Source organism: Pandoraea sp. ISTKB, from assembly GCF_001721285.1.
Lineage (GTDB): Bacteria > Pseudomonadota > Gammaproteobacteria > Burkholderiales > Burkholderiaceae > Pandoraea > Pandoraea capi.
Genome location: NZ_MAOS01000024.1, coordinates 56,412 through 114,082 on the forward strand (window position 1 = coordinate 56,412; position 57,671 = coordinate 114,082).

The 57,671-nt window shown below is 65.2% G+C and carries 51 protein-coding genes (2 of these 51 cut by a window edge); 34 read left to right on the forward strand and 17 right to left on the reverse strand.

From position 1 onward, the window contains the following. The 3 genes in view from A9762_RS06865 to A9762_RS06875 are tightly spaced (at most 49 nt apart) and all read right to left on the reverse strand, a layout consistent with a single transcriptional unit that may run on beyond the window. Positions 1 to 229, reverse strand: partial view of an ABC transporter permease gene (locus A9762_RS06865; RefSeq protein WP_083253697.1) — the beginning only. Its footprint begins 710 nt before the window's first position; the window shows 229 of its 939 coding nt (coding positions 1-229); the start codon lies at positions 227 to 229; its stop codon lies off the left edge, out of view. Beyond that, positions 226 to 1,344 carry an ABC transporter ATP-binding protein gene (locus tag A9762_RS06870; protein ID WP_069341290.1) on the reverse strand — a complete coding sequence of 373 codons (1,119 nt, stop codon included), beginning with the start codon at positions 1,342 to 1,344 and terminating at the stop codon, positions 226 to 228. Before A9762_RS06870 ends, A9762_RS06865 begins: the two co-directional genes overlap by 4 nt. 49 nt (positions 1,345 to 1,393) lie before the next feature. Further along, on the reverse strand, positions 1,394 to 2,458 hold the full coding sequence (locus tag A9762_RS06875) for an ABC transporter substrate-binding protein (protein WP_069341291.1): 1,065 nt from the start codon (positions 2,456 to 2,458) through the stop codon (positions 1,394 to 1,396). A gap of 172 nt (positions 2,459 to 2,630) precedes the next feature. Between A9762_RS06875 and A9762_RS06880 the strand changes: the two genes are divergently transcribed. The 3 genes from A9762_RS06880 (at position 2,631) to A9762_RS06890 (ending at position 5,081) form a co-directional block, all read left to right on the forward strand. Then, complete coding sequence (locus A9762_RS06880) at positions 2,631 to 3,521, forward strand: LysR substrate-binding domain-containing protein (protein ID WP_240493466.1); 891 nt, start codon at positions 2,631 to 2,633, stop codon at positions 3,519 to 3,521. Positions 3,522 to 3,749: 228 nt separating this feature from the next. Next, positions 3,750 to 4,490 (forward strand): response regulator transcription factor, encoded by a 741-nt coding sequence (locus tag A9762_RS06885; RefSeq protein WP_069341293.1) that lies wholly within the window; start codon positions 3,750 to 3,752, stop codon positions 4,488 to 4,490. Between the two features lie 165 nt (positions 4,491 to 4,655). Continuing rightward, positions 4,656 to 5,081, forward strand: a complete 426-nt coding sequence (locus A9762_RS06890; RefSeq protein ID WP_069341294.1) for a cupin domain-containing protein — start codon at positions 4,656 to 4,658, stop codon at positions 5,079 to 5,081. A 154-nt stretch (positions 5,082 to 5,235) separates the two neighbouring features. On the opposite strand, the gene A9762_RS06895 is transcribed toward A9762_RS06890, so the two are convergent. The 4 genes from A9762_RS06895 to A9762_RS06910 form a co-directional block, all read right to left on the reverse strand. Further along, on the reverse strand, positions 5,236 to 6,435 hold the full coding sequence (locus A9762_RS06895) for a cytochrome P450 (RefSeq protein WP_069341295.1): 1,200 nt from the start codon (positions 6,433 to 6,435) through the stop codon (positions 5,236 to 5,238). Then, positions 6,422 to 7,558 carry a hypothetical protein gene (locus tag A9762_RS06900; protein WP_069341296.1) on the reverse strand — a complete coding sequence of 379 codons (1,137 nt, stop codon included), beginning with the start codon at positions 7,556 to 7,558 and terminating at the stop codon, positions 6,422 to 6,424. The genes A9762_RS06895 and A9762_RS06900 overlap by 14 nt, the downstream gene beginning before the upstream one ends. A gap of 7 nt (positions 7,559 to 7,565) precedes the next feature. Further along, entirely contained in the window at positions 7,566 to 8,123 is a 558-nt protein-coding gene (locus A9762_RS06905; RefSeq protein WP_240493467.1) for an RNA polymerase sigma factor, read from the reverse strand. A 223-nt stretch (positions 8,124 to 8,346) separates the two neighbouring features. Beyond that, on the reverse strand, positions 8,347 to 16,299 hold the full coding sequence (locus tag A9762_RS06910) for a discoidin domain-containing protein (RefSeq protein WP_170836199.1): 7,953 nt from the start codon (positions 16,297 to 16,299) through the stop codon (positions 8,347 to 8,349). A gap of 565 nt (positions 16,300 to 16,864) precedes the next feature. On the opposite strand from A9762_RS06910, the gene gspG reads away from it, so the two are divergent. The 12 genes from gspG to A9762_RS06970 all read left to right on the forward strand — a co-directional run bounded on the left by gspG (position 16,865) and on the right by A9762_RS06970 (position 27,552). Next, complete coding sequence (gspG, locus tag A9762_RS06915) at positions 16,865 to 17,323, forward strand: type II secretion system major pseudopilin GspG (RefSeq protein ID WP_069341298.1); 459 nt, start codon at positions 16,865 to 16,867, stop codon at positions 17,321 to 17,323. A gap of 30 nt (positions 17,324 to 17,353) precedes the next feature. Next, a complete protein-coding gene (locus A9762_RS06920) occupies positions 17,354 to 18,568 on the forward strand; it encodes a type II secretion system F family protein (protein WP_069341299.1) in 1,215 nt (404 codons plus the stop codon). After that, positions 18,565 to 20,268, forward strand: a complete 1,704-nt coding sequence (locus A9762_RS06925; RefSeq protein WP_069341300.1) for a GspE/PulE family protein — start codon at positions 18,565 to 18,567, stop codon at positions 20,266 to 20,268. The genes A9762_RS06920 and A9762_RS06925 overlap by 4 nt, the downstream gene beginning before the upstream one ends. After that, entirely contained in the window at positions 20,261 to 21,121 is an 861-nt protein-coding gene (locus A9762_RS06930) for a hypothetical protein (RefSeq protein WP_069341301.1), read from the forward strand. The genes A9762_RS06925 and A9762_RS06930 overlap by 8 nt, the downstream gene beginning before the upstream one ends. Continuing rightward, on the forward strand, positions 21,118 to 21,681 hold the full coding sequence (locus A9762_RS06935) for a PilN domain-containing protein (protein ID WP_083253700.1): 564 nt from the start codon (positions 21,118 to 21,120) through the stop codon (positions 21,679 to 21,681). The genes A9762_RS06930 and A9762_RS06935 overlap by 4 nt, the downstream gene beginning before the upstream one ends. Next, entirely contained in the window at positions 21,657 to 22,253 is a 597-nt protein-coding gene (locus A9762_RS06940) for a hypothetical protein (RefSeq protein WP_069341302.1), read from the forward strand. Before A9762_RS06935 ends, A9762_RS06940 begins: the two co-directional genes overlap by 25 nt. Continuing rightward, positions 22,250 to 22,924 carry a hypothetical protein gene (locus A9762_RS06945; RefSeq protein WP_069341303.1) on the forward strand — a complete coding sequence of 225 codons (675 nt, stop codon included), beginning with the start codon at positions 22,250 to 22,252 and terminating at the stop codon, positions 22,922 to 22,924. Before A9762_RS06940 ends, A9762_RS06945 begins: the two co-directional genes overlap by 4 nt. A gap of 65 nt (positions 22,925 to 22,989) precedes the next feature. Then, positions 22,990 to 25,101 carry a secretin N-terminal domain-containing protein gene (locus tag A9762_RS06950; protein WP_240493468.1) on the forward strand — a complete coding sequence of 704 codons (2,112 nt, stop codon included), beginning with the start codon at positions 22,990 to 22,992 and terminating at the stop codon, positions 25,099 to 25,101. Positions 25,102 to 25,118: 17 nt separating this feature from the next. Then, positions 25,119 to 25,646, forward strand: coding sequence for a type II secretion system protein (locus A9762_RS06955; protein WP_083253708.1), 528 nt, complete (start codon positions 25,119 to 25,121; stop codon positions 25,644 to 25,646). A 36-nt stretch (positions 25,647 to 25,682) separates the two neighbouring features. After that, a complete protein-coding gene (locus A9762_RS29380) occupies positions 25,683 to 26,231 on the forward strand; it encodes a prepilin-type N-terminal cleavage/methylation domain-containing protein (RefSeq protein WP_083253709.1) in 549 nt (182 codons plus the stop codon). Further along, a complete protein-coding gene (locus A9762_RS06965) occupies positions 26,218 to 27,030 on the forward strand; it encodes a type II secretion system protein (RefSeq protein WP_069341306.1) in 813 nt (270 codons plus the stop codon). Before A9762_RS29380 ends, A9762_RS06965 begins: the two co-directional genes overlap by 14 nt. Positions 27,031 to 27,150: 120 nt before the next feature. Further along, the gene (locus A9762_RS06970) at positions 27,151 to 27,552 is read left to right on the forward strand and encodes a lytic transglycosylase domain-containing protein (RefSeq protein ID WP_069341346.1); all 402 of its coding nucleotides are present in this window, start codon (positions 27,151 to 27,153) and stop codon (positions 27,550 to 27,552) included. Between the two features lie 67 nt (positions 27,553 to 27,619). On the opposite strand, the gene A9762_RS06975 is transcribed toward A9762_RS06970, so the two are convergent. Together A9762_RS06975 and A9762_RS06980 are read right to left on the reverse strand one after the other, a co-directional pair. Continuing rightward, positions 27,620 to 28,156, reverse strand: a complete 537-nt coding sequence (locus A9762_RS06975; RefSeq protein ID WP_069341307.1) for a cytochrome b — start codon at positions 28,154 to 28,156, stop codon at positions 27,620 to 27,622. Further along, a complete protein-coding gene (locus A9762_RS06980) occupies positions 28,153 to 29,244 on the reverse strand; it encodes a catalase family peroxidase (protein ID WP_069341308.1) in 1,092 nt (363 codons plus the stop codon). The genes A9762_RS06975 and A9762_RS06980 overlap by 4 nt, the downstream gene beginning before the upstream one ends. A gap of 205 nt (positions 29,245 to 29,449) precedes the next feature. Between A9762_RS06980 and A9762_RS06985 the strand changes: the two genes are divergently transcribed. From A9762_RS06985 to A9762_RS07015, 7 genes are all read left to right on the forward strand, one after another. Further along, positions 29,450 to 29,986 carry an RNA polymerase sigma factor gene (locus A9762_RS06985; protein WP_069341309.1) on the forward strand — a complete coding sequence of 179 codons (537 nt, stop codon included), beginning with the start codon at positions 29,450 to 29,452 and terminating at the stop codon, positions 29,984 to 29,986. Continuing rightward, positions 29,983 to 30,912 (forward strand): anti-sigma factor, encoded by a 930-nt coding sequence (locus A9762_RS06990; protein ID WP_069341310.1) that lies wholly within the window; start codon positions 29,983 to 29,985, stop codon positions 30,910 to 30,912. Before A9762_RS06985 ends, A9762_RS06990 begins: the two co-directional genes overlap by 4 nt. 130 nt (positions 30,913 to 31,042) lie before the next feature. Continuing rightward, positions 31,043 to 32,074 carry an acetamidase/formamidase family protein gene (locus A9762_RS06995; RefSeq protein WP_069341311.1) on the forward strand — a complete coding sequence of 344 codons (1,032 nt, stop codon included), beginning with the start codon at positions 31,043 to 31,045 and terminating at the stop codon, positions 32,072 to 32,074. A 28-nt stretch (positions 32,075 to 32,102) separates the two neighbouring features. Beyond that, positions 32,103 to 32,366 (forward strand): XapX domain-containing protein, encoded by a 264-nt coding sequence (locus tag A9762_RS07000; RefSeq protein ID WP_069341312.1) that lies wholly within the window; start codon positions 32,103 to 32,105, stop codon positions 32,364 to 32,366. Positions 32,367 to 32,376: 10 nt separating this feature from the next. Beyond that, positions 32,377 to 32,568 (forward strand): XapX domain-containing protein, encoded by a 192-nt coding sequence (locus A9762_RS07005; RefSeq protein WP_039397456.1) that lies wholly within the window; start codon positions 32,377 to 32,379, stop codon positions 32,566 to 32,568. A gap of 90 nt (positions 32,569 to 32,658) precedes the next feature. Further along, entirely contained in the window at positions 32,659 to 35,046 is a 2,388-nt protein-coding gene (locus A9762_RS07010; RefSeq protein ID WP_069341313.1) for an acetamidase/formamidase family protein, read from the forward strand. 137 nt (positions 35,047 to 35,183) lie between these two features. Then, positions 35,184 to 36,017 carry a GyrI-like domain-containing protein gene (locus tag A9762_RS07015; RefSeq protein WP_069341314.1) on the forward strand — a complete coding sequence of 278 codons (834 nt, stop codon included), beginning with the start codon at positions 35,184 to 35,186 and terminating at the stop codon, positions 36,015 to 36,017. On the opposite strand, the gene mnmH is transcribed toward A9762_RS07015, so the two are convergent. Genes mnmH through A9762_RS07035 form a run of 4 tightly spaced genes read right to left on the reverse strand, consistent with a single transcriptional unit; the run spans position 35,953 to position 39,913 of the window. Further along, entirely contained in the window at positions 35,953 to 37,056 is a 1,104-nt protein-coding gene (mnmH, locus tag A9762_RS07020) for a tRNA 2-selenouridine(34) synthase MnmH (RefSeq protein ID WP_069341315.1), read from the reverse strand. The genes A9762_RS07015 and mnmH overlap by 65 nt on opposite strands. Next, the gene (locus A9762_RS07025; RefSeq protein ID WP_139133122.1) at positions 37,053 to 37,733 is read right to left on the reverse strand and encodes a lipopolysaccharide assembly protein LapB; all 681 of its coding nucleotides are present in this window, start codon (positions 37,731 to 37,733) and stop codon (positions 37,053 to 37,055) included. Before A9762_RS07025 ends, mnmH begins: the two co-directional genes overlap by 4 nt. 24 nt (positions 37,734 to 37,757) lie before the next feature. Beyond that, positions 37,758 to 39,260 carry a glycosyltransferase family 2 protein gene (locus A9762_RS07030; RefSeq protein ID WP_083253710.1) on the reverse strand — a complete coding sequence of 501 codons (1,503 nt, stop codon included), beginning with the start codon at positions 39,258 to 39,260 and terminating at the stop codon, positions 37,758 to 37,760. 20 nt (positions 39,261 to 39,280) lie between these two features. Further along, complete coding sequence (locus tag A9762_RS07035; RefSeq protein ID WP_069341317.1) at positions 39,281 to 39,913, reverse strand: cytochrome b; 633 nt, start codon at positions 39,911 to 39,913, stop codon at positions 39,281 to 39,283. Between the two features lie 288 nt (positions 39,914 to 40,201). Here A9762_RS07035 and A9762_RS07040 point away from each other — a divergent pair, with 288 nt between their 5' ends. After that, complete coding sequence (locus A9762_RS07040) at positions 40,202 to 41,026, forward strand: oxaloacetate decarboxylase (protein WP_069341318.1); 825 nt, start codon at positions 40,202 to 40,204, stop codon at positions 41,024 to 41,026. A 141-nt stretch (positions 41,027 to 41,167) separates the two neighbouring features. Further along, complete coding sequence (locus tag A9762_RS07045; protein ID WP_069341319.1) at positions 41,168 to 41,977, forward strand: class II aldolase/adducin family protein; 810 nt, start codon at positions 41,168 to 41,170, stop codon at positions 41,975 to 41,977. Here A9762_RS07045 and A9762_RS07050 read toward each other — a convergent pair whose 3' ends face one another. Together A9762_RS07050 and A9762_RS07055 are read right to left on the reverse strand one after the other, a co-directional pair. Next, positions 41,978 to 42,907: a LysR substrate-binding domain-containing protein gene (locus A9762_RS07050; RefSeq protein ID WP_069341320.1), complete on the reverse strand. Its 930-nt coding sequence runs from the start codon at positions 42,905 to 42,907 to the stop codon at positions 41,978 to 41,980. It lies immediately after the preceding gene. A 151-nt stretch (positions 42,908 to 43,058) separates the two neighbouring features. Further along, positions 43,059 to 44,447: an MFS transporter gene (locus tag A9762_RS07055; protein WP_069341321.1), complete on the reverse strand. Its 1,389-nt coding sequence runs from the start codon at positions 44,445 to 44,447 to the stop codon at positions 43,059 to 43,061. Positions 44,448 to 45,004: 557 nt separating this feature from the next. Here A9762_RS07055 and A9762_RS07060 point away from each other — a divergent pair. From A9762_RS07060 to A9762_RS07080, 6 genes are all read left to right on the forward strand, one after another. Then, on the forward strand, positions 45,005 to 46,813 hold the full coding sequence (locus tag A9762_RS07060) for a CPBP family intramembrane glutamic endopeptidase (protein WP_069341322.1): 1,809 nt from the start codon (positions 45,005 to 45,007) through the stop codon (positions 46,811 to 46,813). 113 nt (positions 46,814 to 46,926) lie between these two features. Then, positions 46,927 to 47,598 (forward strand): DUF1345 domain-containing protein, encoded by a 672-nt coding sequence (locus tag A9762_RS07065; protein WP_069341323.1) that lies wholly within the window; start codon positions 46,927 to 46,929, stop codon positions 47,596 to 47,598. Between the two features lie 273 nt (positions 47,599 to 47,871). Continuing rightward, positions 47,872 to 49,305 (forward strand): cytochrome ubiquinol oxidase subunit I, encoded by a 1,434-nt coding sequence (locus A9762_RS07070; protein WP_083253704.1) that lies wholly within the window; start codon positions 47,872 to 47,874, stop codon positions 49,303 to 49,305. 102 nt (positions 49,306 to 49,407) lie between these two features. Beyond that, positions 49,408 to 50,406 (forward strand): cytochrome d ubiquinol oxidase subunit II, encoded by a 999-nt coding sequence (gene cydB, locus A9762_RS07075; protein ID WP_069341324.1) that lies wholly within the window; start codon positions 49,408 to 49,410, stop codon positions 50,404 to 50,406. Further along, on the forward strand, positions 50,390 to 50,593 hold the full coding sequence (locus A9762_RS28460) for a hypothetical protein (RefSeq protein WP_139133123.1): 204 nt from the start codon (positions 50,390 to 50,392) through the stop codon (positions 50,591 to 50,593). The genes cydB and A9762_RS28460 overlap by 17 nt, the downstream gene beginning before the upstream one ends. A gap of 10 nt (positions 50,594 to 50,603) precedes the next feature. After that, on the forward strand, positions 50,604 to 51,176 hold the full coding sequence (locus A9762_RS07080) for a YbhB/YbcL family Raf kinase inhibitor-like protein (protein ID WP_139133124.1): 573 nt from the start codon (positions 50,604 to 50,606) through the stop codon (positions 51,174 to 51,176). Between the two features lie 195 nt (positions 51,177 to 51,371). Here the strand turns inward: A9762_RS07080 and folE are convergent, their stop codons facing one another. Continuing rightward, positions 51,372 to 51,938 carry a GTP cyclohydrolase I FolE gene (folE, locus tag A9762_RS07085; protein WP_044458260.1) on the reverse strand — a complete coding sequence of 189 codons (567 nt, stop codon included), beginning with the start codon at positions 51,936 to 51,938 and terminating at the stop codon, positions 51,372 to 51,374. A 262-nt stretch (positions 51,939 to 52,200) separates the two neighbouring features. Between folE and A9762_RS07090 the strand changes: the two genes are divergently transcribed. The 4 genes from A9762_RS07090 (at position 52,201) to A9762_RS07105 (ending at position 56,939) form a co-directional block, all read left to right on the forward strand. After that, positions 52,201 to 53,175: an HlyD family secretion protein gene (locus tag A9762_RS07090; protein ID WP_139133125.1), complete on the forward strand. Its 975-nt coding sequence runs from the start codon at positions 52,201 to 52,203 to the stop codon at positions 53,173 to 53,175. Then, positions 53,172 to 54,206, forward strand: a complete 1,035-nt coding sequence (locus A9762_RS07095; RefSeq protein ID WP_083253705.1) for an ABC transporter ATP-binding protein — start codon at positions 53,172 to 53,174, stop codon at positions 54,204 to 54,206. The genes A9762_RS07090 and A9762_RS07095 overlap by 4 nt, the downstream gene beginning before the upstream one ends. Next, a complete protein-coding gene (locus tag A9762_RS07100; RefSeq protein WP_069341326.1) occupies positions 54,203 to 55,345 on the forward strand; it encodes an ABC transporter permease in 1,143 nt (380 codons plus the stop codon). The genes A9762_RS07095 and A9762_RS07100 overlap by 4 nt, the downstream gene beginning before the upstream one ends. Positions 55,346 to 55,409: 64 nt before the next feature. Further along, the gene (locus A9762_RS07105; protein ID WP_139133126.1) at positions 55,410 to 56,939 is read left to right on the forward strand and encodes an efflux transporter outer membrane subunit; all 1,530 of its coding nucleotides are present in this window, start codon (positions 55,410 to 55,412) and stop codon (positions 56,937 to 56,939) included. Here A9762_RS07105 and A9762_RS07110 read toward each other — a convergent pair. Next, positions 56,911 to 57,671 carry the 3' portion of a LysR family transcriptional regulator gene (locus A9762_RS07110; RefSeq protein ID WP_069341328.1) on the reverse strand. The gene runs 211 nt beyond the window's last position, so only the last 761 of its 972 coding nucleotides appear in the window; its start codon lies off the right edge, out of view; the stop codon is at positions 56,911 to 56,913. The genes A9762_RS07105 and A9762_RS07110 overlap by 29 nt on opposite strands.

Sequence of the window (57,671 nt, forward strand, 5' to 3'; positions counted from 1 at the left end):
ACGACACCGTCGGCAAAATGCCGCCCGAATTCGGATCGAAGCCATGCAGGCTCAGCACGAAGGTCAGGACGAGCGGAACGGCGAGCAAGACGAGGAAATACAGCGTGGCCGGCATGACCAGCGTCCAGGCGGCACGGCGCTGGCTGGCGATCTCCGGGGAGACCGCCGTCGACGGCTTCACCGCTTGCACGGCGCTCGCGCCGGGTGGCGTGGACGTCGCGGCGTTCATGCGCTCTCCTGTACCAGACGCAGGGCGTCGTCGGCCCAGTCGAGCCCGACGGCATCGCCGTCGTTGGCGGCGACCACGCCGTCGTTCGACACGAGTACGCGCAAATCGCCCAGCGCGGTCGACACGGTGAGCAACCAGTGATTGCCGTGGAAGCTGCGCTGTGCGACCCGCCCCGGCACGCGCCCGGCAGCGGCCGACGTCAGCCGGATTCGCTCAGGACGCAGACAGAACGTGACGGCAGCATTGGACGCATTGGCTGCCTCCGCCGACGCGAGCCCCGCCTGCGCAGGCGACAGCACCAGCCGCAGCCCCTGCACTTCGAGCAACGCCACACCGCCGCGCACGTCGAGCTGACCGGTGATGAGATTGGTCTGCCCGATGAAGCTCGCCGCAAACGTGGCGCGCGGGTCTTCGTACACGTCGTGCGGCGTATCGATGCGCACCACACGCCCGGCGTTGAGCAACACCACCCGGTCGCTGATGGCGAGCGCTTCGGCCTGATCGTGCGTGACCATGATGGTGGTCGTGCCGACCTTGCGCTGAATCGCGCGCAACTCGTCCTGCATCTGTTCGCGCAGCTTCGCGTCGAGGTTCGAGAGCGGTTCGTCGAGCAACAGGACCGGCGGCGCGATGACCATCGCGCGCGCCAGTGCCACACGCTGACGCTGCCCGCCCGAGAGTTCGCGCGGATAGCGTTGTGCGTGCTGGCCGAGGTGCACCAGCTCCAGCGCGTCCTTCACCCGGCGTTGCTTCTCGCCGGGATCGACGCGCCGCATGTCCAGACCGAACGCCACGTTCTGCGCCACGGTCATGTGCGGAAACAGCGCGTAGCTCTGGAAGACGATCCCGAGCCCGCGCTTTTCCGGCGGCACCGGCGTCAGATCGCGGCCTTCGAGCAGAATCCGGCCGGACGTCGGTGTCACGAAGCCGGCAATCATCTGCAACGTGGTCGTCTTGCCGCAGCCGGACGGCCCCAGCAGGGAGATGAACTCGCCCTGCGCGATCGAGAGATCGACGCCCTCGACGGCGACGGTGTCGCCGAAGCGTTTGCCGAGTTGTTCGACGCGCAGATAGGGAGTCGTCGCGGGTGTGCTCGTGGGGGTGCGGGTGCTCATGACGCTTGTGTTCTCCAACGGACGCTCAAATGAAGGCTCAACCAACGACTCAACGCTCGATCTGGCGATTCCAGCGCTGCGTCCAGTCGGCGCGCTTGGCGTTCACCACGTCCCAGTCGACACGCACGAGCTTGTCGATCTGCGCCGGCGACGGCACACGTGCGGCCACGGCCATCGACAGTTGCGTCTTCTTGTTCGACGGTGCGACGCCCTGGCTTTCCGCCAGCACGGCCTGCGTCTGCGGCGAGAGGATCATCTGGATGAACTTCTGGGCGAGCGCGTCGTTGGCCGACTTGTCGACTGCACACATGCCCATGCCGAGCGCGACTGCGCCTTCCTTCGGATAGACGAATTCGACCGGAATGCCCTGCTGACGCAGCGCCTGCACGCGGCCATTGCCCCACACGGCGATCGCGACTTCATCGGCCTGGAACAGCTCGGCGATCTTGCCCGGCGACGGATCGAACGACAGCACGTTCGGCGCGATCTTCTCCATCTCCTTGAAGCCCGGATCGATGTTCGCGTCGCTGCCGCCGTTGAGCTTCGACTCGACGAGCAAGGCATGCAGACCGTAGGTGTTCTTGATGCTCGGCATCACGAGCTTGCCCTTGTACTTCGGGTCCGACAGTTCCTTCCACGACGTCGGTGCCGGCCAGCCCTTGGCCTGGAACAGACGCGTGTTGTAGGCGATACCCGTGGCGATCAGCCCGGCCGCCACGGCGTTACCGTTCTTGAACTTCGCGATGTCGTACAGATCCTGATAGACCGGCGCGTCGGCAAGCTTGCCGCAGAAGCCCATCTGAATGGCCTGATACATCGGACCGTCATCGAGGAAGACCACGTCCATACCGGCCTTGCCCTTTTGCGCCTGAAGCTTCGCGAGCGTCGTCGTCGAATCACCCGGCACGATCACTACCTTGGTGCCCGGATTGGCCCGTTCGAAGCCAGGAATGACGTCTTTCTTGAGCATCTGCTCGAACGACCCGCCATAGGCGCCGACGTACAGCGTGGTGTCGGCGTGCGCAGCGGTAGCGCCAAAAACGAGACCGGCAGCAGCGCAAACGACAGCGGTGCGACCTAGCTTGCGAAACGTTTGGGGAACGACAGTCTTCATCGGGAAGCTCCTTGCGTGATGCAGTGTTATGTGATGTTATGGCCCGGCATTACGAAAAAAAATCAAACTATTGCGTGGTTTTCGTAGGGTCATTTTCGACACACGCAGGGTCAAATCACATTTTTTTGCTCCGCCATACGCAAATGTTATGGCGCAGGGAGACGAGGCTTCGATGAAGATCCGGCAGTTGGAGGCATTTCGTGCGCTGATCCTGCGCCAGACGGTCACCCGCGCGGCGGACATGCTTCACATTTCGCAGCCGGCGGTCACGCGCCTGATCAACGATCTGGAAGCCGACGTAGGGTTTTCCTTATTCGACAGAAGCAACGGTCGGCTCAATCCGACGCCCGAGGCGATGGTCCTGTTCGAAGAGGTGGAGCGCTCGTTTGCGGGCATCGACCGCATTGCGCAGACGGCAGAGCAGATCAAGTCGTTACGGCGCGGCTCGCTGCACATCGCCGGAGCGCCCGCGCTCGCACTGGAGTTCCTGCCGACGACGCTGACCGGCTTCATGCGGGAGCATCCGGGCATCAGCACGACGCTGCTGATTCATGCGTCGAGCATCGTGGTCGATATGGTGGTGGGCCGACGCTGCGACGTCGGTTTCATCGCGCACCCCCTCACGCATGCGGGCGTGGATGTAGAAACGCTGCATCGCGCCCCGATGCGGTGCATCCTGCCGCTCGGTCATCGGCTTGCGGACCGCGACGTGATCCGCCCAGAGGATCTGAGCGGCGAGTCGTTCATCTCCTACCCGAAGGAATTCGATAACCGGATGTACATCGACCGGCTCTTCGCGGAGCGGCAGATCGACCGGGTGATGAGCGCGGAGTCGCAGTTGTCGGCAGCCATCTGCGTGCTGGTGCAGCATGGGGCGGGCGTGGCGATCATCGATCAGGTCACGGCGCGCTACGCCGCCGGACGCGTCATCGTCAAACCCTTCGAGCCTGTGGTCATGTCGGGCTTCTCGCTCGTCACCTCGACGCAGCACCCGCCGTCGCGACTCGCGCAGGCGTTCGTCGACTACACGAAGCAGCGCATGATCGCGCTGCTCGACGACTGACGCGGCGAACGCAAGGTCGCACCAAAGTTGGGCGCAGGATTATCAGAATCCGTCAACTAGCACCCCTATCAATTACGATAGGCTTTCAACAGGTCGATGCAAAATCCTCAAGTTTCTTTTGGCGGACTGAAGTGTTTTAAGCATGACAACGCGAAACCCGACAATTTCTCTTTCGGGCGCGCCAGATGCATGAAACAACGAATTCGAGTTCGGCAATAGGAGCATGAAGTGAAGTTTGCAGTTCTAACGTCAGACATCGGGCTCTACGACGCCATTCGCAACCGCCTCAGCGCCGACGGCGACTGTCAGCGATTCGACGACGCCGCCCAGTATCTTGTGGCTGCCTCGCGCATTCCGTATTCGGCGGTGCTCGTCGATGCGGCGCTCGGCCCTCTGGACTTGCAGGGCGTACTCGCCCGCCGTCGGGGCACGCGCAGTGCCGGTGCGCCGGTCATCGGTTTCGGCACACCCTCGTGGATGCTCGACCTGTCGTTTCGCGCCGGGTGCGACGACGTGCTGCCGTTCCCCGTCGACGTGGCCGAGTTGCAGATCCGCCTGGCCACGACGCTCCACCGACGCGCCTCAGCCAACGCGGCCCGCAGCGACGACCTGCTGGAAGTCGGCGCCTACCAGCTCGACCGGGGCCGCGACACCGTTGCGGTGAACGGCATCGAAGTCGAGCTCACGGCGCGCGAGTTTGCACTCGCGTGGCTGCTGTTCTCGGCGCCGGACATGCGCGTGAGCCGTGCCCGCATCGCGTCGCTGATCTGGCGCAGCGACGAAGCCGCCGCCGCGCGCAGCATCGAACAGCACGTCTATCTCCTGCGCAATCGCCTCGGTCTGCGCGGCGAGCACGGTCTCGTGCTGCGTGCGGTGTACGGCGGAGGCTACTGCCTTGGCGCGCGCCCGCGCCGGATCACGCGAGCGGCCCCGCGCGTGCAAGCCTTGCCTGAAGCCCCGCGCGATTGATATGCTCTCGCCCGGCCGCACGGCCCACGCTCGCGGCCGCCGGGAGCAGGCTCGGGCGCACGCACGACAATAGAGACAATAGAGACGACGACAATGCTGCAACGCAGTTCCCATCCAACCCGCCGCCCTTATCGATCCAATCGATCCCTGGCGGCCGCCGCGTTGATGACGCTCGCTCTGTACGCGGGCGGCGCCGTCGCGCAACCGCTGCACCCCATCAAGGTGAACAAGCAGGAGTTGGCGGGGCCGGTGTTCGACCGCGCCGATGCCGTGCACGAGAATGAAGACGGCAACGACACCGTCGATGTGACCACCTTCACCTCGCCCGACAAGGCATTCCAGACCGGCGTGTTCAAGTCCGGTCCGGTGCGCGAGGAGATTCGTTCGGCCCCCGGCTATCCGTACACCGAATTGCTCGTCTTCCTTACCGGCGGTGCGAAGTTCACGTCGAGCGACGGCACGGTCGTCGAGGCGGGCCCCGGTGAAGCCGTTACGCTCCCCAAGGGCTGGACCGGCGTGTTCGAGTCCAAGGGCTACACCAAGCTCTATGCCGTGTACGACACCGACGCCCCCTCGCATATCGACCAGTGAGTCCCGGTCATCCCGGGAAGACCGGGTAAGCGCGTCAGCGTGCCCCCCGTCAAAACGAATCGGCCCGTCACGACAATGCGTGACGGGCCGATTCGTTTTAAAGCCGGGTCAGTGGCGACGTGACGCGACGCCACGCGGCGTCGCCGTCGATCGATCAGTAGTTCGCCATCAGCGATGCCACGCCGCGCAGGCTGTGACGACGATGCCAGCGCAGGTCGTCGAGCCCGGTGATCTCGAGCTTCGGGAAGCTGCCGAGCAGCTTGTCGAGCGCGATTTGCAGCGTCGCCGTCGCGAGCCGCGCGCCGAGACAGTGGTGAATGCCGGCGCTGAACGAGATCAGTCGACCGTGATTCTCGCGACGGATGTCGAAGCGATCCGGGTCCTCGAATCTGGCCGGATCCCGGTTGGCCGCGCCCAGCAGCATGAACACCGTCGTGCCGGTCTCGATGGCGACATCCCCGACGCGCACCGGCGAGAGCGCCGTGCGGGCCACCATCTGCACCGAACTGTCGAAGCGCATTGCCTCGACCACGGCCGCCTGCGTGAGCGACGGATCGCTGCGCAGCGCCTGCCATTGGGCCGGATCGCGGTAGAGGTGAATCAGCGCGTTGCCGAGCATGTTCGACGTGGTTTCATGGCCCGCGACGAACAGCAGCAACATGTTGGCGACGATCTCCTCGTCGGACAGACCGCCCTCGCCGCTCGTCGCCACGATCAGCGCGGAGAGCAGGTCGTCGCCCGGCTCCCGGCGGCGCACGCGCAACAGCCGGTCGAAATACGATTCGAGCGTGACGGCGCCCTTGTTGGCCTGCGCCAGCCCGGCTTCGTCGAGCGGCGCCAGATCGAACGCGCGCACCAGCGCCGCGGCGCTTTCGCCGAGCACCTGACCGTCTTCGATGGGCACGTCGAGCATGCGGCAGATGATGCGCAACGGCAGCGGCGTGCAGTAAGACGACATGAGATCAACCGGCCCCGTCGCGGGCATCGCCTCGATGAGACGCGCGGCCTGCTCGTGCATGTCGCTCGACAGGTCTTCGATACGCCGTGCATTGAACGAATGCATCAACAGCGTGCGCAAACGCGTGTGCTCCGGCGGGTTCGCCATCAGGAACATGCGGCTGATCGCGCGAAACACCGGCTGTTCCGTCGCGAGCGGGCCGTACCGGGCGATCACGCTCGGCATGTAGGCCTTGCCCATGCGGCGATCGTGCAGCAGCGCTTCGATCAGATCGTAGCGCCCCGTCATCATCAGCGAGGGGCCGATGGGGACCAGATCGCCAGCCTGGCGCAAACGTTCGTAGACGGGATAGGGATTGTCGAAAAATGCGGGGGAAGAAAAATCAACGAGATTCATATGTCGGAGAAAGGGGGGAATCTGCCATCGCATCGGTGAACGGCTGCAAGACACCACCGGCTTGCAGACCCGGCGGCGTCGCGCCACCGTCGTAGAGCACCGGCACGACGTCGTTGGCGAGCGCCCGGGCGATCGGCAGGAGATCGCTCGACCCGGAGGGAGCGACCAAAGCGAACATCTGCCCATCGCGACGCCACGTCACCGTGTCCATCGGGGGAATGACCTGTGCGGAAGGCCCATGATCCAGACGCGTGTCCTTGACGACATACAGCGCCACCGGGGGCCCCTCGCGCGGCAGATAGGCAATCTGCACGACGGCCCGGCCGTCGAACTGCAACCGTTGCAGGCGCTTGAACTCCATGTTCGCGCGACGCAGATCGGGCACGATCAGCGGTATGTCGTCGCGATGACGGATCGCACGCACCGTGGCAATCGCCTCGGCCGGCTCGTCGTCGAGCGGGTCGAGCGTCGCACGGGCAATCAGCGTCTGATAAGACACGAACGCCCGCACCCACGGCTCGTACGAGCCATGCCACACGTTGGGGGCTTCCGGCGGCGACGCCACGACACTGTCGACGTCCAGATTACCGGCCGCCACCATTGCCCGGGCGAGCGGCAACGGGGTCGGTGCCGGCCCGTCGGTCATGAAGCGCGCACCGGCGCTGGCCACGAGTACGGCAAACGCCATCGCACCGGCCGAGAAGCCACCGATCTGCCACCAGATGGCGCCCGGACGCCGACGTGCGGTCGCCCCGCTACGCTCGCCGCCATTGCGCTCGCGCTCGAGCGAGCTGCGACGCGGCACCGCACTGCGGCTGCGCACGTGTACGCGATGCCGCGCACGCGCAAAGCGTGCGTCGTTGGCACTGGCTACATGGGAGGGAACGTCGAGCGTCGTGCGTCCGCGCACCAGCGTGCGCAACGTCGACACGAGTTCGGGCGGTACCGGCTCGGAAAAACAGTCGTCATACGCGGCGCGAAACGGCAGATCGGACGCGCGCAACGCCGCCACGCGCGCCGCGAGGGCGGGCGAGCGGGCAATGGCAGCTTCGACCTTCGCGTTCACATCGTCGCTCAGGCTGCCATCCACGTAAGACAGGAGGGTCTGGTCGGTGATCACCATTACGTCATTACGTGGGGGTTTCACCCACGCCAACGCCGCTGCGCCGGCGCGGCGCGACATCGAACTGCACGCCGAGGCGCTGACGGGCGGCGGACAGGCGACCCATGACGGTCGCGACCGGAACATCGAGAATCTGCGCGGCCTCGCGGTAGCTGAAGCCTTCGACGGCCACGAGCAACAACGCCACACGCTGCGGCGTGGGCAAGCGCTCGACGGCGTCCACGATCTGGCGGTGTCCCACGTGCTCGTCCGGCAATCCCGACACGGAGTCGGCAATGTTTTCGAGCAGCGCGTCGTCCCAGGCCACACCGCCGCGATTGCGCACGTTGCGCGCACGCAGCTCGTTGAGCCAGAGGGAATGGACGATGGAGTAGAGCCAGTTCAGCGGCGCACTGTCGGGCCGCAATTGGGCGTCGGCGCGCTCCAGTGCACGCACGCAGGCGCGTTGCACGAGATCTTCGGCGTCATGACGATCGCCGGTCAGCCGCAGCGCGAACGTCCACAGCTTCGGCAGCATGGGGAGCAGCAAACGTGCAAACCCCGAATCGTGCTCGAACTGCATCATGTTCACTCACCACCACGGCAACAGGCCGAAAGATTCGCATTATTCACAAGTCGGTGTATCGAAAGAATAGAAATCATTCCAAATTCCCTTCAATACCGGCCGCAATACGGCTCATCCACGTATAGATGACCAGACCATGCGGCAAACGGGCGTTTCACAGAAAAAACGACGGGATGCCATGACTGCGCATCCCGTCGTCTATTTGCTACAAAACCTCAAATCGTCAGAAGCCGATCCCCAGAATCAGGTGCTCCGGCGTGGGCGAAACCAGCGTGGAACTCTGGTCCGACACGTCGTCGTACGAGAAACCGTAGGCCTTGCGATCGATGCTGTGGTCATGCCAGAACTTCGCGTAGGCGTTGTAAGGCGCCTTGGCATACCAGGTCGACGACGGTGCTGCCCACTGCGTGTCGTCTTCCATGATGTGGCGGTTCAGTGCGGCCGCCACCTGCGCTTCGATCGCCAGCTCCGTCGCATTACCGGAGGCCAGCGGACCCTTCGCTTCGAGCATGTCCTGCGTGTTCGGATGGTTCACGTAGTACTTGCCGCCCACAAAGGCACCATTGCCCTGATCGACTTCGGTGAACACCAGCTGGTCGCCGACCGTCTGGCCGACGAACTTGCGGGCGTTACCCCACATCAACAGCGTCAGCGTGTGCGTACGGTAGTACTCCCACATGCTGTCGATGTACCCGTCGAAGTACTTGCCGTTCGGTTGTCCCGCGTCGAAACCACCCTTGCTCGGTGCGGCGATGCGCAGCGGCGACGGGTTGATCGGCTGGAACTCGGCCGGCACTTCCTTCTGGTACGCCGCGAAGATCGAAGCGCGCGACTCGGTGATACCCGAGCGAACGTGCGTCGTGCGGTTGCTGCCGTACAGGTCTTCCGTCAGCGGGAAGCCGAACTGGTCGACCTGCGTGTTGTTGAACCACATACCGTTGTCGCCGTACGTGAATTCATACCAGTCGAAAAGCACATCGATGTTGGGATCCGTCGGGTTGCGCAGGTCGGGACCTGCAAAGCCGAGATTGCCGGCCTCATCCTTGTTGATCTTGATGTACAACGGCGAACCCAATGCCACGAACGCGCGAGCGCCGAAGATCTTCGGGAACTTCAACTGCTTCGCCTGTGCCAGCGTGAAGAAGTAGTTACTGAAGTTCTGTCCGTTCTTCGTGAGGTGCCCCGGCGCATCGTTATCTTCGACCGCCATCGGCACGATCGTGCCATCGGCCTTCAGATACACGAACCGACCGTTGTTTGCCGGATCGTGCGCGATCACCGCCACGTAGATCTGATCGTCCGTGTATGCGCCCTTCGTGTTGTTGCGAAGTTCGACGCCGACTTGATTCGGATAGATCGGATAGTTCGGGATGGTGCCGTCATCCGGCGGATTGGTGTTGCCCGGATCGCCCGTCACCGGCGGCGGCGTCACCGTCAGCGTTGCTGCCGACGAGGTCACCGTCTGACCGGCCGAGTTCGTCACGTCGACCGTGAACGTCGCGCCGTTGTCGGCGGCCGTCGTGGGCTGCGTGTCGTACGTCGACGCGTTGGCGCCCGGAATCAGGTCACCACCACGACGCCAGCGATAAGTCATCCCGTCCGGGTTGGCGACCGCGACGGCGAAGTGAGCCGTCTGCCCCTGCTGCACCGTGATACTGGCCGGCTGGCCGGAGATAACGGGCAACGGCGGCGGAGGCGGCGGCGTGCTGCCGTCCGTGGGGCCGTACACTTCGAACTCGAACAGCGAATAACCGTACTGCGACGAGCGCTTGACGCCCGCCATGCGCACGTAACGCGCCGACGTGGTTGCGAACGAGACCGTTTCGACACCGCCCTGGCCGTTCGGCTGCGAAGCCACACGCGTCCAGTTCTGGTTGTCGTTCGACACCTGAATCTCGTAAGCCGCACCGTAAGCACGCTCCCAGCGCAGCACCACCTTCGACACCGGCACCGAAGCGCCCAGATCGACAGCGAGCCACGCGTCATCGTTGAAGTCCGACGACCAGCGCGTACCCTGGTTACCGTCCACCGCAAAACGTGCCGGCGTGCCGTCGTTCTCGGCACCGCTCGCAAAGGCGGACTTGCCCTTCGCGAGGTTGCCGTTGCTGCTGCCGTCAGACGGGGTTTCCGTGGCCGGATTGGTTACCGGAACGGTACCGCCTGCCGGGCCATACACTTCGAACTCGAACAGCGAGTAGCCGTAGGGCGTGGCGCGTTGCTTGCCGGCCATGCGCACGAAGCGCGTGGTGACCGGCGTGAACGACACCTGCTCCGTGCCGCCCTGACCGGCGGACTGGCCGCCGACCTTGCGCCACGTGTTGCCGTCATCCGAGACCTGGATCTCGTACGCCGTCCCGTAAGCCCGCTCCCAACGCAACTGGACTTCCGAAATCTGGGTGGGGGCACCCAGATCCACGGCGATCCATGCGTTGTCGTTGAAGTCCGACGACCAGCGCGAGTCGGCGTTGCCGTCGACCGCGTTGGTCGCAGGCGTACCCTGCGGGTTTTCTGCACCGCTGGCCGACACGCGCTTGCCGAGTGCCAGGTTCACGGCGGTAGCGCCGTTGTTGCCGTCGCTACCGTTTCCACCATTACCGCCATCACCGGTGCCGCCTTGCGGCGGGGCACCGTTGTTGCCGTTGTTACCACCCCCGGCCGTAGCCGGGGTCACCGTCAGCTTCGCCGGCGTGCTGGTGATGTTCGAGTTACCGTCATCAGCCACCACACCATACTGCGCGCCATCGTCGTCCATCGTCGTGGCCGGCGTGTCGTACGACGGGTTGGCCGTCACCGCCACCTGCTGGCCGTTACGGAACCACGTGTACGACAGGTTCGTCGCACCGATCACCGACACCGTGAAGTGTGCCGGCTGGCCCACTTGCACGGATTGCGGCTGCGGCTGCTGAGCGAAGCTCAGCTGTGGACCATAGACTTCGAACTCGAACAGCGAGAAGCCGTACTGCGTTTGACGCTTGACACCCTGCATGCGGACATAGCGTGCGGAGACCGTCTGGAACGACAGGTTTTCCGTACCGCCACGCCCCGTGTTCTGGGTGTAGACCGTCTTCCAGTCACCGTCGTTGCCGGTGTCCGACACCTGGATCAGGTACTGCTTGCCGTAAGCGGCTTCCCACTTCAGGCGCACCAGATTGACCGCCTGCGACTTGCCGAGGTCGATCGTGATGTTGGCCTTGTCAGCATCCGGATTGTCCTGGAACAGCGAGGACCAGCGCGTCGCGATGTTGCCATCGTTCACGTTGGCTGCCGCGCCGAAGCCCGGATTTTCCACAGGCGTCGACGTCACCGTCTTGCCCAGTGCAAGGTTCGTATCGTTGGACGGCACGCCATCCACGACATTGAGCGTTGCACCGTCGCTCAGCTTGCTTGCACCGCCGGCGCTGACGAGCACGGTGAACTGCGCACCGTTGTCCTCCAGCTTGACGGCCGGCGTGGTGTAGCTTGCCGACACGGCGCCGTCGATCTGCGCGCCATCGCGATACCACTGGTACGACAGCGTGCCGTTGCCGGTAGCACTCACCGTGAACGTTGCCGTCTTGCCGATGGCAGCCGACTGGCTCACCGGGGGCGTGACGATCGTCGGCGGCGGAACTTGCGGGTTGTTGCCGCCCGGATCCTGCTGGGGCGCCGTCACCGTGAGCTTGAACTTCTGGCTCGTGACGCTGCCTGCGGCATTGCTGGCGATGACGTAGTACTGCGTGCCGTCATCTTCCTGCTTGACCGCCGGCGTGTCGTAGATCGGCTGCGACGACGTGTAGACCAGCGTATCCGAGGTCTCACCGGCCTTCGCCACGCGATACCACTTGAACGTGAGCGGGGCCGAACCGTTGATACCGAGGCCGAAGTGCGCCGACGTACCTCGCGTCGCACTCACGTCGCTCGGCTGCACCGACACCGTCGGGGCCGTCACCTGTGCCGTGCCCGAGACGCACAGCACCCAGCCCGGGGCGTTGTCGACCAGACCCTGACGATCTTCACCGGCCGACGTGATCAGGTAAGCCTGACGCTGGTCGGTGGCGAGGAGCGTCGACGTCCACGTCGTCCACTTTTCCGGGAAGGCGCACGCGGCGCTGTTGTTGCCGGCGATCGACAATGCTTCGTCGCGCGTCGGCAGGCGCTTGCCCTGTGCAGCACAGTAGTCGGCAGCGGACAGTTGCGTGAACTGGTGGTTCGGATCCGTCGTCGCGTACTGCTTGCGGTTCCAGATCAGCGTGCTGGCCTTGTCCTGCGCTTCGCCCGGGTTGAGCACCGTGTAACGTTCGTTGGTATAGAGACCGCCGTCGTTACAGTTCGGGACGTTGTAGACCTCGATTTCATACAGCGAGTAACCATAGGTGCTCGCGCGCTTCTGACCGACCATGCGGACATAGCGTGCGGTCACCAGCGGGAACGTGAAATCGTCCACGCCACCGCTGAAGCCGGCCGCCGATTCGTAGGCCTTCGTGTACTGAACGTTGTCGTTCGACACTTCGATGCGATACGAGCTGGCGTATGCGGCTTCCCAACGCAGGATCATGCGGTTGATCGGCATCGGCGCGCCGAGGTCGACCGTGATCGATGCGGTGTCGCCATCCTTCTGATCCGAACTCCAGCGCGAGCTGACGTTGCCGTCGGTCACGTTGCTGGCCGGCATGCCTTGCGGATCCTGATAGCTGCTGGCGAACGCGCGCTTGCCCTGCGCCAGGTTCACACCCGGTGCGGCCTGGCTCAACGTTGCCGGATCGCTCGTCACGCTCTTGCCCGAGGCGTTCGACACCGTGACGGTGTACTTGCCCAGATCCTTCGGGGCGACGGCGTCGATCGTGAGGCTCGGCGAATCGCCGCCCACCACGCCCGTCGGGCCGCTCCACAGGTAATGCAGGGGCTTCGAACCGTCGGCCACGACCGTGAAGGTCGCGCTCTGGTTGAGCATCGCCACCGTGTTGGCCGGCGGGGTCGTGATCGTCGGCACGGTCGCCGCGTTGACCTTGAGGGCCACCGGGGTCGACGTCACCTGCGCCAGCGGGTTCTTGACGAACACCTTGAACATCGCGCCATCGTCGTCCGGACCCAGCACCGGGGTGGTGTAGGTCGGCGACTTGGCGCCATCGATCGCGACGTCATTACGGAACCACTGGTACTCGATCACCGGCGAGCCGGTCACCGCGACGCTGAACGTCGCCGTCTGGCCGACGAACACCGTCTGCGCGGCCGGCGGCGTGTCGATCGTGACCGCGCGCGCCGGGATCACCGACAGCACGGCATCGTTCGACGTGATGACGCCAACGCCGTTGCGAACACGGACACCGTAGACATGGCCGTTGTCGTCGCCGATCGCAGCCGGAGTGTCGAGGCTGCTGCCCGTCGCCCCCGGAATGTCCTGATGGTCGCGCTGCCACTGGAACTGCATGGGTGCGGCACCCGAGACCGTCACATCGAAGTGAGCGGGCTGGCCGACGCTGACCTGCTGGCTGGCCGGCTGCACCACGATTTGCGGTGCCGAGGTCGCAGCCTGCACCGGCACGATGACCGGGGCCTGCACGTCGTACGCGGCCGTACCGCTGCCCAGACCCGGCGACGTTGCGGTGACGTTCACGTGGCCCGTCTGGAACGTGCTGCGAATCGCAATACGCGTCAGACCGCCTTCGGCTGCGAGCTCATGGTCGCCCGGCGCGTGATAGCTCGCGGGCTTGTCCATCGTCACGATGTGATCCCAGCCGCCGCGATAGTTCGCGACTGCCGTGTTGTCGACGGAGAACGTGATGAGGTTCGAAGCGTTCGGCACGACGACGCCCTTGGCATCGACGACCATCGCCGTCACGAACACGGCGTCGGAGCCGTTGGCCGTGACCTGGAACGACTGACCGTTCGGACGAAGCACTTCCGGCACCACCGACAGCACGATGTGGTCGGGCGCGCCGGCGGTGTACTGCTCGTCGAGCACGGGGCGGCCGTTGTACGTCACCTGTGCACCGAAGCCGTCCACGCACAGCGCCTGAATATGGCCGCCGTTCGCTTGCACGTCATCCCAGTGCGCCTGCCCCACGAGACCCGTGGTCGTGCCGGCCGAATTGTCGGTCGAGGTCGAGAGGTTGTTCGGCTTCTGATCGGCGCCCTGCACCACGTCGTTGATGACGAGACGCACGGCCGGGCAGTTGCTGAACACGTTCACGCGCACCGGACCGCTACGGTTCCAGGTGTTCGCAAGGTGCACCACCGGCTTGATCGAGAACGGCGTCCACGCGGCTTGATACGCGTAGTACAGCAGACGCGGGAAGCGGTTGCCGTCGGTCATCGATTCGCCCAGCGAGCGAACCATCGGACCGGTCGGATTGAGCTTCGCGTCGTAGGTCTTGCCGCTCCAGTAGAAGCTGTCTTCACCCGGCGTATCCGCCAGATACCAGTGAGCGATACCGAAAGCGTTGACCAGAACACCGCTGCGCCAGTCGTTCAGGAACGACGCCACCTGATCCATTTCGAAGTCGTAGTTCTCGCGGAACTCGCCACGACCCCAGTATTCGGCAGACCAGGCCGGCTTGTTCGGGAACTGGTTCTTCACGCCAACTTCGCAACCCTGACGCGAGCAGCTCAGGATGTCGCCGTTGAGCGCGTTCGGCGTACGGTCCGCCTGTGCGCGCGTGTTGACCGGATCCCACTGACGACCGATGGCGGCGAGCAGCGGCGCGAACGAGGTGTTCATGATGCCGTTGTTCGCTTCCCAGGCCAGCACGGACGGGTTGTTGCGATCGCGCAGGATCATGTCGCGATGCAGCTCGAGCTTCAGCGCGTACTTGTCGATCTTGTTCTGCGGGCAGTCCGCCGTCGGCGACGCCAACTGGTAGCAATCGTTGAAGCCGTTCTCACCGTCGCCGCTCGGTTGCACGACGAAGATCCCCAGCGCGTCGGCCGCGTTGAGGAATTCGGTGCTCGAGGACGAGTGGCCCGGACGGTACAGGTTACCGCCGGCATCGGCCAGCAAGCGCAGATCGCGCCACTGCTGCTCTTCCGGCACGGCCGTGCCGAGGCCCGGATAGTCGTAGCGGCCCGAAGCGCCCCACAAGTGGGTCGGATATCCGTTGATACTCGGGAAGTTGTTGTCCCAGGTAATCAGGCGGATACCGAGCGGGCTTTCCGTCGCATCGACCACGACACCGCCCACGCTGACCATGTGGAACACACGGTACATGTACGGACGGCCGCGCGGCACGTTGTTCGGATACCAGAGCGTCGGCTTGTCGACGACCAGATTCTGACGAACGAGCGTCGGGTGATAACCCGGGCCGGCATTCGGCGGCAGGACCACATCGTCCTTCGCCTGCTTCACCACCGTGCCCGACGCGTCGACGATCTGCGTGGTGACCTGCGCGGTCTGCGCAGCGCCCGACTCGTTGAGCACGTTCGTTTCGATCTGGATGTTCGCCGACGCCGCCGTGCCCGAGCCATCGGTGGCCGGGCTGTCGATGCTCACGGTGGAGACGTGCGTCCCCCACGTCTGCATGACCGGGTAGTCGTTCAACGGAATGTGAACCGGATCGGTGACGTACAGATACACGGGACGGAAAATCCCCGTGTCGCCCTGACCGAAGCGGAACGCGCCCGAGAAGTCCGGATCCTGGAACCAGTCGCCGTTGGCGGCGACGCGCACGGCGATCACGTTGTCGGTCACGCCGTCGGCCGTCACCATGTTGGTGATGTCGATGGCGAACGGCAGGAAGCCGATCACGTGCGTGGCGTCCGGACTGCGAACGCTGCTGCCCTTGACCGGCGTGCCGTTGACGTAGACCTGCGCGCCCATGTGCGCGCCTTCGAACTCAATGATGACCTTGCGGCCAGCATAGGACTTGTCGAGCTTGAGATGCTTGCGATACCAGCCGCGCCCATTGGGCACATCGCCACCGCTCTGCGTGTTCGAGAACATGCTGTTCTCGTTCATCGAGTGCGGAATCCCCACGTTCTTCCAGCCGGAGTCGTCGAATCCGGGCTGTGCGTAGGCAGTGGAGTCATCGCCCTGGAACTTCCAGGGTGTGGCGCCGAGGTTGATCTTTACGCGTCCTGACGCCGGTATGGGTATCGGCGCCGCGCCCGCGTTCGTCTGAGGCGTGGCAGTGCCCGCCATCAGGAACATCCACGCGAGCAGCAGCCCGGTGCATGTCCACGCTAATGAGTGTCGTTTTCTCATTTCGTCATTGTGGTTCCGATTGAACCCGTGCAACATTTGCTCCCGCCATCTCGCAACCACCTGAGATGCGTTCGAAAAATGTCGACGGTTAGATTGAACTCCAAACGAGTTGCAGTGGTCTGACCCACTTCGGGCGCAATACTAAGTTGGCTTTACGCGGCGGATTTTTCACGAGTGTCATTAATAGTTTTCATTTGAACGACCTCGCAAGGCGCTGAATTCTCAAGCACCAAAACCGTGAAATCCTTGCGACCCCAGCGCCGACAAGGCGACTTTGGATGCAGCGCAACAATCCTCAAATTTGCGCTGTAGGACAAACCACCCGCGACTTGGTAAATGCGCGGAGACATTCGGATCCCTGTCTTCTTCGCGCCTCCCTGCACTGAATTTTTTGCAATTCACTGCTGAGGGATTTACATCTTCCCGACCCTTCGCAATTCCACGATGATGCGTGCGGCCGCATTCTGTTCGGCCCGGATTCGCTCGCCGATTTTTCCGATGTGTCTTGCACGTCGTTTAGTTCGGGCAACGATCCGCCGTCACACTCACTTCGAGCTCACGCGTCATGAAACTCAGCCTGCCTGTGCGCCGTCGCGCCTCCGCCTTCAGTCAACGTCGCGCTCAGCGAGGTTTCACGCTGCTCGAATTGCTCGTGGTCGTGGTGATCATCGGTTTGCTCGCGGCATACGTCGGGCCGAAGTACTTTGCGCAATTGCGAAAATCCGAAGTCACGGTGGCCAAAGCGCAAATCGATGCGTTCACCAAGTCGCTCGATGCTTATCGTCTCGACGTGGGCCGCTATCCGACCACGGCCGAAGGACTTAACGCGCTGATGGTCGCGCCGACCTCCGCCGGTCAGGCGTGGAATGGCCCGTATCTGCAAAAGGCGATTCCGCTCGACCCGTGGGGCCATCCCTATCAATACACGTCGCCCGCCACAAAGGGCGAGTACGAGGTGATGTCCTACGGTCGCGACGGCCAGCCGGGCGGCACCGGCGACGACGCGGACATCGTCTCGCAGTAAGCGCAAACCGGTTCGCGACACCCCCGGCGCATGCATTTCGACGTCCGCACGATAGGCCCGCAAGGCACGATCGAGACCCTTCGTATCGAGGCAGACAGCCCCGAGGACGCGCGCCGTCGCGCGCAGGCCGACGGCCGCTTCGTGAGCGAAGTCCGGACCGTGAGAGTGTCCGGGTTGCACTTAGGTCGCTTAGGTCGCGGCAAAGGCGTGACCGGTGCGAAGAAGCTCTCGCTGGTGCTCTTCAGCCAGGAGTTGCTCGCGCTCATCAACGCGGGGCTTGGCGTGGTCGAATCGCTTCAGGCGTTGCACGAGAAGGAGAGCAATCCGGGCGTTCGCGAATGTCTGCACCGGCTGCTCGAAAGCCTGTCGTCGGGAAAGCGCTTCTCTGCGGCACTTGCCGAACAACCACGCATCTTCCCGCCGCTTTACGTCGGCATCGTGCAGGCCGCCGAAGGCACGAGCGATCTGCCGCGTTCGCTGGCCCGCTACGTGGACTATCAGCAGCGCGTGGACAGCGTGCGCAACAAGGTCGTGAGCGCCGCCATCTATCCCTGCATCCTCATGTCGGTCGGCGGCGCGGTGAGCTTCTTCCTGATGATGTACGTCGTGCCGCGCTTCGCCGAGGTGTATCAGGGCGCGGGACGGCAACTGCCGTTCGCCTCGCAACTTATGCTCGACTTCGGGCAGCTCGTGAGCGGGCACACCACGTTGTTCCTCGCGGCGCAAGGCGCCTTCGTGCTGTCGCTCGTGATGCTCCGGCGACGGTTGCAAAGCCGGGGCGGCGTCGTGCTGCTGCTCTCGCGCATTCCGGTGCTGCGTGAGCGCGTGCGTATCTACGAACTGGCGCGCGTGTATCTCACGCTCGGCATGCTGCTCGAAGGCGGCATCACGATCCTGCGCGCGCTGGCGACCGTGCAACCGATGGCGTCCGTCAATCTGCGCGCCGCGCTCGCCACTGCGTCGGCAAGCGTGGATGCGGGCACGCCGCTGTCCACGGCATTCGAAGCCGCAGGCCTCACCACGCCGATCTCGCTGCGCATGCTGCGCGTGGGCGAGCGCACCGGCGAGATGGGCCCGATGCTCACTCAGTCGGCGGCGTTCTACGACGGCGAAATCGATCGCTGGATCGACCGCTTCACGCGCTCGTTCGAACCCGTGCTCATGGCGGCCATCGGCCTTGTCGTCGGCGCCATCGTGATCTTGCTTTACATGCCCATCTTCGATCTGGCGGGAGATCTCTCGTGAGCACGCTCGACCTCAGCCCTCCCGACACGCTCATCGACGCCGCACAGGTCGCCCGCGCCCGCGAGATTCAGCGCGAGACGGGACAGGATCTCGTCGCCGCGCTGCACTCGCTCACGGGCGGCGATCTGCGTGACGTGGTGCTCGCACTCGGCACACAACTGGGCTTGCCGGTGATGGATCTGGCCGACATGCTCGCCGCGAAACCGGCGTTCGAAACCGTATCCCTCTCGCAGTCCTTACAGCGCCATTGCGTGCTGCTCGCGCGTGCGGACGGCGCGCTCGTGGGCGTCGTCAGCGATCCCTTCGATCTGGACCTGCGTGTCTGGCTCGGCGCACGCGCGTCGACCCCGGCGCCCCTGCCCTTCGCGCTGGCGTTGACCGACGACCTCCACGCCTACCTCGCCAAGCAGGAGGAGACGGCACGGGCCATCGATCACGTGGTCTCCGCAGACGGCGACAGCGTAGGGAGCGACCGTACGTCGACTCGCCTGTCGTTCGCCAGCGTTGCCGAAGGCGCAAGTCCGGCGGTCAAACTCGTCAACTCGACGCTATACGACGCCCTCAAGGCGGGCGCGTCGGACATTCACCTCGAGAGCACGGCGACCGGACTGGCCATCAAGTATCGTGTGGACGGCGTACTCGATCACGCGGCGTCGGCACGCGGCACGGACCTCGCCGAGCAGGCGATTTCGCGTCTGAAGGTGCTGGCGGAACTCGACATTGCCGAGCGACGCATTCCGCAGGACGGCAGCTTCCGCGTAGAGGCGGCCGGGCGCGACATCGACCTGCGCGTCTCGATCATGCCGAGCATTCACGGCGAGGACGCCGTGATCCGGATTCTCGACAAGCGCGCCATGATCGAGGCGTACGGTGCGCTCACACTCGAAGCGCTCGGCTTCGATCCTGCGTCGCTCGTGAGCCTTCGGGCGCTCGCGCGCGAAGCGTACGGCATGCTGCTCGTGACCGGCCCGACCGGCTCGGGCAAGACGACCACGCTCTACGCCGCGCTCACCGAGATTCACGACGGCCGCGAGAAGATCATCACCATCGAAGACCCGGTCGAGTACCAACTGCCGGGCATCCTGCAAATCCCCGTCAACGAGAAGAAGGGCCTGACCTTCGCCAAAGGGTTGCGCTCGATCCTGCGTCACGACCCCGACAAGATCATGGTCGGCGAAATCCGTGATCGCGAGACAGCGGAAATCGCCGTGCAATCGGCCTTGACGGGTCACCTGGTGCTCACCACCGTGCACGCGAACAATGTGTTCGACGTGTTCGGCCGCTTCAACCACATGGGGATCGACCCCTACGCCTTTGTCTCGGCGCTCAACGGCATCTGGGCCCAGCGGCTCATGCGCGTGAACTGCCCGCATTGCCGTGAAGCCGCCCCGACGCCCGACGACGCCGAGCTGGCCAGCGTCGGCCTGACGCGCGCCGACGTCGCCGACTTCCGCTTCATGCGCGGTCGCGGCTGTTCGCAGTGCCGTGGCTCGGGCTACAAGGGACGCCGCTCGATTGCCGAGATCCTGATGCTCAACGACGAGCTTCGCGAACTGGTCGTGGACAAGCGCCCGATTCGCCAGATCAAGGCCGCCGCGCACGCGAACGGCACACGCAGCCTGCGCCACGCCGCACTGATGCTGGTGCGCGCGGGCGACAGCACGCTGGAAGAAGTGCGACGGGTGACGACGAATGCTTGAATGGCGAGCGCAATCCCTGCATCTCGGTGTGTCGCGCGATGCGGCAAGTCTGGTGCTGCGCGAACACCAGTCGCAGAAGTTGCAGACGTGGCGGGTGCTCGGCTCGTCGTCGCTCGCGGCGTTCTCCGGCGAGGCTTATGTGCCTGCGCTACGCGACGCCGTGCACGATCTGCTCAGCCAGCATGCCGCGCGTCGCGCCACGCTCGACATCGTGTTCGACGACCGCCTCGCACGCCTGTGGATGACCACGCCGCCCGCCGGTGCGACACGCCCATCCGACATCGAGGGCGCCGCCATGCTGCGCTTTGCCAATCTGTTCGGCGAGACGCCCGAGCACTGGCAGATCGCCGGAGACTGGCAAGTCACGCATCCGTTCTGCACGGCAGCTTTGCCTCGCGCGCTCGTCGATACGCTGATCGTGACGGCGCAGGCGTGCCGCGTCCCTGTCACGAGCATCGCGCCGCAATTCGTGAGTGCGTGGAACCGCTGGCAGCGGCAATGCCGCACGCCCGGCTGGTTTGCGGTCATGCATGACGATCTGATGCGCATCGGCATCACCAACGGTAGCGACGCCCACCATCGACTGCATGCGATTCACGAGGTAACCATGCCATCGGATCGCGACATCTACTGGCTCGCCCAGACGCTGGCGCGCACCGCCATGCTCATGGGGGTCACGCCGGCCACGACACTGCATCTGTGCGGGACAGTGCCGAACGACGCGCGTGTCACGCTCGCGGCACTGCATGTGAACGCGCTGGCGTCGGCAGCAATGCATGAAACAAGCAAAACCCACGACGGACACGACTGGCAAGCCACCGATATCCTCGCGACGGGCGGAGCACTGGTATGAGCGGCATGACACGCATCGCCATCGATTTCGCACCGCGCGGCTGGCAGCGCACGCTACGACAACTGTCACCGCGCTGGTGTGCGGTGCTGGCGCTCGCCGTCGTGATCGCCATGGTGGCGGTGGTGCTCGGTTACCGCGTCTATGTGCGCGATCAGGCGCGGCAAGCGGCCGCGCAGCGTGTTGCGCAACGTGAGGCCGCGCACGCTCGCGCCAATCCACCGGTCGCCCCCATCGTGGTGCCGGTGGCGCAGGCGAACGCCATCAACGCCATCGCCCGCACGCTCAATCTGCCGTGGCGCGAACTGCGCGATGCGCTCGACGCTTCGGCCATGGCGAACGTCGCCCTGCTCTCGCTCGCCCCCGACGTCAACCGGCATTCGGTGCGCATCACGGCGGAGACGACGTCCCCCGACGACATGATCATTTACCTGCGCGTGCTGCGCGAACAGCCCTTCTTCACCGACGTGCAACTGACGCATCACGAAATCAACGAACAGGACATCAACCGTCCGATTCGCTTTGTCCTGGAGGCCGTATGGACGGTATCGGCCGCGCACTGAACCTGCGTCTGTCTGCGCGACCGACGGCGCCGTTGCTGCGCGCGCGCATCGCATTCGCCCGCCTGGGTGTCGCGCGTGCGGCAGTGCTCGCGTGCTTGCTCTGTGCGCTGATGGCGCTCGCGGCGTTCGGTCTGGCATTGACGCGAGACGATACGTCGTCGGTCGTGGCCGCAGTCTCCGGCAAGCGCCGCCCGTCCGGTCCATCACAGGCATCGGCCCCCGTGGATGCCGGACTGCTGGCGTTCTTCGAGACACTGGGCAACCGTCGTCAGAACGATCTGCACATCAAGCTGTTCTTCGATCTGGCGAAGCAGAACGGCCTCACGCTCAAGCAGGGTGAGTATCAGTACGGCTACGACAACGCCGCGCACGTCGCCACGTGTCAGGTCGTGTTGCCGCTCAAGGGCAACTACGACGCGATCTGGCATTTCGTGCTCGAAGTGCTGAAGACGCTGCCGTTCGCGGCCTTGCAGGACATCAACTTCAAGCGCGACGCCATTGGCGATGCCGCCGTGAGCGCGCAGGTACGCTTCACGCTCTATCTCCGGGACGGCCCGGTGCGTACCCCATGACGCGGCGTAGATGGCTGCTGTGGGGCTCGCTCGCCGCCAGCATTGCGGCTGCGCTCGCGGATCCTTCGTTTTTGCCGTTCCTCGATACGTCGTCGAACGCACCGGTTGTCTCGCCCGCGCTGCCTGTCACGCACGCGCGGGGGCGTCCGGCGCCCCCGGCCAGTCAAGCGATGGCCGCAAGCGCTGCGGTGGCGTCCGCCACGGCGGACACACACACCGACGCAGACGACCTCGCCGCCTATCGACGCGAGCTGCTCGCGCAGGTGCGCGCGTTCGTCTCGGGCAGCGGCCCGAGCGTCGGCGCGTCGTCCATCGTCGCCCCAATGCCGCGCGAACATCTCGTCGACACCGACGGTGCACCGGCATCATCGGCGCGCCTGTTCGCCAGTCAGAACTGGGGGCCACCGCCGCCCGCGCCGTCTTCCGCCCCGGCGCCCCTCGCACCGCTGCCGCCCACCGCGCCGCCGATGCCGTTCACCTATCTCGGCAAGGCGCAGGCCGCCGGGGCGTGGGAGGTCTATCTGGCGCGCGGCGAGAAGACCTTCATCGTGCATGAGAACTCGGTCGTCGACGACGTGTACCGCGTCGAGTCGATCAAGCCGCCTCGCCTGTCGCTCATCTACATCCCCATGAACCAGCAGCAAGAGTTGGATATCGGAGGCGCGCAGTGAAGTTGCCCGTCGCTTCATTCTTTTCGTCGTCGCATTCATCGCCATCGTCACTTTCGGCCCGGACCGTGACCCTGCGCGCGACGGCTGCGCTCGCCCTCCTCGCGCTTTCCGGTTGCGCGGCCCAAATGGCGCTGCGCGACGGTCGCGACCTCATCGCTCATGATCAGCCCGAGGCCGGTCTCAAGAAGTTGCAGGAAGCGAGTCAGCGCGATCCGGCCAACGGCGAGTACCGCCTGATCTACATCAACGCGCGCGACAAGACCTTGCTCGACTTCATCACCAACGGCGAGAAGGAGATGACGGCGAACAAGCTGCAAGCCGCCCGGCCGTGGTTCAAGCGCGCGCTCGATCTCGATCCGAACAACGAGAAGGCGAAGGCCGATCTGCGCACGCTCGACGCCCTGCTGCGTCACCAGAGCATGATCAAGCAGGCGTCGATTTCGATGGACGAGCGACGTTTCGACGCCGCGCGAAAGACGCTCGAACAGATCCTGCGCGAGCGGCCCGACAACGACGCGGCCCGTGCCATGCTCGCCGAAGTGGAGTCACGTGCGGCGCAACCGGTACTCAGCGCGGAACTGTCCGACGCCTACCGTCAGCCGTTGTCGATCGAATTTCGCGACGCGCCCCTGCGCCAGGTGTTTCAGGTCATCGCCCAGCGCTCGGGGCTGAACTTCGTGTTCGACAAGGATCTGAAGGCGGACACCAAGGTCTCGATTGCCCTGCGCAACAGCACCGTGGAGCAGGCGCTGTACTTCCTGCTCGTGACCAACCAGCTCGAACAACAGGTGATGGACAACAACACGTTGCTCATCTACCCGAATCTGCCCGCGAAGGTGCGCGAGTACAAGGAAATGGTCGTGCGCACGTTCTTCCTGAACAATGCGGACGCCAAGCTGGTCGCCGCTTCGCTCAAGACGCTCACCAAATCGACCGACATCGTCGTCGACGAGAAGCTCAATGCGGTGATCGTGCGCGACTCCCCCGAGGCGATCAAGGTCGCCGAGCAGGTCGTCGCGCTTCAGGACCGCGCCGAGCCGGAAGTCGTGCTCGACGTGGAAGTGATGGAAATCACACGCAGCCGCTTGCAGAACCTCGGCATCCAGTGGCCGGACAAAGTGGTGCTCACGCCGCTGTCGTCGGCAGGCAGCGGCTCGGCGCTCACGCTGGCCGATCTGCTCTCGCCCACGCGCAATAGCGTCGGCGTCGGCTCGCCGTCCGCGACCGTCAACCTCAATGCCACCGACGGCGACACCAACATCCTCGCCAACCCGCGCATTCGCGTGCGCAACAAGGAAAAGGCGAAGATCCTGATCGGCGACAAGGTGCCGGTCATCTCCACGACCGTGGGGGCCGGGGTCGGCGCGTTCGCGTCGGAATCGGTGAGCTACATCGACGTGGGCCTCACGCTCAATGTCGAGCCGACCATCTACATGAACGATCAGGTCGGCATCCGTATCTCGATGGAAGTCAGCAGCCTGGGCGCAAAGACGACGACGAACTCCGGCAGCACCGTCTTCCAGATCGGCACGCGTCAGGCCTCGACCGTTCTCCAGTTGAAGGACGGCGAGAATCAGGTGCTCGCCGGTCTGCTCAACAATCAGGAGCAGACCTCGGGCAACAAGATTCCGGGCCTTGGCGACTTCCCGATTCTCGGACGTCTGTTCGGCAACACCACGAACAACGATCAGAAGACCGAGATCGTGCTGTCGATCACCCCGCACATCGTGCGCAACGTAGTGCGCCCCGCCGAGCGCGCCACCGAGTTCCTGTCCGGCACGCAGGGCAACTTCCGTCGTCGTCCCGCACCGGCACTGCCGGACGCCACGCCGCGCCCGCAAGCCGCAACCGTCGTGCCGGGCGTGGTGATGACCACATCAGGGGCCGGCGGCGCCGCGGTGGCGGCCAACGGGCTGTCGCTCTACGAGGCGTCGCACGGCGCACCGGCCGTGGCAGCGCCCACGCAGCCGGCACCGGTGGCGCCGCTGCCGCCGCCCAACGCCGCGGCACCCTCGGCACCCTCATCGCCTGCCGGCGGTGCGGTACCGCCACCGCCCGGCAATCCCGTGCCGCCGCCGGCACCGACACCCACGGCCGTGCTCGGTCCGACCAGCGACCCCGTGCCGCTTTCGTCGCAACAACCGGTGCCCGTGGGCGGCGCCCCCGCGCCGCGCTGATGCCGGTACTGATACCCATGCCGACGTCTCGCCTGCCGCCCTGCTCTCGCCCCGCCACACGACGCTCGTGCGGCGGGCGTCAGCGCGGCTTCACGATGATCGAGCTGCTGGTCACGCTCGCCATCATGGCGATGCTCGCCGCGCTCGCCGTACCGGTGTCGCAACTGGCCGTGCAGCGTCGCCAGGAACAGGAGCTTGCGCGCGATCTGCGCGAAATCCGCCACGCCATCGACGCCTACAAGCGCGCGTGGGATACCGGTCACATGGAGAAGAAGGCAACGGAGACGGGCTACCCGCCCTCGCTCGAAATTCTCGTGCAGGGCGTGCCTGACATGCGCGATCCGAAGCGCAAACGGCAGTACTTCCTGCGACGCATCCCCCGCGATCCGTTCAACAACGACGACTCGCTCACCGACTCGCAGACATGGGGCAAGCGCAGCTACGCGAGCCCGCCCGACACCCCGGCCGAGGGCGAGGACATTTACGACGTCTACACGCTGTCGCAGGGCGTGAGCCTGAACGGCGTGCCCTATCGGCTCTGGTAACGACACAGGGAAAGACACTGCTGCGTGGACTTCGACATGAACCGCCTACCGAAAACCCGTTCGTCCCGATCCCATCGTGCATCGCGTGGCGCTCGTGGCGCGCGCCGCTGCGGCGGCTTCACGCTGATCGAGCTGCTGGTGGTGCTGGGCATCATCGCCACGCTCGCGACGTTGATGATCCCGAACTACGTGCCCGCCATCAGCAAGGCGAAGAACACCGTGCTGGCCGAGAATCTGCGCACGCTGCGCAAGGTCATCGACCAGTATTTCGACGACACCGGCCACTACCCCGCGAATCTGAACGAGCTGGTCGAGCGCAAGTATCTGCGGGCCGTGCCCGTCGACCCGGTGACGGGCAGCGACACCACCTGGATCACCATGACGCTGGCCGAGAACGCCGCGCAGGACCCGAGTGCGCAGATTCTTGCCACGACGCGCGCCGCGCAGGAATCGGCACGCTTCGGCGCGTCCACCCCGACGCCACCGCCCGGTGCAATTCCCGTGGTCGAGGACAAGGGCGTGTGCTGCGTGAAGAGTGGCGCGACGGGCACCGACCCGGCGGGCAAGGCGTATGCGGACTATTGAACGACGCGCACGCGCCCGCCAGCGCGCCCGCCATGCCCAGCGCGGCTTCACCTACGTGGGGCTGCTGATTCTGGTCGCCGTGCTGGGACTGGTCGCGGCGCTCACGATCCGGGTGGGTGCGCTATGGCAACGGGCCGCGCGCGAAGCGCAGTTGCTTGAGATCGGAGCCCAGTTCAGCGATGCATTGCGGGCCTATGCGGACGCCACACCCGCCGGTCAGTTGCCGCAGCCGCCGAATCTGGCTGCGCTGCTGCTCGATCCGCGTTTTCCGACGCCACATCGCTATTTGCGCAAGATCTTCGCAGACCCGATCACCGGCAGCACGGACTGGGGCATAACGTACGTGACGACGAACAAAGGGGTGCTGGAGGTGTACAGCCGCTCGTCGGCAACGCCCCTGAAGGCAGGCCACTTCGACGAGCAATTCGGCACGTTCGGTGGAAAGACGCATTACTACGACTGGCGCTTCTCTGCAGCGACAGCGACGCCGGTCGTGCTCCCGTCTACCCCGACGCCGGGGTCCGGCCCCGGGACACCGGTGGACGATTCGATGAACAATCCGTTCGGCAATGCCTTCGGAGGTCCGCAGGGCCCCTCGAACGTATCCAACTCGCCGAATGCCAACGTCGGCAATACCGCCCTCGGGGGCAATAACTTCGGCAGCAGTTTCAACAATCCGCAGAGCAACTCGTTCGGCAGTACGCCAGGGAATACGTCGGGGAATGCGTCGGCAGGATCGCCGCCGTCCGCTTCGCCGTTCTCGTCATCGCCAGCCCCGCAACCCAAGACCGACTTCTGACGCCCCATGCGCCCGAGCCTTCCTCTCGATCCGCCTGATCTGCCCGACCAACGATTCGTCCCGCGTCGTTACCGCTCACGCACGCTCGCGTTCGCGGGCCTCGCCATCGTGGCGCTGACCATGAGTCGGCCGTCGCACGCCGACTGTTTCGACGACGCCGCAACCTATCACCATGTGAACGCCGATGTGCTGCGCGCCATCGCGTGGGAAGAATCGAACAACCGGCCCGACGCCCGCCGCACGAACACGAACGGGTCGGTCGACTACGGCCTGATGCAGATCAACTCGGTGCATCTGGAGGCGCTGGCGCGCTTCGGCATCGGCACCGACGACCTCATGGTGCCGTGCAAGAGCGTCTACATCGCCGCCTGGCACCTGCAACGTCAGATGGCGAAGTACGGCAACACGTGGGCCGCCATCGGCGCCTATCACTCGGCCACGCCGGCCCTTCGCGACGCCTACGCCACCCGCATCGCCGCCAAACTGAACGCGATCCGGGACGCGCGGGAGAATCGGCGCTGAGTTCCTGAGTGCCGGGGTCACCCGCCCCCTCGGCACACCGAAGGGGCTGCCCTTCAAAGCGATTCGTTCACCGGCCCCGCGCCATGCTGGAGAACACACCGTCACGCCGGATCAGGCCGTGCATGAGCGCGGCGGCCAAATGCCCGATCACCAGCGCGAACAGCGCAAAGGCGAGCCACGTGTGCAACGCACGCAGCAGCGCGAACAAACGAGCGTCGGTCGGCACCAGCGGCGGCAGATGATAGGCGCCGAACAGCGTCACCGGATACCCGCCTGCCGACACCATCGCCCAACCGATCAGCGGCATGATCAGCATCAACGCATAGAGCAGCAAGTGCGACGCCTTCGCTGCCGTCTGCTGCAACGACGGCACGCTGTCGGGCAGTGGCGGACTGCCGCGCGTCACCCGCACGATGATGCGAACCAGCACCAGCGCGAGAATCAGGATACCCAGCGGCCGATGCAACGCGATCAGCAACGTATGCGCCTGCGACAGCGTGCTGACCATGATCACGCCGATGAACAGCATGGCAAGCATGGCCACGGCCATGCTCCAGTGCAACCAGCGCTGGAGTGGACTGAAATGGCGATGGGGACGAGTCATTGGGCACCTCCCTGAGCAGACGTCTTGACCGACGGCGCACCACTCAGCGCCTCTTCGCGGGTGCGACGCTTGTACGACAGCGCATACGCCGCCGAGCGCGCCGCGAGCAGCGGGTCGCCGGACGGCTCGATGCCCGAAGGCAGGATCGTCGGATCGAAGTTGATGTCGCGGCAGGCGCCATCATCCTGCGACGTCGCCTGCGAGAGCACCAGCGTGCCGGCATCGACCTGCTGCCGCGTGGCGGGCCACTGACGCGTGGCGTCGTCAATCGGATCACCGGGCTGCGCCACCGTCAGCATCAGATGCCACCGCACCGGTCCCTGCTTCAGGCGCGTGAACAGCTCCCCGGCGAGGTAGTTCGCTTCCCCCTTCTCCTTATCCGACACGGTGTCGAACGGCAATTCGGGCTGCATCGACCAGCGAACGGCCTTGCGTTGTCCGTTGGCGTCGACGAAATAGAACGCGTTGATGCCGTAGTACGCCGCATTGGCGTAGCTCGACGACGGCGGATGCCCCTTCACCCAATCGCGAAACGCCTGCGTGTCGGGGTGCGCTGCGAAAAACGCCTGCAACTTCGCGGGATCGGGCTTGCCCGTGGCCGGGTCCGGGCGCGACGCCGCGAGCTGGGCGTAAAACTCCTCCGGCGTGCGCACGGCGAACAGCGGCGTGGTGTTCATGCCGGTGCGCCATTGCTGGCCGTCGGCTTGCGTGAACATGAGCGCCATGCTGCGAATCGGCACGCTGTTGTCGGATGCTGTCGGGTTCGGGCCGGGAATCGCAAAGCGTCCGGTCACCGGCGTGCGGCCCGGCGCGAAGACGGCGGCCTTCGAAAGCGAGACGGCGTTGCCATTGCTCTCGAAATAGCCGTCCACACAAAGGCCCTTCGCGTGATTGCGGCGAAAGCCCTCGTGGACACCGGCATTGGTCTCGAAGGTGTCGATGACGGTGTTCGCACTGAGGCGCTGCGGGGTCAGCCAACCGGCGGCATAGGCGAAGCCACCGGCGAGCAGGCCGACGACGGCGACGATGGCCGCCGCCCGGCAAGGCACGCAGATGGCTCGGGGGTCAGACGGGGAAGGTTCGGTCACGAAGGAGGCTCCTTGGGATGACGTCGGGGGGATCGTGCGACTTTCGGGAATCTCAAAACGGCGTTGCCATCAAGGTAGAACACCTCACGCAGCGTGTTATTCCCCGACGCACGAAATTTTTTCGTCGCATGGAATAAGCTGTCAGGAAAAGGTGTTGACCCGGATATGACCCCGAACCACCCGGCCTCAGGCCTCAATTAACAGCATGGACATCCGCGACCAGCTGTACGACCACGTTCCGCGCCTGCGGCGGTATGCGCGCGCGCTCACGGGCAACTCCGAGTTGGCCGACGACCTCGTGCAGGACACGCTGGAGCGCGCGCTAAGCCGTCACACCATGTTCGAAGTGGGCACCGACGCCCGCGCATGGCTCTTTACCATCATGCACAACCTGTTTCTCAATCAGCAGCGACGCGCGCCCGCGCAGGCAGCGCATGTGTCGCTGGACGAAACCGACATCGCCGAGCGCGAAGTCGCCGTGCCGGTCGACCCCGCACGCCGTCTCGAAATCCGCGATCTGGACGAAGCCTTGCGGCACCTGCCGGCCGAGCAACGCGCCATTGTGCTGCTCGTCGGACTGGAAGACATGAGCTATGCGGATGTCGCCGCGTCGCTGCAAGTCCCCATCGGTACTGTCATGTCGCGCCTCTCGCGCGGCAGGCAGCGGCTGCGCGATCTGATGTCAGGCATCTCGCCGTCCGGCGGGATCCAGCAACCTGCGAAGCTGAAGGTGGTGCGATGAACGACCGCAACCGTACGATCGACGACAGCGAGCTGCACGCGTACGTCGACGGAGAACTGCCGCCGCAACGCCGAGCAGAGCTGGACCGCGCGCTTGCCGAGGACCCCGCGCTGGCGGCGGCCGTAAGCGAGATCGTCGCGCTCAAGCGCGCACTGCACGCCCGTTACGACGACGTGCTCGACGAGCTGATCCCCGCCCGTCTGCAACGGCCGCAGCCGCGTCCGGCGCAGATGCCCGGTGCGCCTGAGGCGCCTGAACTGGCGGAACCTCAGCGAGCCCGGCGCACGAGTGCCGCCAACTGGCCGCATTGGCCACGTTTCGCAGGACTGGCCGCTGCGCTGGTCGTCGGCATCGGCATCGGCGTGCAGGGCAACCGGATGTGGTCGGCACCGTCGTCACCCGCCGCACCGTCGCTGGCGATGACCGGCGGCACCGGTGGCGCAGCGAACGCCGTCCCGGTCGCCGACAGCGCCGTGCGCTTCGCCCGGCGCGCGGCCATCGCCCACGTCGTCTACATGCCCGAGATCCAGCGGCCGTCGGGCGTGGACGGACAAACCGAAGCCCGTTTCTCGCAGTGGATCGCCGGCCGTCTCGAGACCACCGCGCATGCGCCCGACCTCAGCGCGCGCGGCTTCCAGTTGAGCGGCGGGCGCGCACTGCCCGACAGTGACGAGCGCGTGATCCAGTACATGTATCGCAACGACGCGGGCGAGCGCATCACCGTGTGCATCTCGCCGGCCGGCGTGGAGGGGCAGCCGGCGGCATTCCGCTTCTATGAGGATGGGCCGGTCAAGGTCTTCTACTGGGTCGACAAGAAGTTCGGTTATGCCATTTCGGGCGGCATCGACCGGCAAACGTTGCTGGGCCTGTCGCAAGACATCTACACCCAGCTGGAGGCGCGCGGGCGGGCGGCGCAGCACGGGTAAACGTTAGTTCCTCCCAGCAATAGAGAAGGTGTCAAACGCTCCTAATGGTGCGTTTTTGTCGGGCACTACCATGACTTCACCGTGAACAGTGTTTGCGGGCAGTCCGACAAAAATTCTCAGGAGACATGGCATGCTTCACGACCTTCCCGCACGGCCCGACACGGTGCATTGGGGCTACTTCGACGCGACACAGAAACCGGCGCTGACGATCAAGAGCGGCGATTTCATTCGCGCCGAAGCCGTCACGCATCACGCGGGCGACGCCCCCGATCTGATGATGGACGACGCTGTGCGCGCCATCTACGACAAGATCCCTCACGAAGATCGCAATCCGGGCGTGCACATCATGACCGGCCCGATCTACGTGGAAGGCGCGAAGCCGGGCGACATGCTCGAAGTGCGCTATCTCCAGATGATTCCCCGCTTCCGCTTCGGCGCGAACGTCGCCGCACATTGGGGGCAACTCTACGACGACTTCCAGAAGGAACGCGTCACCATCTACGAGCTGGACAACAGTTCGAACACCGCTCACGCGCTGTACGCCTACGACTATCCGGGCAAGCTCACGACACCGGGCAAGGTCGTCGACCATCGCGAGTGCTGCAAACAACCGGCACTGGCCGGCGTGCGTGTGCCCGTGCGACCCCACCTCGGTACGGCAGGCGTCGCTCCCGACGCACAGGGCCGGGTGACGACCGTCGAGCCGGGATTGCACGGCGGCAACATCGATAACTGGCGCATCGGCGCCGGCGCGACCATGTACTACAAGGTGCAGGTCGACGGCGGGCTCTTCTCCATCGGCGATCCGCACATCTCGCAAGGCGACGGCGAAATCAGCGGCACCGCCATCGAAGCCTCGCTCAACGTGCTGTTCCAGGTCGTGCTGCGCAAGGATTTCGAGTTCCCCTCGCCGCTGCTGGAAACCCCCGACTGCTGGATCGTGCACGGCTTCCATCAGGATCTGGACGAAGCGGGCAAGAACGCCGCACGCGACATGATCACGCTGCTCACCGACCAGCAGGGACTATCGCGCGACGACGCCTACTCGCTCATGAGCGTGGCGGCCGACTTCGGCGTGACGCAGGTCGTCGACGGCACGCAAGGGGTGCACTGCACCATGCCACGCGGCATGTTCCCACCCAAGACGCCCAAGTCGGATTAAGTCCTGACGGCACCCGGAGGACCCAACCATGCAATACGTCTACGTCGGGCGCAACGAGCTTGTCGCCCTGATCGTCGGATTGGTGACGGGCACGCTGTACTCGTGGCTCGATCTGCCGATTCCCGCACCGAATGTGCTCGGCGGCATCTTCGCCATCATCTTCACGTATCTGGGCTATCTGATCGTGAACGTGTGGCGCCGCTCGGTCACGTTCGGACGTCCGCCCGCCGACGGTCTGTCGGGCGCCGGGGCATCGTCTTCGGCACGTTCCCCTTCTGCCGGTCAGTCCTGAGGAGCGCATCATGGTCGAAATCACACTCGGGGCGACCGAGTTGCAGGCAGCGGCGGTCGGGCTCGTCACCGGTGTGCTGTACACCGGCGTGCGGGCGCCCATTCCCGCGCCGAACGTGCTCGGCGGCATCTTCGCCATCGTCGGCACGTTCGTCGGCTTTGCTTTCGTGGCGGCAATGCGCGGCCAGTTACACTTCGGCTAGCGCAGTTGCACGTCTGACGTGTGGCCCCGGCACGGTCGACGACGGCCGTGCCGGGCCACCACCGTCGTCATTTCCGAAGGAGGCCGGATTTTGGATCGCGCGCACTTCTCAACCGAGTCCTACGCCCAGGATCAGCGCGGGCCTGCGTGGCAAGCGCGCCTGCTCGACGCCCGCCTGCATTTTCGCGCCCCCTCCGACGCCCAGCCGCTGCACGGCACGCTGCTCACGCATCGCACCCCCGGCGGCATCGAACTGTCGGTGATCGCATCCACGCCGCAAACGGTGTCGGCACGCGCGGGCGGCGAGCGTGGCTTCCTGCTCGTCATGCTGCTCGACGGTCAGGCGGAGCTGACCGGCGCGGGCGTGCCCGAGGGCGAGACGCTCGTGGCCGGCGACATGGCCTGCATCCCCGGCACGCACAGCGCCGATCTCGTCGCCCGAACGCCGTTCCGGCTGATCTCGGTGCATGTGCGTCATGCACTCATCGCCCCGCGTCTTGGCGCAGCGCCGCCAACGCACGCGTGCAAACTTCCCGAGCGCGTGTCGGGTCTGTTCGGCGGCTTGCTGAGCGGGCTGGCCCTGCAACTGGACACCATGCACGACGCCGATCCGCATGCGCTCGAACCCGCCGAGCGCGTGATCCTCGAATGCCTCGCGTCCGCGCTGACGGCCGTCAGACCGCAGGCCTCGCCTCTGTCGACGTCGCGCACCATCGTGTTCACGCGCATCTGTCATCGGATTCAGGCGCGACTGGCCGAACCCGATCTGTCGCTCAGTGCGATTGCCAAAGACGAGCATGTGTCGGATCGCTACTTGCGAAAACTCTTCGAAGACGCGGGACAAAGCTTCTCGTCCTATCTGCGCAACAGCCGTTTGCAGCGCTGCCACGCAGATTTGCAGAATCCGGCGTACGAGCAATTGACGGTGGCGGACATCTGTTATCGCTGGGGGTTTAACGATCCGTCGTACTTCAGCCAGGCATTCCGCGAGCGCTTCGGCGTGTCGCCCAAAGCCAGCCGCGATCAGGCGTTGCGCGAACGCGCGTTGCCGGAGCGCGCCCGCATATCGCGCGGCCATCCGGATGTGCCCGCCGGACTCTCCCCACATGCGCCCCATGCCGCCCACGCGGCGCACGCCCGTCTGCCGTCGCGCGACGCAACGCCCGGCGGTGACGCGCTGCGCCGCGCGCTCCCCCACGACGCGGGCCGCCATCACTACCTGCGCGCAACGTGCGACTCGGTGCACTGGGGCTATCTGAGTCATGACCTTGCGCCCGTGCTGACGGTCGCGTCCGGGGACACGGTCACCATCGAGACCCTGACGCAACACGCGACCGACGACTGGGCGCGCATGATCGAGGGCGACCCCGGCGCCGAGAGCGTGTTTCACTGGACGGCAACGCAGAAGAACGTCGACCGGCGCGGCGCGGGACCGATGGATGCGTCGGTCTACGGGCGCGGTGCGGGCGAAGGTTTCGGCGTGCACATCTGCACCGGCCCCATCGCGGTGGAAGACGCCATGCCCGGCGACGTGCTCGAAGTCCGGATTCTGGACCTGCAACCCCGCCCGAGCGCCAACCCCGAGTTCGCGGGCAAGGCCTTCGGCAGCCATGCCTCGACATGGTGGGGCTTCCACTATCAGGACATGCTCACGCTACCGCGCGAGCGCGAAGTCGTGACGGTGTTCGAGATCGATTGCCACGACGGCACCGGCAACGAATCGATGGACGAAGGCAGCGACGTCGCGCGCGCCATCTACAGCTTCCGTTGGACACCGCAGCAAGACCCGTTCGGCGTCGTGCATCCGACCATCGACTATCCGGGCGTGCCGGTCGATCACACCCGCATCACCAAGAATTACCGCACGCTCCGGAATGTCGAGATCCCGCTGCGACCGCACTTCGGGGTGCTGGCGGTGGCGCCCGCACAGGACGGCCTGATCGACTCGATTCCGCCGTCGAGCTACGCGGGCAATCTCGACAACTGGCGCGTGACGCGCGGCGCGAGTGTGTTTCTCAAGGTCGCAGTGCCCGGCGCGCTGCTGTCCATCGGCGACCCGCACGCCTCGCAGGGCGACGCTGAACTCGGCGGCACCGCCATCGAATGTTCGCTCACGGGCAACATCCAGTTGATCCTGCACAAGAAGGCGGCGATCGAGGCGAGCGCACCGTATGCCGACCTGACCTATCCGCTGGTCGAGACGCCGACCGAGTGGATCATCCACGGCTTCAGTTCGCCGAATCATCTCGCCGAGCTGGGACAGAAGGCGCAGAGCCAGATCTACATGAAATCGACGCTCGACAGCGCCTTGCGCGACGCCTTCCTCAAAGCGCGCCGCTTTCTCATGCAAGTCAAGCGGCTCACCGAGGACGAAGCGACTGCGATACTCTCGGTGTCCGTCGACTTCGGGGTGACGCAGGTCGTCAATGGCAACTGGGGCGTGCACGCCATCATCCGCAAGGGGATGTTTAATGATTGACCGGGATTGACCGGGATTGATCGGGACTGATCCACGATCAACCGGCCGCCCCGGCCGTCCTCCAGCGAAGACCCGTCGCGTGAAAATCGCAAAATCGGCAAAGTGCCGGTCGCTACATTGGCGTCCAAGGAGCGCAAATGAAACCCGAGACCCGTCTTCGCTACGCCCAACGCATGGAGCCTGTGCTGCGCTGGCTGGCCAGTCATCCGGAGAGTCCCCCGGATCTGTACCACCTCGCCGAACTGGCCTGCCTGTCGCCGTATCACTTCCATCGTGTCTACCGCGCGTTGCTGGGCGAGACGGTGAACGGCACGGTGCAGCGCATTCGCATGCATCGTGCGGCCATCGCGCTGGCGGACTCGGAGGATTCGATGCGTGTTGTCGCGTCGCGTGCCGGCTATGCGTCGGACGCCGCGTTCAACCGGGCCTTCGGTGCGTTTTTCGGCATGCCGCCGGGACGCTATCGGGACACCCGCTCCGATCCCATCGATCCTCAGGAGCCCAACATGTACCCGATCTCAGTCGAATCGTTTCCCGCCACGACCCTTGCCGCGCTGCGACACAGCGGCGACTATCAGGCCATCGGCCCGGTCTTCGTCCGCGTTTTCATGCTGGCCGCCGCGCACGGTCTGGCGCGACCGGACACCACCGGCTTCGGCGTCTATTTCGACGATCCGGAACAGGTGCCGACCGAACAGTTACGCTCGCTCGCCGGCGTGTCGGTCGCAAGCGATGCCGACATCGGCGGCGATCTGGAAAGGTTCGAGATTCCGGCCGGACGATGTGCCGTGCTGACGTACACCGGCCCGTACAACGAGATGAGCAAGCCGTATCAGTGGCTCTTTTCGGAGTGGCTGCCGAACAGCGGGCTGGAACCGGCCAACTTCCCGATGTTCGAGCAGTACCTCAACGACCCGCGTTCGACCCCGGCGGCACAGCTTCAGACGAAGATTTGTCTGCCGGTGAAATAACGGCGAGCAAGGCCTGTGCCTGCGGGCGCAGGTCTGGCGCTCCGGGATGAAACGCAAACGGCATCGCCTGCGTCAGCCCTTTGAGCAGCTTGCGCGAACTGCGCGTGTAAGCCGGGTCGTAGTGCCGCGTGATGAGCGCTTCGGAGAGTTCGCGTTGTTGCCCCTGATCGAGCATCGTGAGCCACTGGTCGACGACCGCCCTGCCATGCAACGGAACGAGCCGCAGCAACTGCGCGCGAAACGCCTCCGGCTGCGCAAGCAGATGACCGTACTCCTGCGTGAGCAATGCCACACGCTCGTCGATGGGGACATTGACCTCGACGCAGCGCATGGTGCCGCGCAGCGCGGTCATCAGCGATTCCGGCAGCGTCACGAGGCCGATGCGACGACTCTCCGCTTCCACGAACACCGGACGTGCCGGATCGAGCGCACGCAGCGCACCGATCAGCCGCGTATCGAAGGCCTTTTGCGACGGCTGTGGCGCGTCGGGCATCGCGCCGAGCAGCGAGCCCCGATGCACCGCGAGACCTTCGAGATCGAGCGTCTGCGCCCCGGCGTCGGCCAGCGCGTGCAGCAGACGTGTCTTGCCGCTGCCGGTGTGTCCGGCGAGGACCACGTAGTCGAGCGTCGGCGGCAATGTCGCAAGCGACGCCACGACATCGCTGCGATAGGTCTTGTAGCCGCCTTCGAGCTGACGCGCCCGCCAGCCGATCATGTTCATCATCAGCGTCATCGACGCCGAGCGCATGCCCCCGCGCCAGCAATACACGAGCGGACGCCAGTTGCGCGGCCGGTCGGCAAACACCGTATCGAGATGATGCGCAATGTTGCGCGCGACCATGGCCGCGCCTTCGCGTGAGGCGTCGAACGGCGAGACCTGCTTGTACATCGTGCCGACGACAATGCGTTCTTCGTTGCTGAGCACCGGGGCGTTGATGGCGCCGGGGATGTGATCGTCGGCGAATTCGAGCGGCGTACGAACGTCGATGATTTCGTCGAAGTCGCCAACGCTGGCGAGCGGCACGCGCAGATGATTCATCGTGCCTGCTTTGCCGAGGGTACGGCGGTTTGTTCGGCGGCTTGTACGGCCAACGGCCCGCAGTGGCTGCCGTAAGGCGTGCGGGAGGTGGGCTGGCTGCGCGCATCGTCGCCGAGATCGGCCCGCACCCTGGCGGCACGGTCGATGACGCGCGTCGCGGCTTCCGCATCGCCCGCCCCGCCGAGCGCGAGTGCATAGTCGTCGAGCAACTCGGCGTAGGCGAACGGCACCTTGCGCGCCGCCTCCAGACGGTCGAGCGTACCGAGTGCACGACCGAAGTATTTGACCGAGACGTCGAACTGACGCTGCACCAATGCCAGTCGCGCCAGTTCGACGAGCGCCGGATAGCGATAGCGCGCCGTCAGGATGTCGAGATCGTAGGCCTGACTCAACTCGCGCTCGGCTTCGGCGTAATAGCACGTCACGCCGAGCGCCCGTCCGTAGTCGAAATGTATCGCCGCGCGTTGCGACGCCGGCCAGCCGGACTGGTCCGCGACCAGCACCGCCTGCCCGAAGGCGCGTCGGGCGGTGTCCCAGTCGCCACGCACTTCGGCAGCGCCGCCCTGCGCGGCGTAGTCAGGGCCTGCCGGCTTCGGTGCCGGTGAAGTGCACCCTACGGCGCCCAGAACGGCGCCGAGCGCACACACCATCGCCAACCACGTCAAAGATCGAATCATCGGGGAGAAAAAGCTGCCGGGAAATCACCTGTCGCGGGGCACCTCCGCCCCGCGCTCGCCCGACAGGATACCGCGTCGCACCTGAACGCCCCAACGCTGACGTCCCGTGAGGAAGTGACCCCAGCCCATCGCCGCCCCCGTGTGGCGCATCAACTGGAACGAAAACGGCTCCAGCACGGCAGCCACGAAGGCCAGCCCGAGGCTCGTGCCGGTGCTGTGCCCGGTCCAGCGACGATAGGCATGCACCGACCACAGATGAAAGCCGAGATCGATGACGATCTTCCCGAGAATGATCCCGGAGACCGGCAGCACGACCCCGTAATGCCCTTCGCAGACGAACGTCACCAGCAGCGCGAAGGCCGTCAGCCCGTAGATCGGCTGAAGCGTGTCGAACGCCTTGACCGGCAGCATCCAGCGACCGAGGTTGCCGTAGCGGCCGTTGCCGACCATGTCGCGATACCAATACTGCGTCTGGAGGAAGCCCGCGAACCAGCGGCGACGCTGACGCAGGAAGCTCGTCAGGGTGCCCGGTGCATCGGTGATCGCCTGTGCACCGCCCACGACACGCACTTCCCAATGCAGCGCATGCGCCACCGAGTAACGGCGCAGACGGTGGATCAGTTCGTAGTCCTCGACCAGACAGGCAGGATCGAAGCCGCCCACGGCCAGCACCGCTTCGCGCCGGAAGCACGCGAAGGCGCCGGAGATCAGCAACAGGCCGTCGGCGCGCATCCACGCAAAGCGCGAGATGAAGTTGCGGATGTACTCGTACGTCTGGAAGAACTGCAACACGCGCGCGCTCATGGTGTCGCCGCACACCGGCGTGAGCACCCCCGTGGCCGCCACCAGACGCGGGCGACGGGCAAAGGCATCGTGCATGGCCGCACATGCGCCGGCGTCGAGCAGCGTATCCGCGTCGACCGTCATGACGATGTCGGTATCCATACCGACGAGCGCGGCATTGAGCGCTTTCGCCTTGCCGCCGTGCGGCACGCGCAGCCAGCGCAGGTTCGGATAACGCGTGCTCGGTGCACTCAACCCGCCAACACCCGGATCGACGAGACCGTAGTCGCCCGTGAGCAAGGCGACGGTGCCGTCGTGCGAACCGTCGTCGGCAATCACGATGGCGTCGGGGACCTGACGGCCCGCCATCAACGAGCGCAACGTCACCGGCAGCGCCGCCGCTTCGTTGTGCGCAGCCACAACCACGCCGAGGGTGAGGTGCACAGCGGCCGCATCGGCGGCGTTGCCCCAGGTCTCATCCGGGTCCGGGCGCATCAGGCGCCACGCCTGCCAGAAGACGAAGGCCAGCAGCACGGTGTCGTAGACGACATATGCCACGCCAGTCCCCCACGCGAACACGCCCTTGAGGAAGAACGCCTGCGCAAACAACAGGCACCACAGCACGGCAACGCCGGTATGCACGAGCCAGCTCGCGAGCGGCGTCGGCGGCAAGGTGAAGCGCGGCGAGTGTTGTTCGCGCAGCGCTTCCAGTCGGGAAACGCCCGTCTCGATAGTCGGTGTCATGTCTTGGCTCTGCTCCGTGCTCACGGCAGCATCCGGCCGATCACCGGGTGACGGTCGATCCATTGATGCTTGAGCGCACCACCGATGTGCAGCGCCAGCAACACGTAGAGGGTGTAGGCGCAATACGTGTGAACGTCGCCCAGCACGCCGTGCCAGTAGTCTTTGCTCGCGTCGCTCATCGCCATCAGGAAACCCATGCGCGGGAACGGCACCGAGCCGAACAGCACCAGCGGGTGCGTCGATGCAGCCACCCATGCCGAGTCATGCGCCCAGCCCGAGAGCGGCATCGCGAAGATCAGCACGTACAACAGCCAGTGCACCAGATGCGCCGCAGCCCGTTCCCACGAAGCGAAAACGTGCGACAGCTCGGGAGGCCGATGCGTAACGCGCCACAGAATGCGCAGAATCGCGAGGCCGAGCACCGTGATACCGATGGACTTGTGCAGATCGATCCAGAAACGCACGTCGATCTTTTCGAGCGTGGCGTCGGAGAGCAAGGCAATCGTCTGGCCGATCGCGACGTTGCCGAGCATCAGCAGCGCGACCGCCCAATGCAGCAGCATGGCGACACGGGTGTACTTGGGATCTTCGTACAGGGCCACGCGGGGTTTGCCGGCAGACGCCGATGAGACTGAAGGAGGCTGAGAATTCACGTTGGACGTCCTGAAAATACGCTGGAAGATGATTGCATAACGCCGGTTGAAGCGCGCTTATTCCCGCGTTGCCGCAAAAAAGTTGTTACCGGGGATTACCGGCGCGGCACGGGACACCGCGTTTCCCCTTTTTTCGCCCCGCCCGCCAAAACCGTTCGTCGATCGCCATTCGTCGGCATGCCTGCACGCGCATGGGGAATCTGCCTTGCGAGCGCGTCGCAAAACCGCGATGATCGGGAAATTCCGTGCGCAGCGCACCGCGAACTGCGCCCCCTCAGGAGACATGCCATGCCACGCAGCATCGCCGAAAAACGCGCCGCGTTTCGAGAGCTTCACCTCGCCGGTTGTTTCGTCATCCCCAACCCGTGGGACGCCGGTAGCGCCAAATACCTCGAACATGCCGGCTTTCAGGCGATCGCCTCCACCAGTTCCGGTTTCGCCTGGTCGACCGGGCACCCCGACAACGGCGTGACGCGCGACGGCGTTCTGGCACATTTGCGCACCCTCGTCGAGGCCACCGACCTGCCGGTGAACGCCGACTTCGAAAGCGGCTTCGGCAGCACGCCCGACGACGTGGCGCAGAGCGTGAAGCTGGCGGTAGCCACCGGCGTGGCCGGTCTGTCCATCGAGGACTCGACGGGCAACGACAACGAACCGCTGTTCCCGCTCGACGAAGCCGTCGCGCGCATGAAGGCGGCACGCCGTGCCATCGACGAGACCGGCGGCGATACGCTACTCGTGGGTCGCGCGGAGAATTTCTTCGCCGGCGTGCCCGATCTCGACGACACGATCAAACGATTGCAAGCTTACGCCGAAGCGGGCGCCGATTGCCTCTATGCGCCGGGCATCCAGTCTGCCGAGCAGATCCGCGCCGTGGTGGCGGCCGTCGCACCGAAGCCGGTCAACGTGCTCGTCGGCGCCACATCGCCCTTCACCCTGCAAACGCTGGCGAGCCTCGGGGTGCGCCGCGTGAGCGTCGGCGGTGCACTCGCCCGCTCCGCATGGGGCGGCTTCATGCATGCGGCGCAGGCGCTGGCCGAAGGTCGCTTCGACGGCTTCGACAGCGCGGCCAGCGGGGCAACGCTCAACGGTCTGTTCCGCACGGGGGAATGAACAACCGGGGGCGATGGCCGTGGCAGGTCCCTACCCAGTGACTTTTCGTCGATAGACGTTGCCGCCCCCGTGCGGGGACAATCCCGGGAAAGCCGATGCCCGCACGGCGGGCACGGCATCCCCATTCGACGGAGCGCCCCCATGAATTCCCCGCACGACGCCTTTGCCACCTTTGCGATCCCTACGCCGCTGGGCGCACCGCTGCCCAAGCCGCGCGTGTTCGATAACGTGGAAGACGAGCGCGCCGACCGGAAGCTGCGGCTTGCCGTGGCCTTTCGTATCTTCGCGCGCTTCGGGCTGGCCGAAGGCATCGCCGGGCATATCACCGTGCGCGACCCCGAGTTTCACGACCGTTTCTGGGTCAATCGCTACGCCCAGCACTTCTCGTCGATCCATCCCGACGACCTGATTCTGGTGGACGAGGCCGGTGGCCTGCATCACGGCGACGGCCCGGTGAATGCCGCCGCGATGGCCATCCATGCCGGCATCCACGCCACCCTGCCCCACGTGACGGCCGCCGCTCACACGCACACCACTCACGGCCGTGCTTTTTCCGCGCGCACGCGTCACCTTGCGCCGATCAATCAGGAAGCGTGTCTGTTCTTCGAAGACCACGTGTTGTTCCGTGGCGACGTGCTCGTCCTCGGTGCAGACGAAGGTCGTCGGATCGCCCAGACGATGGGGCATCAGCGTGCCGCCGTGCTGTTGAATCACGGGTTGCTCACCGTCGGCTCGTCCGTCGATGCCGCGGCCTACCGCTTTCTCGCGATGGAGCGATGCGCGCAGGTGCAGTTGCTGGCCGAAGCCGCCGGACCGCTCGAAGTGCTCTCCGACGCCGAAGCCCGCGAGGTCTTCCGTCTGCTCGGATCGGACTATGTGGCATGGCTCGGCTATCAGGGCCTCTATGAGCAAGTGCTGCGCGAATGCCCTGAACTCCGGTCGCCCCGATGATCAGGTTCTTTCGCTGACGCGCTCGCCGAGATACGCGTCGACGGCGCGGCGTAACCAGGCGTCGAACTGACGCAACGGTGCCCAGTCGCGACGCTGCGCCGGGTACGAGAAGTAGATGGTCTGGGGATTGGCGAGCGTATGCGCGTGGGCCTGCACCAAGGCGCCACTCGCGAGTTCGCGTTCGATGAGCACACTCGGCAGCAACGCCACACCGAGTCCGGCGACTGCCGCGTTGATCGCCATGATGAACATGTCGTAACGCTGCGCACCGCGTTGGGGCCGGATCTCCGACGCGTGCGTCGCGCCTTGCGAGGCGAACCAGTCGTCCCACACGCGAGGGAGATCGCGCGGGCAGATCCATGACTGCCCGGCGACCTCGTCGAGCGTCAATGACGTGCGCCCCGCCAGCAGTCGAGGTGCGGCGACGAGCAAGAGCGAATCGTCGGTGACAAGCGCGGTGCCGGGCATGCCGGGCCATAACCGCGTGCTGAAGTAGATCGCCGCATCGAATGCGGAATCGTCGAAGAACACGGGCTGATCGCGCCCGAGAATATGCAGACGCACGTCACGCGTGGTGGCATAGAAGTCGTCCAGTCGGGGAATGAGCCACTGCGCGGCGAACGTCACACCGACGGCAATTTCCAGCTCGGACTCCCGGCCCTGCTGCACGACGTCGAGTGTGTCGCGGCGAATCTGATCGAGATGCACGCGAATGCGTTTCGCGTATTCCGCACCAGCAGGCGTGAGTACGAGCCGCTGCCGGACACGCTCGAACAATGCGACCCCCAGGTGCTTTTCCAACTCCCCGACCCGCTTGCAGACGGCGCCATGCGTGAGCGCAAGTTCTTGCGCGGCGGCCGCGAAATTCTGATGACGGGCACTGGCCTCGAAGGCCTGCAACGCCGAGAGACTGGGAACGCCCAGACGCATGGTGGCTCCTGCGGGAAAACGATGTTGCCCGACAGTCTATGCGATGCGTCTCGCACAAACCAAGGCCCGTCGTGCCTGCGCATCGACGGGCCTGAGATCCTGCATGCGGGCGTCAGCCCACGACAATCGACGAGCGACGCCTACTCCACGCTTATTCCACGTGCGCGACACCACCGGCGAGCACCGGCGCACCCGCCACTTCCTTGGGCAAGGCCCACGACATCCAGTGCGTGCGCAGCGCAACCACCAGCACGAAGGCGAGCGCCGCCAATGCGCCGAACGTGGCGAACCCCATCTGATAGCTGCCCGTCGACTCCTTGGCGATACCCATGATCACGGGCAGATAGAAGCCGCCGATACCACCGGCTGCACCGATGATGCCCGACATCAGGCCCGTCTTGCCTTGCCAGCGTTGCGGCACGAGCTGGAACGTCGCCCCGTTGCCCAGACCGAAGCACATGTAGATCAGCACGAGCAGCGCGATACCGGCGCCTTGCGGCGGCATCCATGCCGCGAACACAAAGTCGATGACCGAGATGGCGGCAAGCAGCAACACGAGCGCGCGCACACCGGAGATGCGGTCGGCCACCAGACCGCCGATGGGACGCACCAGCGCACCGAGGAACGCGAGCAGCGACATGAACAGACCGGCTTCGAGGCGCGGCATACCGTACAGCGAGATCAGCAGCGTGGTCACATACGACGACATGCCGACGAATCCGCCGAACGTGATGCTGTAGACCAGCATGATGACCCACGTGTCGCGCTCACCGAGCACACCACGATAGTGACGCGGCAGCACGGCAATGGCGAGCAGCGCACCGAGCACCGGCAGCAGCAGCACGCCCGCCTTGCCTTCGCCGAAAGCGCCCGCATGCACGCACAACACCAGCGCGACGAGCCCGAACACCGTGATGAAGAAGCTCGAGAACGCACGCGACGCGCTACCCGACTTCACGCCCTGATCCTTGGCCCAGAACACCAGCGCCAGCCCGGCGAGTGCGAGCAGCGGCAGCGCGGCACCCGCGGCGCGCGCCCAGCCGAAGTGTTCGGCCAGTCCCGGGAACATGAAACCGTCGAGCACAGCACCGACGTTACCCGCAGCGGCGAGGCCAAGCACAAGGCCCTGCACCTTCGGCGGATAGTTGCTGCCCGCCATCGGCAAGGCCACGGCGAAGCTCGCACCGCCCACGCCGAGGAACACCCCCAGCACGAGCAGCAACGTGTACGACGGCGTGCCCGGCATCAGCAGCAGCACGACCGACGGAATGGCCGACAGTACGAGCCCCATCAATGCGATCTTGCGACCGTCGTAGGCCTGATAGAGATTGCCCAGCGTGACGCGCAGGATCGCGGCGCCCAGCACCGGCACGGCCACGAGGAAGCCGGTCTGTGCGGGCGTCATCGCAATGTCCTTGCCGATGAACGGGGCCAGCGGTCCGAGCATCACCCAGACGGTGAAACCGGTGTCGAAGTAGAGAAAACACGCAACCAGCGCGCGCCAGTTGCCACTTTTCAACGATTGCGTGAGCGTGCTCATGGATACCCTCGTGTGCGGATGCCAAAAAAAAAGCGTCCCGAAGCCGTCGGCCTGTGAACAGACCTGTAGCTTCGGGACGCCGTTGCCCCGAAATCCCCGCGCTCGCGGGGTCATGCATGCGGTGCAGAAAATTCGCTTGTCTTCGCTTACCTTACTCAGCCGCCGTTGGCCTTATGCAAGGATTAGCAATTGGCGTGCCAAGTGGGTGTCATGTACGGAACAAAACACGGTAGACGTCCATTTCACGGGGCTTCCAGGGGAGTTCAGCGCGTGTGGCATGACGCAATGAGGGCCAATCGGCGCGAGCGCTGGCCGCCATCTCCATGACATCGCAACGGGCACAATGCCGCATCGCGATGCGGCGGCGCACCATTAACGTGCGCCGCACCCCGCACGACGGCAAGCGACGACGCGTCGCGATTTCCGAAGACTTGCTCCAGATGGCGCATCGTTTCCCGATAGCCGGCCTCGCTTCAGTTCAGGCATGCTTGGGTCGTTATGCCATTCAGACAGACTGCGAGCGCAGTCGACGACAACGATATCCCGGGAAATCTCGCGTGTACCGCATCCTGCTCCAGCTCTCGATGGCCGTGCTCGGCCTTCTGCCCGTCCTTTCCATCGCCGCCCCCACCAAGGGCACCCCGCTGCTGACGCAAGACACGCTGACGCAGCAAGTCGATGACGCGTCGCTCGCCAAGTATCGCGAGATCGTCGCGACGTTCGACGCAGCCGTGCGCGCGCGCCCCGCCGATCCGAAGCTGGCGCTGGCACGTTGCCAGTTCATGCAGACCTATTCCTGGTCGGAGGATCTGCGCTGGGCCGGTCAGGCGCAAACGGATTTCTCCGCCTGCCGGCAAACGCTCACCGACAAGTTCGCCAACGTTCCGGAGGTCGCGCTATATCTGCTGCAAAGCACGTACGGCAAAGCGCTCATCGAGCAAGGCTCGCCTCTGCTGGCGGCATCGGCCAAGTGGTCGCCGCAGGACCGCGCCCGTTTGCATGCTGCGCTCGCCAATGCTTACGAGGCGACGCAAGACAAGCGCAACGCGGGCCAGCAAGCGGTGGAAGCCGCCATGCTGGCCCCCGATACCCCGGTGCTGTTGCTGGCCGTTCGCTATCTCGCGTCGAACGGAGAGAAGACGCAAGCGAAGCGTCTGTTGATGGCGGCCCCGGCGCCCAAGGTCCCCTGGCTCGCCAACGCCCGCATCAACACCGCGCATGATGTCTTGCCGGGCACCACGGCGCGCGACCTCCTGCTGCAAATGCAGCAGGCCGGGTTGAAGATCGATCCGTACACGAGCGCACGCGCCTGGCTTCAGGCCGGCGACCCCGCCCGCGCACAACGTGCGCTCGCCGATACGCCGCCCAGCGCGTCGGAGTTGACGCAAAACCGCGCGCTGCGTCTGTCGGTGGCGCTCGCCGCCGGCGACGGCAAAGCTGCGTCGGCGGCTATCGAATCGTCGCTCGAACACGACAAGGGCAACCGCTGGCCGCTCTCCCAGTCGTACGCCGTGCTGCTGACGATCGACCCGGCGGCGGCCCTGCATCCGGCCTTCGCGGGATTGGCGCTGACGTTGCTCGCCATCGGTCTGTGCATCGCGCTGGTGCCCGGCCTGCTGATGTTTCCGGTGCACTACGTCGGGACCGTGCGCGCCCGCAAAGGCCGTCCGACCCCGGCGATCTTCGACGGCATCGGCCTGCGGCATGCCTGGTATGGACTCGCCGTGTTCTGCCTCGCCAGTTGGGTGATCCCGGTGTTCATGCTGGGTCAGGTGGTATCTGCCTATCCGGTCGCAGCGACGGGCGCGGCGCTGTTACAGCCGAAACTGGCCATCGCTCACTTCATCACCCTTGGCGTCATTTCGCTCGCACTCGCCCATACCGTCTGGAAGTTCGGCGGGCGTCAGTGGCCCGGTTACGGCACGTGGAAGGTGCGCTGGTTCATCTGGCCCGCCATTCTGCTCATGATCGCGGCGTTCAGCGCCTGGATGATGGCAAGGCATGGCGTGCCGGGGACGGCGGACAAGCCGGTCTGGAACGAAATCATCGTGCTCAGCGCCCGGCAGGCCGGCGGCGCGGGACTCGCTTACTTGCTGATCGCCGTTGCCGTGCCGATCGTCGAAGAGTTCGTCTTCCGGGGCTGTCTGCTCGGCGGCCTGACCCGCCATATGAGCTTCGCGGCGGCCAACGTCTGGCAAGCCGTGATCTTCGCGTCCGTGCACTTCGATGCGAAACACTTCGTGTTCTTCGTCCTGTTCGGCCTCACGACCGGCTGGCTCGCGAAGAAGACACACGGACTGGCTGTCCCCGTCGCCATCCACGCCATCAACAATGCCATCTTCGTCTCGATGGTCCTGTCACGCTGAAGCGCCGAACCTGAGGATGCCCCGGTCACAGGCGATACCGTCATGAACCGGGGCATGGCACCGTTGAGGGATAATCGATCCACCCGTTGCCACGCCCCGCCCGGACATCGCTCATGAACGCCAAGCTTTTCCCGCATCTGGTCCGCTTCCACCCGCGATTGCTCATCGCCATTGTCATTGGCGTGGTTGCAGGCCTGTTCGTGCAGGTCGTCGTCAGGGGAGAGTTCAGCACCGTCACCCGCGTGCTGATCGGCTGGAACGCCGGGGCGTGGTCGTATCTGGCAATGATCTGGTTCATGATGGTCACCGCCCCCAAACGCAGCATCGAGCGCTTCGCCGAGCAGGAGGACCAGAGCGCCGTCATCGTGCTGAGTGTCGTCAGTCTGTCAGCGATCGCCAGCGTGGCCGCCATCGTTCACATTCTCGCGAGCGCGAAGGCCGGGGGTGCATCGCATGCCTCGGAGCATGTTCTGTTCGCTGCCGCCACGCTCATCGCCGGCTGGTTTCTCGTGCCGACGATCTACACGCTGCATTACGCGCGGCTTTACTTCACCGATACCGAGTCGCCGTATGCGCTCGCCTGGCCGGACCGGGATTGCGATCCGGACTACTGGGACTTCCTGTACTTCTCGTTCACCATCGCGGTCGCGTCGCAAACCGCCGACATCGCGCTGAAGTCGCGCCGCATGCGTCGGGCGGCCCTCGCACAGGCCATCCTCTCGTTCTTCTTCAATCTGGCGGTGCTCGGCCTGTCGATCAACATCGGCGCCGGATTGCTCAGTTAGGCCGTGCGACGCATCAACGCGGCCACCAACGCCACTCGATGACGTTCGACGGCATGTGACATGACGCCGCACCACCTACCGACATAAATCCCAATAAAAACATACAAATAGCGCAAATTCGATTGATGGCAGATCCCGCGTCAATGCGCCACATGTGACGACTTGTCACGCGTGCTGCGACGCAGCAACGCCTAATATGCATGCAAACAAGTGGTGAAATTTCTAAATTATCACCATACAAGACAGGGTTTAATTGCATACATAGAGCGCAACATGACTGCCGTTCCGGATGCCCTCGACCTCGCACGCCTGCAATTCGCGTTCACGGTCTCGTTTCACATCATTTTCCCCGCCGTCTCCATCGGTCTGGCGAGTTTCATCGCCGTACTCGAAGGGCTCTGGCTCAAGACACGTCAGCAGCACTATCTCGATCTGTGCCGCTTCTGGTCGAAGGCGTTCGCCGTGTGCTTCGGCATGGGCGTGGTCTCCGGCGTGGTGATGGCCTATCAGTTCGGCACGAACTGGTCGGGCTTCTCCAGCTTCGCCGGCGCGGTCACCGGACCGCTACTCACTTATGAAGTGATGACCGCGTTCTTCCTCGAAGCCGGGTTCCTCGGCATCATGCTGTTCGGCTGGCATCGCGTGAGTCCGCGCGCACACTTCGCCGCCACGCTCTGCGTAGCCATCGGCACGCTGATCTCGACGTTCTGGATTCTCGCGTCGAACAGCTGGATGCAGACGCCGCAGGGTTACGAGATCGTCGACGGACGCGTGGTCGTACTGTCGTGGTGGGACGTGATCTTCAACCCGTCCTTCCCGTATCGACTCGCGCACATGAGCATTGCCGCGTTCGTGGTGGCTGCGCTCGTCGTGGCGGGCACCGGCGCCTGGCACCTGCTGCGCGGGCGTCGCGACCCGGCCGTCAAGACGATGTTCTCGATGGCGATGTGGCTGCTGCTCATCTTCGCGCCGCTGCAAGCTTTCGTCGGCGATCTGCACGGGCTCAATACCCGCGAGCATCAACCGGCGAAGATCGCCGCCATCGAAGGCCTCTGGGAGACAAAGACCGGCGGCACGCCGCTCAACCTGTTCGGCTGGCCCGACATGAAGGCCGAGACCACGCGTTACGCGATCGAAGTGCCGCATCTGGGCAGCCTGATCCTCACGCATAGCTGGGACGGCGAGATTCGCGGCCTGAAGGAATTCCCGAAAGACGAGCGTCCCAACGTGCCGCTGGTGTTCTGGAGCTTCCGCATCATGGTCGGTCTGGGTCTGGCGATGATCGGCGCGGCGCTCGCGGCGCTGTGGCTGCGCCGTCGCGGCACGCTCTTCGCCTCGCGCAACTTCGCCCGCGTGATGCTGCTGCTCTCGCCGACCGGCTTCATCGCGCTGCTCGCCGGATGGGTCACGACCGAAGCGGGACGTCAGCCCTGGGTCGTGTACGGCGTGATGCGCACGGCGAATGCCATGTCGCCGGTGAGCGCGCAGCAGGTACAGGTGTCGCTGCTGGTGCTCGTGCTCGCCTACTTCCTCGTGTTCGGCACGGGCGTGTATTACCTGCTGAAAATTCTGCGCAGCGGGCCGGTCGGGGCTGACACCTCGGCGGGCGCATCGCATACCGATGACGTCCACCACGGGCCGCAGGCAATTCCGGCCATGTCGGGACTGTCAGGACGCATCGACACCGACAGCGCGCACGCGACCTGATCGTCATCGGTCACAACGACACGCGCTCATACCGACACGCCCCGACACACTTCGACCCGCATCGGCACGCATCGACACTTACCGGACATAGCGAGACTTCTCATGGATCTGACCCTGGCGTGGGCCGCCATCATCGCGCTCGGCCTTTTTCTCTACGTGGTGCTCGACGGTTTCGACCTCGGCATCGGTATCCTCTTCCCGTTCTTCCCCGACGCGCGCGAGCGCGACACGATGATGAACTCCGTCGCCCCCGTCTGGGATGGCAACGAGACGTGGCTCGTGCTCGGCGGCGCCGGTCTGCTCGCGGCGTTCCCGATGGTCTACTCGGTGCTGCTCTCCGCGCTGTATCTGCCGCTCGTGCTCATGCTCGTGTGTCTGATTTTCCGCGGCGTGGCCTTCGAGATTCGCGGCAAGTCGCGTCGCACGCGGCAGTGGTGGGACCTCGCGTTCATCGGCGGATCGGCTGGGGCGACGTTCTTCCAGGGCGTGGCCCTCGGCGCCTACCTGTCGGGCATTCCTGTCGAGAACGGACAGTTCGCCGGCGATGCCTTCGCGTGGGTCACGGCGTTCAATCTGTTCACCGGTCTCGGGTTGCTCGTCACCTATGCCCTGCTCGGCGCATGCTGGCTGATCGGCAAGACCGAGGGCGATCTGCAACGTCGTCTGCGCGTGCTCGCGTGGCCGTTGACGATCGCGCTCGTCGCCACCATGGCCATCGTCTCGTTGTGGACGCCGCTGCGCTTGCCGCTCGTGGCCGAACGCTGGTTCGACGGCCAATGGTTCTGGCGCTGCCTGCCGGTGCCGTTCGTGGTCGCGGGGGCCACGCTGGCCATGCGTCGCGTGCTGCAACGCGCGCACGACGCCACGCCGTTCTGGCTTGCGATCGGTCTCGTGTTCCTCGGCTACAGCGGTCTGCTCATCAGCGCGTATCCCTATGCGATTCTGCCGGGCATCACGCTGTGGGACGCCGCCGCGCCGCACTCCAGTCTCTCGTTCACGATGTGGGGCGCGGCCTTCATCATTCCTGTGATCCTCGCCTACACGATGCTGGCGTACTGGGTCTTTCGCGGCAAGGTGGCACACGATGCGCACTATCACTGATCTCGTACGTCCCGGCGTGCGCCGCCAGCGCGAGCGCGACGGCGCCCACACCCCTGGCATGGCTCGCCCGGCGTGGCAGCTCATGTGGATTCGCTGGGGATGGTTCGTGGCGCTCTGGTGCGCGGGTGTGGCGGGCACAGCCCTGCTTGCACTACCATTCAAACTCATCATTGCAACTGCCAAATAGGAGGCAGCTTATGAATCGGCTTTCATCCCCGAACGTGACGCGCATTGCAGGGGCCGCGGCCATGGCCGTCACCCTGCTTGCCGGATTCGCCGGCACGGCACGTGCGGAAGGCATGAGCGTTTCATCCAGTGCATTCACCGACAGCGCCCTGCTGCCTGCGATCCACGCTGGCCTCGACGCCTGCGGCGGGGAGAACAAGAGCCCGCCGCTCGAATGGAAGAACCTGCCTCAGGGCACGCGCAGCGTGGTCATCAAGATGACCGATCCGGATGGCGCGAAGGGTGGCGGTGTCGTTCACTGGATTGCCTACAACATCCCTGCATCGATGACATCGCTGCCTGCCGGCGCTGGCGAGAAAACCGGCCCGAACATCACGGTCGGCAAGAACATCACCGGTTCAGAGGCCTATCGCGGCGCTTGCCCGCCGGTTGGCGACACGCCGCATCACTACATCATCACGGTGACGGCGACCGATATCGCACCGGGCGACCTGCCTGCGGGGCTCGACGCCAACGGCCTCGCAGCCAAGCTCGCCGGTCATACGCTGAACGGCTCGACGATCGTGGCGCGCTACGGTCGCTGAGGTTGCTGACGTCGCGGAGGGCGTGACGTCGACCGGGAAACCTTGCCGGTCGCACCCTCCATGCGAACGCGACGCATCAAAAGAAAACGCCAGCGGCATCCACCGCTGGCGTTTCTCGTTTCAGAGCGTCGCGATTTAAACGTGTAAGTCGAACACGTCAGTCGAACGCGTAGAAAGGCGCGAACCGCTGCGCGATCACTTGTCCCGTGCGAGGGCGAGGAATTCCGTGCGCAACGCCAGATTCGGCTGCAACTCGCCGAGCATCGCCGACGTCACCGTTTCCTCACCGGCCGTGCGAATGCCACGGCTTTCCATGCACATGTGACGGCATGACACCACCACGCCGACCGCCTTCGGTTGCAGGTGCGTCATCAGCGCTTCGGCGACTTGCGTCGTCAACCGCTCCTGCACTTGCAGACGACGCGCGAAGCAATCGACCAGACGCGTGAGCTTCGACAGGCCGACGATCTTGCCGTTGGGCAGATAGCCGATCGTCGCCTTGCCGAAGAACGGTGCGAGGTGATGCTCGCAATGGCTGTAGACGGGAATACCGCGCACCACGATCAATTCGTTGTATTGCTCGGCGCCGTCTTCGAAGACCTTGAGCACCTCGGCCGGGTCCTGGTCATAGCCTGCCGTCCATTGACGCCATGCCTTCTGTACACGCGCCGGCGTTTCGTGCAGGCCTGGGCGGTTCGGATCTTCGCCGATGTGTTTGAGGAATCGCTTCCAGTCGTTTTCGTCGAACGTGTCGTGAGACATATCAATCAAGCTCCGTTGCATTGGATCCGGGGCGCTGCGCCATCACCGCTCGCGCCTCCCCGCGCCGCCGGACATGTGCGCACAATAACAGAGAGTCTCACCGCTCGCCGAAAGCCACCTTGACGGGCATGCCCTTTGCGCCGAGGTGATGCCGACCTTATGTCGACTTTGTGCGGACTTTATGCCGAGCCAGTCCCGATTGCCTCGCCTCTCGCTTTTGCGCTAAGGTGGCGGCGGACACCCGCAACGCACGAGGCGCGCCATGTCGGCAACCCCACGCATGTGCACTAACGCGATGACCCTTGCTGCCGTGGCGACGCTCGCCCTGCTGGCAGGCTGCGGCGACGGCGGCACCAAGCCGTGGCAGGGCTACGTCGAAGGCGAGTTCGTCTATGTCGCCTCCTCACAGGCCGGCACCTTGCAGACGCTTTCCGTCGCGCGCGGCCAACAGGTCAAAGCGAGCGACGCCCTTTTCGATCTCGAAGCCACCTTCGAGATCGCCGCACAGGCCCATGCCCGCGAGACGCTCGCGAGTGCCGAAGCCCAGTTGCGCGATCTCGGCACCGGCAAACGCCCCGACGAGATTGCCGTCTCGGCCGCGCAACTCCAGCAGGCGATTGCCGCCCGCGACAAGGCCGTCACCCAGTTCGACCGCGATCAGGCGCAGTACGCCGCCGGTGGCATCTCGCGCGAGCAGCTCGACGCAAGCCGTGCCGATGCCCGCAGCACCACGGCGCGAGTCCAGGAATTGCAGAGCAGTCTGGCCGTGGCGCGGTTGCCCGGGCGCGAGGCGCAGCGTCAGTCGCAGGCCGCGCAGGTCGATGTGGCGCGGGCATCGCTGGCGCAGGCCGACTGGCAACTCGCGCAGAAGCACGCGGTGGCCAACGCGCCGGGGCGCGTGTACGACACGATGTATCGCGTGGGCGAATGGGTCGCGGCGGGAAGCCCAGTCGTGCGGCTGCTGCCGCCCGCCAACATCAAGGTCCGGTTCTTCGTGCCGCAAGCCACGCTCGGCGACCTGCATGCCGGTCAGACGGTGCATATCGCTTGCGACGGCTGCGGCGCGGGTGTCGACGCCCGTATCACCTACGTCGCCAATCAGGCGGAATACACGCCGCCCGTCATCTACAGCAACGACACACGTGACAAGCTCGTCTACATGATCGAGGCACATCCGGCGCCGGCCGACGCGATCAAGCTCAACCCCGGACAGCCGGTACAGGTGAGTCGTCGATGACTGGTCTCGCTGCCTCGACACGCGACGCGACACCGACGTCCGGCAAAGGCGCTGACGGCGCGCGCAACGGGCATGACATCCACGATAGCCACGACAGCCCCAACGAACTCGCCATCGACGTGCGCGGACTGAACAAGCACTTCGGTGACAAGCACGTCGTGAAGGACCTGTCGATGCAGGTCCGGCGCGGCGAGATCTTCGGCTTTCTCGGACCGAACGGCAGCGGCAAGACCACCTGCATTCGCATGATGTGCGGCCTGCTCACGCCCGACTCCGGCAGCGGCACGTGCCTGGGCTTCGACATCGTGCGCGAGAGTGCGCAGATCAAGCGGCACGTGGGCTACATGACGCAGCGCTTCTCCTATTGGGAAGACCTGACGATTCGCGAGAACCTCGATTTCGTCGCCCGCGTGTACGGCATGCCGAACCGCAAGGACACCGTCGAGCAGGCCATCGAACGGCTCGGCCTCAAAGCGCGCGCCAATCAACTCACGGGCTCGCTCTCGGGCGGATGGAAACAGCGGCTGGCGCTGGCGGCGTGCATGCTGCACGAGCCGCAGGTCCTGCTGCTCGACGAGCCGACCGCCGGGGTGGACCCGACCGCCCGTCGCGACTTCTGGGAGGAACTGCACGAGCTGGCCGCACGCGGCATTTCGGTACTGGTCAGCACCCACTACATGGACGAAGCCGAGCGCTGCCACAAGCTCGCGTACATCTCGTACGGCGAATTGCTGGCACAAGGCTCGGCAGCGGAAGTCATCGAAAGCCAGCACCTGTCGACGTGGACCGTGCATGGCGACGATCTCGTCGATCTCGCCCGGGAACTGCGCGAGCAACCCGCCGTGGCGCAAACGGTCGCGTTCGGCAGCGCCCTGCATGTGAGCGGCACGGATGCCGACGCGCTGGGCAAACTGCTTCGCGATCTGGCCGATACGCGCGGCCTTCGCGTAACGCCCATCGACACGAGTCTGGAAGACGTGTTCATCTATCTGATGAGTCACGCCAAGGACAACTTCGGGGACGGGACGTGAGCGCGCCGCTCGGGTTCTCCATCGCCCGCTGGTGGAGCATCGTCTGCAAGGAATTCCTGCAACTGCGGCGCGACCGGGTGACGTTCGCCATGATCGTCGCCGTGCCGCTCGTACAACTGACGCTCTTCGGCTTCGCCATCAATACCGATCCGAAGCACATGCCCACCGCCGTGCTGATGCACGACGACAGCGAGTTCACCCGCAGCTTCGTCGCCGCAATGGAGCACTCCGAATACTTCCGCCTCACGGAAACGCTGTCGAGCGAAGAGGCTGGCCGTGCTGCGCTGGCACAGGGCCGCGTGCAGTTCGTGCTCAATATCCCGACCGATTTCACACGACGGTTGTTGCGTGGCGAGCGCCCCGCCCTGCTCGTCGAAGCCGATGCCACCGACCCGATGGCGATGGCCTCCGCGCTCGGTGCACTGCCCGCCATCGCACAGTCCGTCGCGCAGAAGGACCTGACCGGACCACTGGCCGGGCTGGCAGGCGGACAGAGTGCATTCGACGTGCAGGTGCATCGTCTGTACAACGCCGAAGGCATCACGCAGTACAACATCATTCCCGGCCTGATGGGCGTGATCCTCACCATGACGCTCGCGATGATGACGGGGCTGGCGATCGTGCGCGAGCGTGAGCGCGGCACCATGGAGAATCTGCTCGCGACACCGGTGCTGCCCATCGAAGTGATGACGGGCAAGATCGTGCCGTACATCGCCATCGGTCTGATTCAGGCGAGCATCATCCTGATCGCGGCGCGCTTCGTGTTTCATGTGCCGTTCGAGGGAAGCGTGATCGCCATCTATCTGTCGGCGCTCGTCTTCATCGCCGCCAACCTGACGGTCGGTATCGCGCTCTCGTCTTTCGCGCAGAACCAGTTGCAGGCGATGCAGCTCACCGTGTTCTACTTTCTGCCGAACATGCTGCTGTCCGGCTTCATGTTCCCGTTTCGCGGCATGCCCGCGTGGGCGCAGGCGATCGGCAACGTGCTGCCGCTGACGTATTTCAACCGGCTCATTCGCGGCATCCTGCTCAAGGGCAACGGATGGGCGGATGCCTGGCACGATCTGTGGCCGCTGCTCGTTTTCTGCGCCGTGCTCATGACGGTGGCCGTCAGATTCTATAAACGCACGCTCGACTGAACCGCCTATGCGAGCCGCCCGCCACGTGCTTTCTCGCCTTAGTTCCTGCCCCTCGGCGTTCGCCATGATGGGCGGGCTGAGCGTGGCGTCCGTGCTCGCCGGCGCGCTGTCGGGCTGCGCTGTCGGCCCCGATTTCCGCACGCCCGACGCCCCGACCGTCGCGCGATACACGACCGGCGCACAGCCTGATACGACCTCGGGTACGTTGGACCTTAATGCACCGCAAGGTCAACGTCAGACACTGACGACCGATGCCGACGTGCCCTCTGCCTGGTGGACCCGCTTCGGCTCGGCCGAACTGAACGCGCTCGTCGCGCAGGCGCTCAACGACAGTCCGACACTGCGACAGGCCGAAGCCAAGCTGCGGCAGGCGCAGGAGGACTATCGCGCGCAGGCAGGCGCGCGGCTGTTGCCATCGGCCGATCTGAAGCTCTCGGGCACGCGCGAGCAGGTCGACCTCGCGTCGTTCGGCATTACCAGCGTGCCGAGCCCCGGGCCGTTCACGCTGTACAACGCCAGTGTGGACGTGTCGTACACGCTCGACGTCTTCGGCGGCAATCGCCGTGCTCTCGAAGGGCTGGCCGCGCAAGTCGACTATCAGCGCTTCGAACTCGACGCGGCACGGCTCTCGCTCGCCGGCAATGTCGTCACCGCCGCGCTGCGTCAGGCCAGCGCTCGCGCGCAACTCGCCGCGCTCGAAGGCATGCTCGTCGCGCAACGCCGGCAGCTCGACATTACGCGCTCGCGCGAGCGCGTCGGCGGCGTGGCAACGCTCGACGTCCAGAATCAGGCTGCGCTGGTCGCGCAAACGGCAGCGCAATTACCGGCGCTGCGTTTGCAGATTTCGCAATACGATCATCAGTTGGCACGCTGGGTCGGTCAGGCGCCCGGTGCATTTACCTCGCCCGCCATCGATATCGCCTCGCTGCAATTGCCGCAGACGGTGCCGGTCTCCCTACCGTCGACGCTGGCCCAGCGGCGGCCCGACATTCAAGCCGCGCAGGCAATGCTTCATAAAGCGAGTGCCGATGTCGGCGTGGCGACGGCGAACCTGTATCCGCAGTTCACCCTGACGGGGAGCTTCGGCACCCAGCGCATGCGCACGGCCGATCTGGGCGATGGCATCAACATCTGGAACATCGGCATGAACCTGCTGCAACCGCTCTTTCGCGGCGGCGAGCTACGTGCGCAGCGACGCTCGGCCATCGCGGCGTACGACGCTGCACTCGCTTCGTATCGGGACACGGTGCTGCTGGGTCTCGCGCAAGTGGCGGACGCGATGCGCGCCCTCGAAGCCGACGCGGACAAGCTCACCGCACAGGCCGACGCCGCGCAGCGCGCCGAGAACGCCTACCGAATCTCAAGCGAGCGTTACCGTGCCGGGGGCATCAGCCATCTGGCATTGCTGGACGCCCAGCGTCAGGCCCTCGATGCGCTGCGTGCGCGACTGGACACGCAAGGCGCGCGGCTGGTGGACACCGCTGCGCTGTGGCAAGCGCTGGGAGGCGCAGCGATGGCGTCGTCGGCAGAGAACCGCGATGCCACACCCGGCGCCGCCGACGACGTCAGCCCTGCGAATCCGCCTCGTCGCTAAGACATTTCATCAACGTACCGACGGGCGCTCGCTTGAGCGCCGACTGACGCACCAACACCCCAAGCTCGCGCGTGAGCGGCGCGCCTGACAGCGGCAACACCTGCACGCCCGAGGCTGCTTTAGCGGCTTTGGCGACGTTGTCGGGCTCGTTAGCACTGCGGCCCCGCGGCGCGCTACGAACCGGCGCACCAGACGCCTTCGCGTCGACCGGCAGACCGATGAGCGTGGCCGGCACGATGGACCATCCGAGTCCCGCACGCACCATGCGCAGAATCACCTCGGGCTCATCGAGCTCCACGCCCTCACGCACCCACAGCCGGTGACGTCGCAAATACCGGTCGACGAGATCGCCGCCGTAGGAGCGCCGGTTGTAGCGCACGAACGGCAGCGCCGACGCCCAGTCGGCGACGTCGCCGCGCGTGCCCTTCGGCGCAATCGCAACGTACGGCTCGTGCATGAGCGTGAGCCACTTCATGTCGGCCGGCACCCCGATGCGCGGACGAATCATCACCGCCAGATCGAGCTCCTTGGCGTCGAGTTGCGCGAGCAGTTGCACGGACATGCCGGGCACGATGTTCAGGTGCGGCATGGCGCCAAGCGCGGTCCAGCGTTGTACCGCACCCGGCAAGAGACCGAGCTGCACCGTAAGGATCGCGCCGACGTGGATGGGTGCGAGCGCCGCCAGTCCGCCCTGCGCCCCGGCGTCTCCACGCATCGCCTGATAGCCCGCAA

Coding starts and splice junctions, on each gene's coding strand:
- A9762_RS06935 (WP_083253700.1), top strand. CDS start 21,118: ATGAGCGGCATGACACGCATCGCCATCGATTTCGCACCGCGCGGCTGG.
- A9762_RS07025 (WP_139133122.1), bottom strand. CDS start 37,733: ATGATTCGATCTTTGACGTGGTTGGCGATGGTGTGTGCGCTCGGCGCC.
- A9762_RS06955 (WP_083253708.1), top strand. CDS start 25,119: ATGCCGACGTCTCGCCTGCCGCCCTGCTCTCGCCCCGCCACACGACGC.
- A9762_RS06890 (WP_069341294.1), top strand. CDS start 4,656: ATGACGCTCGCTCTGTACGCGGGCGGCGCCGTCGCGCAACCGCTGCAC.
- A9762_RS06920 (WP_069341299.1), top strand. CDS start 17,354: ATGCATTTCGACGTCCGCACGATAGGCCCGCAAGGCACGATCGAGACC.
- A9762_RS07065 (WP_069341323.1), top strand. CDS start 46,927: ATGAACGCCAAGCTTTTCCCGCATCTGGTCCGCTTCCACCCGCGATTG.
- A9762_RS07090 (WP_139133125.1), top strand. CDS start 52,201: ATGTCGGCAACCCCACGCATGTGCACTAACGCGATGACCCTTGCTGCC.
- A9762_RS07095 (WP_083253705.1), top strand. CDS start 53,172: ATGACTGGTCTCGCTGCCTCGACACGCGACGCGACACCGACGTCCGGC.
- A9762_RS06990 (WP_069341310.1), top strand. CDS start 29,983: ATGAACGACCGCAACCGTACGATCGACGACAGCGAGCTGCACGCGTAC.
- A9762_RS07000 (WP_069341312.1), top strand. CDS start 32,103: ATGCAATACGTCTACGTCGGGCGCAACGAGCTTGTCGCCCTGATCGTC.
- A9762_RS07040 (WP_069341318.1), top strand. CDS start 40,202: ATGCCACGCAGCATCGCCGAAAAACGCGCCGCGTTTCGAGAGCTTCAC.
- mnmH (WP_069341315.1), bottom strand. CDS start 37,056: ATGAATCATCTGCGCGTGCCGCTCGCCAGCGTTGGCGACTTCGACGAA.
- A9762_RS07030 (WP_083253710.1), bottom strand. CDS start 39,260: ATGACACCGACTATCGAGACGGGCGTTTCCCGACTGGAAGCGCTGCGC.
- A9762_RS06895 (WP_069341295.1), bottom strand. CDS start 6,435: ATGAATCTCGTTGATTTTTCTTCCCCCGCATTTTTCGACAATCCCTAT.
- A9762_RS06910 (WP_170836199.1), bottom strand. CDS start 16,299: ATGAGAAAACGACACTCATTAGCGTGGACATGCACCGGGCTGCTGCTC.
- A9762_RS07070 (WP_083253704.1), top strand. CDS start 47,872: ATGACTGCCGTTCCGGATGCCCTCGACCTCGCACGCCTGCAATTCGCG.
- A9762_RS07015 (WP_069341314.1), top strand. CDS start 35,184: ATGAAACCCGAGACCCGTCTTCGCTACGCCCAACGCATGGAGCCTGTG.
- A9762_RS06975 (WP_069341307.1), bottom strand. CDS start 28,156: ATGACTCGTCCCCATCGCCATTTCAGTCCACTCCAGCGCTGGTTGCAC.
- A9762_RS07080 (WP_139133124.1), top strand. CDS start 50,604: ATGAATCGGCTTTCATCCCCGAACGTGACGCGCATTGCAGGGGCCGCG.
- A9762_RS06870 (WP_069341290.1), bottom strand. CDS start 1,344: ATGAGCACCCGCACCCCCACGAGCACACCCGCGACGACTCCCTATCTG.
- A9762_RS06880 (WP_240493466.1), top strand. CDS start 2,631: ATGAAGATCCGGCAGTTGGAGGCATTTCGTGCGCTGATCCTGCGCCAG.
- A9762_RS06965 (WP_069341306.1), top strand. CDS start 26,218: ATGCGGACTATTGAACGACGCGCACGCGCCCGCCAGCGCGCCCGCCAT.
- A9762_RS07005 (WP_039397456.1), top strand. CDS start 32,377: ATGGTCGAAATCACACTCGGGGCGACCGAGTTGCAGGCAGCGGCGGTC.
- cydB (WP_069341324.1), top strand. CDS start 49,408: ATGGATCTGACCCTGGCGTGGGCCGCCATCATCGCGCTCGGCCTTTTT.
- A9762_RS06940 (WP_069341302.1), top strand. CDS start 21,657: ATGGACGGTATCGGCCGCGCACTGAACCTGCGTCTGTCTGCGCGACCG.
- A9762_RS29380 (WP_083253709.1), top strand. CDS start 25,683: ATGAACCGCCTACCGAAAACCCGTTCGTCCCGATCCCATCGTGCATCG.
- A9762_RS07055 (WP_069341321.1), bottom strand. CDS start 44,447: ATGAGCACGCTCACGCAATCGTTGAAAAGTGGCAACTGGCGCGCGCTG.
- A9762_RS07050 (WP_069341320.1), bottom strand. CDS start 42,907: ATGCGTCTGGGCGTTCCCAGTCTCTCGGCGTTGCAGGCCTTCGAGGCC.
- A9762_RS06985 (WP_069341309.1), top strand. CDS start 29,450: ATGGACATCCGCGACCAGCTGTACGACCACGTTCCGCGCCTGCGGCGG.
- A9762_RS06995 (WP_069341311.1), top strand. CDS start 31,043: ATGCTTCACGACCTTCCCGCACGGCCCGACACGGTGCATTGGGGCTAC.
- A9762_RS06900 (WP_069341296.1), bottom strand. CDS start 7,558: ATGGTGATCACCGACCAGACCCTCCTGTCTTACGTGGATGGCAGCCTG.
- A9762_RS07105 (WP_139133126.1), top strand. CDS start 55,410: ATGATGGGCGGGCTGAGCGTGGCGTCCGTGCTCGCCGGCGCGCTGTCG.
- A9762_RS06930 (WP_069341301.1), top strand. CDS start 20,261: ATGCTTGAATGGCGAGCGCAATCCCTGCATCTCGGTGTGTCGCGCGAT.
- A9762_RS06945 (WP_069341303.1), top strand. CDS start 22,250: ATGACGCGGCGTAGATGGCTGCTGTGGGGCTCGCTCGCCGCCAGCATT.
- A9762_RS07045 (WP_069341319.1), top strand. CDS start 41,168: ATGAATTCCCCGCACGACGCCTTTGCCACCTTTGCGATCCCTACGCCG.
- folE (WP_044458260.1), bottom strand. CDS start 51,938: ATGTCTCACGACACGTTCGACGAAAACGACTGGAAGCGATTCCTCAAA.
- A9762_RS06875 (WP_069341291.1), bottom strand. CDS start 2,458: ATGAAGACTGTCGTTCCCCAAACGTTTCGCAAGCTAGGTCGCACCGCT.
- gspG (WP_069341298.1), top strand. CDS start 16,865: ATGAAACTCAGCCTGCCTGTGCGCCGTCGCGCCTCCGCCTTCAGTCAA.
- A9762_RS06970 (WP_069341346.1), top strand. CDS start 27,151: ATGAGTCGGCCGTCGCACGCCGACTGTTTCGACGACGCCGCAACCTAT.
- A9762_RS06905 (WP_240493467.1), bottom strand. CDS start 8,123: ATGATGCAGTTCGAGCACGATTCGGGGTTTGCACGTTTGCTGCTCCCC.
- A9762_RS28460 (WP_139133123.1), top strand. CDS start 50,390: ATGCGCACTATCACTGATCTCGTACGTCCCGGCGTGCGCCGCCAGCGC.